This is a genomic window from Desulfosporosinus hippei DSM 8344 (assembly GCF_900100785.1).
Lineage (GTDB): Bacteria > Bacillota > Desulfitobacteriia > Desulfitobacteriales > Desulfitobacteriaceae > Desulfosporosinus > Desulfosporosinus hippei.
This window is the reverse complement of sequence record NZ_FNCP01000024.1, coordinates 1-57,671: the sequence shown is the minus strand read 5'-3', so window position 1 is coordinate 57,671 and position 57,671 is coordinate 1. Positions and strand designations below refer to the sequence as shown.

At 42.8% G+C, this 57,671-nt stretch carries 61 protein-coding genes and 1 pseudogene; 16 read left to right on the top strand and 46 right to left on the bottom strand.

The window, feature by feature from the left end:
* Positions 1-31: 31 nt before the first annotated feature.
* The 17 genes from BLS16_RS17715 to BLS16_RS17640 form a co-directional block, all read right to left on the bottom strand.
* On the bottom strand, positions 32-898 hold the full coding sequence (locus BLS16_RS17715) for a chemotaxis protein CheV (protein WP_092334991.1): 867 nt from the start codon (positions 896-898) through the stop codon (positions 32-34).
* A 162-nt stretch (positions 899-1,060) separates the two neighbouring features.
* Positions 1,061-1,468: a nucleotidyltransferase substrate binding protein gene (locus tag BLS16_RS17710; protein WP_092334990.1), complete on the bottom strand. Its 408-nt coding sequence runs from the start codon at positions 1,466-1,468 to the stop codon at positions 1,061-1,063.
* A complete protein-coding gene (locus BLS16_RS17705) occupies positions 1,440-1,754 on the bottom strand; it encodes a nucleotidyltransferase family protein (protein WP_092334989.1) in 315 nt (104 codons plus the stop codon). Before BLS16_RS17705 ends, BLS16_RS17710 begins: the two co-directional genes overlap by 29 nt.
* A 304-nt stretch (positions 1,755-2,058) precedes the next feature.
* Positions 2,059-2,754, bottom strand: coding sequence for a FadR/GntR family transcriptional regulator (locus BLS16_RS17700; RefSeq protein ID WP_092334988.1), 696 nt, complete (start codon positions 2,752-2,754; stop codon positions 2,059-2,061).
* 21 nt (positions 2,755-2,775) lie between these two features.
* Positions 2,776-3,843 carry an LUD domain-containing protein gene (locus BLS16_RS17695; RefSeq protein WP_092334987.1) on the bottom strand — a complete coding sequence of 356 codons (1,068 nt, stop codon included), beginning with the start codon at positions 3,841-3,843 and terminating at the stop codon, positions 2,776-2,778.
* Entirely contained in the window at positions 3,840-6,008 is a 2,169-nt protein-coding gene (locus tag BLS16_RS17690; protein ID WP_092334986.1) for an LUD domain-containing protein, read from the bottom strand. The genes BLS16_RS17695 and BLS16_RS17690 overlap by 4 nt, the downstream gene beginning before the upstream one ends.
* A 113-nt stretch (positions 6,009-6,121) precedes the next feature.
* On the bottom strand, positions 6,122-6,838 hold the full coding sequence (locus BLS16_RS17685) for an ABC transporter ATP-binding protein (RefSeq protein ID WP_092334985.1): 717 nt from the start codon (positions 6,836-6,838) through the stop codon (positions 6,122-6,124).
* Between the two features lie 3 nt (positions 6,839-6,841).
* Complete coding sequence (locus BLS16_RS17680; RefSeq protein WP_092334984.1) at positions 6,842-7,603, bottom strand: ABC transporter ATP-binding protein; 762 nt, start codon at positions 7,601-7,603, stop codon at positions 6,842-6,844.
* A complete protein-coding gene (locus BLS16_RS17675) occupies positions 7,600-8,541 on the bottom strand; it encodes a branched-chain amino acid ABC transporter permease (RefSeq protein WP_092334983.1) in 942 nt (313 codons plus the stop codon). The genes BLS16_RS17680 and BLS16_RS17675 overlap by 4 nt, the downstream gene beginning before the upstream one ends.
* Positions 8,542-9,420 carry a branched-chain amino acid ABC transporter permease gene (locus BLS16_RS17670; protein ID WP_092334982.1) on the bottom strand — a complete coding sequence of 293 codons (879 nt, stop codon included), beginning with the start codon at positions 9,418-9,420 and terminating at the stop codon, positions 8,542-8,544. It abuts the gene before it with no gap.
* A gap of 19 nt (positions 9,421-9,439) precedes the next feature.
* Positions 9,440-10,606, bottom strand: coding sequence for an ABC transporter substrate-binding protein (locus BLS16_RS17665; RefSeq protein ID WP_092334981.1), 1,167 nt, complete (start codon positions 10,604-10,606; stop codon positions 9,440-9,442).
* A 172-nt stretch (positions 10,607-10,778) separates the two neighbouring features.
* Positions 10,779-11,564, bottom strand: coding sequence for a Fic family protein (locus BLS16_RS17660; protein ID WP_092335020.1), 786 nt, complete (start codon positions 11,562-11,564; stop codon positions 10,779-10,781).
* Between the two features lie 342 nt (positions 11,565-11,906).
* Positions 11,907-12,011, bottom strand: a complete 105-nt coding sequence (locus tag BLS16_RS17655) for a methionine/alanine import family NSS transporter small subunit (RefSeq protein ID WP_092334980.1) — start codon at positions 12,009-12,011, stop codon at positions 11,907-11,909.
* 986 nt (positions 12,012-12,997) lie between these two features.
* Positions 12,998-14,515 (bottom strand): sodium-dependent transporter, encoded by a 1,518-nt coding sequence (locus tag BLS16_RS17650; protein ID WP_092334979.1) that lies wholly within the window; start codon positions 14,513-14,515, stop codon positions 12,998-13,000.
* A gap of 601 nt (positions 14,516-15,116) precedes the next feature.
* Complete coding sequence (locus tag BLS16_RS17645) at positions 15,117-17,114, bottom strand: methyl-accepting chemotaxis protein (protein ID WP_092334978.1); 1,998 nt, start codon at positions 17,112-17,114, stop codon at positions 15,117-15,119.
* Between the two features lie 66 nt (positions 17,115-17,180).
* Positions 17,181-17,318, bottom strand: coding sequence for a hypothetical protein (locus tag BLS16_RS23810; RefSeq protein WP_176786222.1), 138 nt, complete (start codon positions 17,316-17,318; stop codon positions 17,181-17,183).
* Between the two features lie 325 nt (positions 17,319-17,643).
* Complete coding sequence (locus BLS16_RS17640) at positions 17,644-18,582, bottom strand: DMT family transporter (protein WP_092334977.1); 939 nt, start codon at positions 18,580-18,582, stop codon at positions 17,644-17,646.
* Between the two features lie 321 nt (positions 18,583-18,903).
* On the opposite strand from BLS16_RS17640, the gene BLS16_RS17635 reads away from it, so the two are divergent.
* Complete coding sequence (locus BLS16_RS17635; protein ID WP_092334976.1) at positions 18,904-19,113, top strand: helix-turn-helix domain-containing protein; 210 nt, start codon at positions 18,904-18,906, stop codon at positions 19,111-19,113.
* A gap of 149 nt (positions 19,114-19,262) precedes the next feature.
* Positions 19,263-19,526 carry a hypothetical protein gene (locus BLS16_RS17630; protein ID WP_092334975.1) on the top strand — a complete coding sequence of 88 codons (264 nt, stop codon included), beginning with the start codon at positions 19,263-19,265 and terminating at the stop codon, positions 19,524-19,526.
* 64 nt (positions 19,527-19,590) lie between these two features.
* Here BLS16_RS17630 and BLS16_RS17625 read toward each other — a convergent pair whose 3' ends face one another.
* Positions 19,591-20,958 (bottom strand): hypothetical protein, encoded by a 1,368-nt coding sequence (locus tag BLS16_RS17625; RefSeq protein WP_092334974.1) that lies wholly within the window; start codon positions 20,956-20,958, stop codon positions 19,591-19,593.
* 278 nt (positions 20,959-21,236) lie between these two features.
* Between BLS16_RS17625 and BLS16_RS17620 the strand changes: the two genes are divergently transcribed.
* Positions 21,237-21,554: an AbrB family transcriptional regulator gene (locus tag BLS16_RS17620; RefSeq protein ID WP_092334973.1), complete on the top strand. Its 318-nt coding sequence runs from the start codon at positions 21,237-21,239 to the stop codon at positions 21,552-21,554.
* Positions 21,555-21,633: 79 nt separating this feature from the next.
* Here BLS16_RS17620 and BLS16_RS17615 read toward each other — a convergent pair whose 3' ends face one another.
* From BLS16_RS17615 to BLS16_RS17605, 3 genes are read right to left on the bottom strand one after another with little or no spacing between them, the layout of a single operon-like run.
* Positions 21,634-22,512 (bottom strand): dimethyl sulfoxide reductase anchor subunit family protein, encoded by an 879-nt coding sequence (locus BLS16_RS17615; protein ID WP_092334972.1) that lies wholly within the window; start codon positions 22,510-22,512, stop codon positions 21,634-21,636.
* A 43-nt stretch (positions 22,513-22,555) separates the two neighbouring features.
* A complete protein-coding gene (locus BLS16_RS17610; RefSeq protein ID WP_092334971.1) occupies positions 22,556-23,104 on the bottom strand; it encodes a DMSO/selenate family reductase complex B subunit in 549 nt (182 codons plus the stop codon).
* Complete coding sequence (locus BLS16_RS17605; RefSeq protein WP_092334970.1) at positions 23,104-25,722, bottom strand: molybdopterin-dependent oxidoreductase; 2,619 nt, start codon at positions 25,720-25,722, stop codon at positions 23,104-23,106. The genes BLS16_RS17610 and BLS16_RS17605 overlap by 1 nt, the downstream gene beginning before the upstream one ends.
* Positions 25,723-26,145: 423 nt before the next feature.
* Between BLS16_RS17605 and BLS16_RS17600 the strand changes: the two genes are divergently transcribed.
* On the top strand, positions 26,146-26,790 hold the full coding sequence (locus BLS16_RS17600) for a YczE/YyaS/YitT family protein (protein ID WP_092334969.1): 645 nt from the start codon (positions 26,146-26,148) through the stop codon (positions 26,788-26,790).
* A 72-nt stretch (positions 26,791-26,862) separates the two neighbouring features.
* On the opposite strand, the gene BLS16_RS17595 is transcribed toward BLS16_RS17600, so the two are convergent.
* On the bottom strand, positions 26,863-28,026 hold the full coding sequence (locus BLS16_RS17595; protein WP_092334968.1) for a Fic family protein: 1,164 nt from the start codon (positions 28,024-28,026) through the stop codon (positions 26,863-26,865).
* Positions 28,027-28,314: 288 nt separating this feature from the next.
* Between BLS16_RS17595 and BLS16_RS17590 the strand changes: the two genes are divergently transcribed.
* From BLS16_RS17590 to BLS16_RS17580, 3 genes are all read left to right on the top strand, one after another.
* Positions 28,315-28,539, top strand: coding sequence for a DUF1659 domain-containing protein (locus tag BLS16_RS17590; protein ID WP_092334967.1), 225 nt, complete (start codon positions 28,315-28,317; stop codon positions 28,537-28,539).
* 69 nt (positions 28,540-28,608) lie between these two features.
* A complete protein-coding gene (locus BLS16_RS17585; protein WP_092335019.1) occupies positions 28,609-28,845 on the top strand; it encodes a DUF2922 domain-containing protein in 237 nt (78 codons plus the stop codon).
* Between the two features lie 157 nt (positions 28,846-29,002).
* Positions 29,003-29,803 (top strand): DUF3102 domain-containing protein, encoded by an 801-nt coding sequence (locus BLS16_RS17580; RefSeq protein ID WP_092335018.1) that lies wholly within the window; start codon positions 29,003-29,005, stop codon positions 29,801-29,803.
* A 180-nt stretch (positions 29,804-29,983) separates the two neighbouring features.
* On the opposite strand, the gene BLS16_RS17575 is transcribed toward BLS16_RS17580, so the two are convergent.
* The 20 genes from BLS16_RS17575 to BLS16_RS17495 form a co-directional block, all read right to left on the bottom strand.
* Positions 29,984-30,202, bottom strand: a complete 219-nt coding sequence (locus tag BLS16_RS17575; RefSeq protein ID WP_092334966.1) for a type II toxin-antitoxin system HicB family antitoxin — start codon at positions 30,200-30,202, stop codon at positions 29,984-29,986.
* A gap of 244 nt (positions 30,203-30,446) precedes the next feature.
* The gene (locus tag BLS16_RS17570) at positions 30,447-32,180 is read right to left on the bottom strand and encodes an ABC transporter ATP-binding protein (protein ID WP_092334965.1); all 1,734 of its coding nucleotides are present in this window, start codon (positions 32,178-32,180) and stop codon (positions 30,447-30,449) included.
* A gap of 139 nt (positions 32,181-32,319) precedes the next feature.
* On the bottom strand, positions 32,320-32,772 hold the full coding sequence (locus BLS16_RS17565; protein WP_242876347.1) for a S24/S26 family peptidase: 453 nt from the start codon (positions 32,770-32,772) through the stop codon (positions 32,320-32,322).
* A complete protein-coding gene (locus BLS16_RS17560) occupies positions 32,769-33,659 on the bottom strand; it encodes a hypothetical protein (RefSeq protein WP_427846384.1) in 891 nt (296 codons plus the stop codon). Before BLS16_RS17560 ends, BLS16_RS17565 begins: the two co-directional genes overlap by 4 nt.
* 78 nt (positions 33,660-33,737) lie before the next feature.
* A complete protein-coding gene (locus BLS16_RS24700; RefSeq protein ID WP_282433769.1) occupies positions 33,738-33,860 on the bottom strand; it encodes a hypothetical protein in 123 nt (40 codons plus the stop codon).
* 37 nt (positions 33,861-33,897) lie between these two features.
* Positions 33,898-34,062, bottom strand: a complete 165-nt coding sequence (locus tag BLS16_RS23805) for a hypothetical protein (RefSeq protein ID WP_176786221.1) — start codon at positions 34,060-34,062, stop codon at positions 33,898-33,900.
* 77 nt (positions 34,063-34,139) lie between these two features.
* Entirely contained in the window at positions 34,140-35,258 is a 1,119-nt protein-coding gene (locus tag BLS16_RS17555) for a radical SAM protein (RefSeq protein ID WP_092334962.1), read from the bottom strand.
* A 24-nt stretch (positions 35,259-35,282) separates the two neighbouring features.
* Positions 35,283-35,549: a PqqD family protein gene (locus tag BLS16_RS17550; RefSeq protein WP_092334961.1), complete on the bottom strand. Its 267-nt coding sequence runs from the start codon at positions 35,547-35,549 to the stop codon at positions 35,283-35,285.
* 313 nt (positions 35,550-35,862) lie between these two features.
* Positions 35,863-36,030, bottom strand: a complete 168-nt coding sequence (locus tag BLS16_RS23800) for a hypothetical protein (RefSeq protein WP_176786220.1) — start codon at positions 36,028-36,030, stop codon at positions 35,863-35,865.
* 67 nt (positions 36,031-36,097) lie between these two features.
* A complete protein-coding gene (locus BLS16_RS17545; RefSeq protein WP_092334960.1) occupies positions 36,098-37,174 on the bottom strand; it encodes a nucleotidyltransferase domain-containing protein in 1,077 nt (358 codons plus the stop codon).
* 70 nt (positions 37,175-37,244) lie between these two features.
* Positions 37,245-38,693 (bottom strand): tyrosine-protein kinase domain-containing protein, encoded by a 1,449-nt coding sequence (locus tag BLS16_RS17540; protein WP_092334959.1) that lies wholly within the window; start codon positions 38,691-38,693, stop codon positions 37,245-37,247.
* A 221-nt stretch (positions 38,694-38,914) separates the two neighbouring features.
* Positions 38,915-40,075, bottom strand: a complete 1,161-nt coding sequence (locus BLS16_RS17535; RefSeq protein ID WP_092334958.1) for an O-antigen ligase family protein — start codon at positions 40,073-40,075, stop codon at positions 38,915-38,917.
* Positions 40,075-41,223: a glycosyltransferase gene (locus BLS16_RS17530; RefSeq protein WP_092334957.1), complete on the bottom strand. Its 1,149-nt coding sequence runs from the start codon at positions 41,221-41,223 to the stop codon at positions 40,075-40,077. Before BLS16_RS17530 ends, BLS16_RS17535 begins: the two co-directional genes overlap by 1 nt.
* Before the next feature lie 50 nt (positions 41,224-41,273).
* Positions 41,274-42,398, bottom strand: a complete 1,125-nt coding sequence (locus BLS16_RS17525; protein ID WP_176786219.1) for a glycosyltransferase — start codon at positions 42,396-42,398, stop codon at positions 41,274-41,276.
* Positions 42,385-43,824, bottom strand: coding sequence for a flippase (locus BLS16_RS17520; RefSeq protein WP_176786218.1), 1,440 nt, complete (start codon positions 43,822-43,824; stop codon positions 42,385-42,387). The genes BLS16_RS17525 and BLS16_RS17520 overlap by 14 nt, the downstream gene beginning before the upstream one ends.
* Positions 43,825-43,931: 107 nt before the next feature.
* A complete protein-coding gene (locus BLS16_RS17515; protein WP_092334954.1) occupies positions 43,932-45,002 on the bottom strand; it encodes a glycosyltransferase in 1,071 nt (356 codons plus the stop codon).
* Between the two features lie 31 nt (positions 45,003-45,033).
* Entirely contained in the window at positions 45,034-45,927 is an 894-nt protein-coding gene (locus BLS16_RS17510) for a glucosamine inositolphosphorylceramide transferase family protein (protein ID WP_092334953.1), read from the bottom strand.
* A gap of 63 nt (positions 45,928-45,990) precedes the next feature.
* Positions 45,991-47,130 (bottom strand): glycosyltransferase family 4 protein, encoded by a 1,140-nt coding sequence (locus BLS16_RS17505; RefSeq protein ID WP_092334952.1) that lies wholly within the window; start codon positions 47,128-47,130, stop codon positions 45,991-45,993.
* A 32-nt stretch (positions 47,131-47,162) separates the two neighbouring features.
* Positions 47,163-48,014, bottom strand: coding sequence for an exopolysaccharide biosynthesis polyprenyl glycosylphosphotransferase (locus BLS16_RS17500; protein ID WP_092334951.1), 852 nt, complete (start codon positions 48,012-48,014; stop codon positions 47,163-47,165).
* Between the two features lie 27 nt (positions 48,015-48,041).
* Positions 48,042-48,986, bottom strand: coding sequence for an NAD-dependent epimerase/dehydratase family protein (locus tag BLS16_RS17495; RefSeq protein ID WP_092334950.1), 945 nt, complete (start codon positions 48,984-48,986; stop codon positions 48,042-48,044).
* A gap of 645 nt (positions 48,987-49,631) precedes the next feature.
* On the opposite strand from BLS16_RS17495, the gene BLS16_RS17490 reads away from it, so the two are divergent.
* The 4 genes from BLS16_RS17490 to BLS16_RS17480 all read left to right on the top strand — a co-directional run bounded on the left by BLS16_RS17490 (position 49,632) and on the right by BLS16_RS17480 (position 51,195).
* Positions 49,632-49,943 carry an AbrB/MazE/SpoVT family DNA-binding domain-containing protein gene (locus tag BLS16_RS17490; protein ID WP_092334949.1) on the top strand — a complete coding sequence of 104 codons (312 nt, stop codon included), beginning with the start codon at positions 49,632-49,634 and terminating at the stop codon, positions 49,941-49,943.
* Entirely contained in the window at positions 49,930-50,211 is a 282-nt protein-coding gene (locus tag BLS16_RS17485; protein WP_242876346.1) for a type II toxin-antitoxin system RelE family toxin, read from the top strand. Before BLS16_RS17490 ends, BLS16_RS17485 begins: the two co-directional genes overlap by 14 nt.
* Before the next feature lie 267 nt (positions 50,212-50,478).
* A complete protein-coding gene (locus tag BLS16_RS23795; protein ID WP_176786217.1) occupies positions 50,479-50,631 on the top strand; it encodes a hypothetical protein in 153 nt (50 codons plus the stop codon).
* A gap of 57 nt (positions 50,632-50,688) precedes the next feature.
* Positions 50,689-51,195 carry a hypothetical protein gene (locus tag BLS16_RS17480; protein ID WP_092334947.1) on the top strand — a complete coding sequence of 169 codons (507 nt, stop codon included), beginning with the start codon at positions 50,689-50,691 and terminating at the stop codon, positions 51,193-51,195.
* Positions 51,196-51,276: 81 nt separating this feature from the next.
* On the opposite strand, the gene BLS16_RS24910 is transcribed toward BLS16_RS17480, so the two are convergent.
* A complete protein-coding gene (locus BLS16_RS24910; protein WP_427846385.1) occupies positions 51,277-51,414 on the bottom strand; it encodes a nucleotidyltransferase domain-containing protein in 138 nt (45 codons plus the stop codon).
* A gap of 131 nt (positions 51,415-51,545) precedes the next feature.
* Here BLS16_RS24910 and BLS16_RS17470 point away from each other — a divergent pair, with 131 nt between their 5' ends.
* The 4 genes from BLS16_RS17470 (at position 51,546) to BLS16_RS17455 (ending at position 55,561) form a co-directional block, all read left to right on the top strand.
* Positions 51,546-51,971, top strand: coding sequence for a helix-turn-helix domain-containing protein (locus BLS16_RS17470; RefSeq protein ID WP_092334946.1), 426 nt, complete (start codon positions 51,546-51,548; stop codon positions 51,969-51,971).
* A 1-nt stretch (position 51,972) separates the two neighbouring features.
* Positions 51,973-52,533 carry a PIN domain-containing protein gene (locus BLS16_RS17465; protein ID WP_092334945.1) on the top strand — a complete coding sequence of 187 codons (561 nt, stop codon included), beginning with the start codon at positions 51,973-51,975 and terminating at the stop codon, positions 52,531-52,533.
* 918 nt (positions 52,534-53,451) lie between these two features.
* Positions 53,452-54,723, top strand: a complete 1,272-nt coding sequence (locus BLS16_RS17460) for a multiheme c-type cytochrome (protein WP_092334944.1) — start codon at positions 53,452-53,454, stop codon at positions 54,721-54,723.
* A gap of 13 nt (positions 54,724-54,736) precedes the next feature.
* Entirely contained in the window at positions 54,737-55,561 is an 825-nt protein-coding gene (locus BLS16_RS17455; protein WP_092334943.1) for a hypothetical protein, read from the top strand.
* A 67-nt stretch (positions 55,562-55,628) separates the two neighbouring features.
* Here the strand turns inward: BLS16_RS17455 and BLS16_RS17450 are convergent, their stop codons facing one another.
* Both BLS16_RS17450 and BLS16_RS24695 read right to left on the bottom strand, forming a co-directional pair.
* On the bottom strand, positions 55,629-55,922 hold the full coding sequence (locus tag BLS16_RS17450) for a DUF6809 family protein (protein ID WP_092334942.1): 294 nt from the start codon (positions 55,920-55,922) through the stop codon (positions 55,629-55,631).
* Positions 55,923-56,221: 299 nt separating this feature from the next.
* Positions 56,222-56,353: a hypothetical protein gene (locus BLS16_RS24695; protein WP_282433770.1), complete on the bottom strand. Its 132-nt coding sequence runs from the start codon at positions 56,351-56,353 to the stop codon at positions 56,222-56,224.
* Positions 56,354-56,752: 399 nt separating this feature from the next.
* Here BLS16_RS24695 and BLS16_RS17440 point away from each other — a divergent pair, with 399 nt between their 5' ends.
* Positions 56,753-57,169: a helix-turn-helix domain-containing protein gene (locus tag BLS16_RS17440; protein WP_092334941.1), complete on the top strand. Its 417-nt coding sequence runs from the start codon at positions 56,753-56,755 to the stop codon at positions 57,167-57,169.
* Between the two features lie 278 nt (positions 57,170-57,447).
* Here the strand turns inward: BLS16_RS17440 and BLS16_RS17435 are convergent.
* Positions 57,448-57,671: pseudogene (locus tag BLS16_RS17435) on the bottom strand (hypothetical protein); the annotation flags it as partial.

The window sequence follows — 57,671 nt, the reverse complement described above, 5'->3', positions numbered from 1 at the left end:
GCATCGGGATACCCGATGCCTTTATTCATCCCTATCTTAAATTGATCACCAGCTCCACAAGCTTTTCAATTTCCGGCTTAGTAATTTGAGCATCTGCACCAACACTCAAACCCTTATGGGCTAACCCTTCACTGGCAATTGAGGAGAATAAAATAACAGGAATATTCTTCAATTTGGGATTAGTTTTTATCTGCTTGGTTAGAGTCAAACCATCCATCACAGGCATTTCAATATCCGTAATTACACAGTATATTTCATCGACAGAACTCTGTTCCAGAAAATCAAGGGCATCCTGCCCATTGCCGAATTTCTCCACGGTTGCCCCGGCTTTTACCAAGGATTCATTAACCACCTTCAACAAGAATGTGGAATCCTCAGCCACTACAAGTTTTTTCCCTTCTAAACCTTTTACTGCCCTTGATTCCTTTAGGGCTAGGGAAGGGTCGATATCTGAAAGAATCTTTTCAAAATCCAACATTAAAATAATATCATCATTTACTTTGACAATTCCGGTTATTGGAGTTTCGTTCTGACTGAGGAGAATTGAGGAAGGGGTCTCTATGTCCTTCCAGGAAAGTCGTTTGATTCCACTGACGGAACTTACTTCCACGGCAAAATCACTGTTATTAATATTTATCAGGATTAAGAGTCTCTCCTTCGGTTGCTTGGGACAGTCTTGCTTAAGAGTTTTAATTAAGTCCAAGACAGGGATGACTCGCCCCCTGTAGTTAATGACACCGCTAATATTTCCATTGGAATTTGGCACCTCAGTCACCGGTTGGTATGTAAGAATACATTCAACCTTAGCCACATTTACCCCTAACGTACTGCTTCCAACTTTAAAAATCACGATCTCTAACTCATTAATACCGCTTTCTAAAAGAATATCCTGCTTCAAATAAACTCCCCCTTAATATCCGCAACGTCCGACAATCTTCGATTTATTATGTAACTATTCTACCATATTCAGAGTGGAAAGAAAGATCTTTTTTTCTGAACATTAATCCTAAAAACTTAATCCAAAACTCAATAATCCTAAAGGGCATCTCTAGAATTATTGTTATCGTATATCATTGGCAAACCTTATTTTGATTCTCTCAAGCAAATTTTCAAGTTCGATAAGATATTTGTGCTGTATATTGTCGCATATCTCAATTGCTATCTGTTCATTGTAAATATGGGCCGTTGAATTCCTGTCATTTAGCATTGCCAGCCACAATTCATCGTCTTTAATCAGTTCTGCAGTAAAAGCTTCTCGTAATACGCTTTTCGGAGAATTCAAGCCCCTTAACCCTTCATCTTCAAATATTGCTTTTAGCGTCTTCCAGGCCAGCTCAAAGGTAAACTCAAAGCGTCTGATTACTCCATCTCTTAATAGATCGTTGGAATTATCGTATTTTCCTATTCCCTCTTTCAACCTATTAAGTGCATTAGTAAAGTTATGGAGTTTTGTCGCCGGCTCGCTCATATAGAGTTACACCTTCTTTCAAAATATTATCCATTATTTTAGGTTCAACGCCTTGATTAATAATTAGGGTATCTATTTTTAACAGCGTGTTAAGCTCCTCAAGGTCACTGATCATATGCCCTCTGCTATTAAGCCCCGGCAACGGAAAAATAGCCAAATCTATATCGCTTGTAGGCTTATGATCACCTCTGGCTCTCGAACCAAAAAGAACAATTCTTTCAATAGGATAAAGTTGTCCGATTTCCCTAATACTCTGAACTATCCTTTCATCTAAATTATTAACCACTTGTGGGCCTCCTCTTTAAGGTGTAATGTCCTTAACTCTTTGACCAGCAATTTTCGGTTACCTTGGATCAGCTAATTGTTAACCTATTTTAGCATGTACTATAAAGTCTATCCAGATGAAGCCTTTTAAGATAATTACAGAATATTATATACCCTTGGCAAGACGCATCTTAATATGAAATTCAGTAACTCCTGACTTGCGTCCTAAATGAATCAGTATGAAGCAGAATGATCAGTGATCAGGGGACGGTCCTATTGACACATAATGTGTCAATAGGACCGTCCCCCTAACACGCCCTAACACGCTAGCGCTCGCTTCTTGACTCTTCCAGGTGTTTTCTCATTAGACTCCTGGCTTGATCCTCGTCATGCCTGGCAATGGCTTCATAAATAGAGATATGCTCTTGAATCGTATAGAGTCCCCCAATATCGTGACTAAAACGCAGGGGGCCGGCCTTTTTAATAAGTTCTAAGATGTGAACGACAAAAGTCTGCAATAAACGATTCATCATGGAGTTCTGAGAAGCTTGGGCAACCAGATAGTGAAAGCGCATATCTGCTTTAACATAGGCATCCAGATCTCTCCAGGAAGACTGCATTTCACGCAGAATATTAGCGATCCGCCCTAGGTCTGCTTCAGAGGCTCGGGCAGCGGCTAAGCCCGCACATTCGACCTCCAGGGTAATTCGGGTTTCCCAAAGTTCATCAATTTGGGTCTGCTCAGCGGAGAGGGCTAACGCCAAAGGACTAATAACCTCACTTAACTGAGGATTACGGATGAAGGTGCCTTCCCCCGGCTTAATCTCAACCCAGCCTAAGAACTCCATGGTTCTCAAGGCTTCTCGCAAGGTCGTCCGGCTAACCCCCAGCTCAACAGCCATTTCTCTCTCACCCATCAGTCGATCCCCGGGCTGCAGCTTACCATCGATAATCATATTATTGATTTGCTTTAAAACCTCTTGATAGGTGCGCTGAGGTTTGATAATCTTCTCAAACTGCATTGTAACCTCCCCTAGAGCCCGTTAAACCTTAATACCCGCAGGACAATTATTATTGCACAACGAGCAATCTCCACAATCCTCAGTTTTAGTTTTAGTGTTAGCTTTAGTTTCAGTACTGCCGCTTAGGCTTGAACTAGGATCCAAGGGTTTGGCTCCCTTCATAAACGCCGCCAGGACTTTTGCCCTTTTCCCGGTATAATAATAACCCTTCTCTAATCCATCGACTAGATATTGGGGACAATCCACGAGACATCCTCCGCAGTGCAGGCATTTGAGGGCATCCAACTGCTTACTTTTAGAGGCTTCCAGCCGCCCATTATCCAGCAGAATTACATAGACTTCTTTAGGCCCGTGCATCCCCTGCACCATTCTAAACTCGATATCCGCCGTTCTGCTGGGACCGCTGATAAAGGATATATACTTCAGAATATCTTTTCCCATCCCATAGACACTAATCCCCCGACAAACTGCTAAAGCATCTTCCAGAGAAGGGACAATCTTATCCATTCCCGCTACCACAATATGATTATAGGGGAGATTCGAAGTGAAGCGCACATTTCCTTCACTTTCTAAGAGGGCTATGGTTCCATTTTGTTCAACAATCGCTTCGGCACCGGTAATTCCAAACTGGAGATGGGCTGCCTTCTGTTTAATCTCTTCTTTAGTCCGTGCTACCCATTCTTTATCCGTAATCGGCGTATTGATACTGGCAATCCAAGGGTGAAGGTCGGTCTGAGTCCCGGCAGCTCTCTCCCCCAGGTCAGTCTCCAAAACCTCAACACTCTTCGATTTTAAATAATCTCTTAAACGGATTTCACTGAAAACAGGGTTTTTACTCATAGCCACATTCTGATTACCCGCCAGGATTTTCAGAATCTGCTCCTGAGCTTCTGCCGCGTTCTTAGCAATCATCACATGGCAACCCTTACCTTTGAGTGAAGAGATTGCCAAATTCACATGTTCCTTAAGGTTATTCGCTACCCCACTTTTGATGTCCTGCACCTGGCCAGCCAATTTTGGATATTCCAGGAGCAGGGTGTCTCGACGGGAACGAATTTTCGTTAAGATTGTTTGGGCTTTAGTACTCATTTGCTCTTCCTCCCATAGGCTCGGCTTAGAATTTGAACCACATGAGAAACTTTTTGCTTCATGTCGTGCTGAGCCACCCCATCTCGGAAATGAACCATACAGCCCGGACAACTGGTCGCCAGGGTAGTGGCCTGAGTGTCTGTGACATTTTTCAGTTTCCCTTCATTAATCCGCTGGGAGAGTTCATAGAAGCTTAAGCTAAAGGAACCGCCAAACCCACAACAGGCATCCGCATCCTGCATTTCTACGTATTTCAGCCCGGGAATTTTCTGGAGAATTTCCCTGGGTTCTTTTTTCACACCCATACTACGGGCCAAATGACAAGGATCATGATAGGTCACAGTTTCCGTGACTTTTTGTTTTGGCAGCTTCAATTTAATATCCTTACTTAGGAATTCATTAATATCTTTAGCCTTCTCAGCAAGTTTTTTAATCTTTTCCTGCAGTTCAGGGGAAGCATCGGCAAACAACTTAGGATACTCTTCTTTGAAGGCTACAGCACAACTGGGACAGACAAAGACTAGGGCGTCCATCTCCAAGCCACTATAGTTTTCAATATTTTTCAAGGCCATGGATTTGGCATGTTCTAAATCCCCGCTGACAATACTGGGAATTCCACAACACACATCCTCTTTAGCCAGCTTCACCTCAACCCGGTTTTCTCCCAAAACGTGGAGCAGGGCTTCACCTAGGTCAGTCTCCGTGTAGTTTACAACACACCCGGGGTAGAAACCGACTTTCTTCACCGGCTTAGCCACTGATTTAGGCTGAGCAATCTCCGCAAAGGATTTACCGGAGAACTTGGGAATCACCCGCTCTTGGGGCAGCCCGAAGGAATTGAAGGTCAACCGGGAGGTGGTCCCCTTCTCCGAATCTTTCAAAGCCAATTTTCCAAAGGTTGTCGCCAATTTACTGACCATGGGCAAAGTCTTCGGTTTAGTTAACATGGAGAAGACCAAATCCTTCTTCCAGCCTACCCCTTTCTTAGCCACAGCATTTTGGCGAAGTTTCCAGAGCATTTCCGGGGTTGCCATCTGTACAGGGCAAGCCGTATGACACTTCTGACAGCCGATACAGAGGGATAGTCCATTTTCTTCGGATTTGCCTAGGTCACCGTGAAAAGCGGCAAAGACCAGGCCCCGTCCGCCCAGATACTTATACCCGTACTTGCCGCCCACTTCCTGATAGACAGGACAAAAGTTAAGGCAGCTGCCGCAATTAATGCAATAAAGGGATTCTTTAAAGCCTACCTTAATTGCGTCCTGACGGCCATTTTTCAATAAAACAATATGCACTTCCTGGGGGCCCTGCCCCTGAGAAAACTCCTCCAGATCAGGATCCAAGGATTCACTGACTCCCGAGATCACGGAAACATAGGTGCCAATGTCCTGACCCACGCCATAAACTGCTGCAGCCCGGACAACTTGCAGAGCATCTTCCAGGGTCGGGACGATTTTCTCCACCCCGGCGATGACAATATGCACTTTAGGCATCATGGAAACCGCCCGAATATTCCCCTCATTCTCAGTGACGAAGACACTCCCCGTGTCTGCTGAAATAGCATTGGCCCCGGAGATCCCCACATCCGCTTTGACCAGAAAATCCCGCAGACCCTTGCGGGCGGAAACCACCAGGGCCTCAGGAGTACATTCCAACTCTTTGCCCTCTTCTTCAGAAAAGAGCTTGGTGATTTTCTCGATGGGGATATGAATAGCCGGAGCCAGAGAGTGACTGGCTTCACTTTTGGCCAGTTGGTTAATTCTGTCTCCCAGATCCGTCTCCACGACAGTTACCCCCAGGTCCTCCAGGTAATGGGAAATATTGATTTCCTTCCCGGCATTAGACTTGGACTTAACCACCAAACCCTCGTTAGGAATAAGACCGGCAATATACCTCTGGGCATCCTCGGAAGTTTCCGCCAGATAGACCTTACACCCTTTAGCTTCTAAGGAATGTTTGGCTTTAGCGATGACTTCATCTAGGTGATCAATACTGTATTCCTTAATCCGGCGCAAACGATTGGAAAGCTCCGGATAATTAGGAACCATTTTTAACATAGCCGGGCGAATGGCATCAAAAGCCCGAAATCTCCCTTTGCGGGACTCCATGTCCCGGAGTCCTTCGGTAACCTTGGTTTTGACAATTTTATGGGTTTGATCTCCCACTGGTATACATCTCCCTCTACGGTTTACTGGTCGGACCGATAAGCTTAGTTAATAACCCTCCCAGAGAATAATCCCCTCTCCTCCCAATAAAAGAGGGGCTTTTTAGTCTAAGTTTAAACTCCTGCCTTGGCACCGCCCAAATAAGCTTCCATAACCCGTGGATTCTTGGCAACCTCATCTGCTTTGCCATGGAGCACAATTTTTCCCGTTTCCAAAACATAGGCATAGTTAGCAATCTTCAAGGCTTGACGAACGTTCTGCTCAACGAGAAGGATAGTGGTTCCTTCCTGATTAATTTCCCGAATGACATTAAAGATATCTGCCACAACCAGCGGAGCCAGGCCCATCGAAGGTTCATCCAGCAAGAGAAGCTTAGGTCTGGCCATGAGAGCCCGGCCGATAGCCAGCATTTGCTGTTGCCCTCCGGAAAGAGTTCCTCCCAACTGTTGTTTCCGTTCCTCCAGAATGGGAAAACGCTTAAAGACCTTCTCAAAATCCTTCTGAACCTCTTTATCTTTCCTCTGATAGGCTCCCATTTCTAAATTTTCAAGAACCGTCATTCCCGCTAAAATATTGCGCCCCTCGGGAACTAAGGACATTCCTAAATTAACAATTTTATGTGGAGCAAGACCTCGAATCTCCTGACCCAAAAACTTAATCTCACCGGCCTGAGGCTTGAGAAGCCCAACCAGAGATTTCATCGTAGTTGTCTTCCCAGCCCCATTGGCTCCGATCAAGGAAACAATCGAACCTTCGGGAACATCAATATCTATCCCTTTGATGGCTTGAATACTACCATAACTTGTGGACAAACCGCTAATATTCAGCATCTCTTAGTCCTCCTCCCGGCCCAAATAGGCTTCAATGACCAATGGGTTTTGCTGAATCTCTGCCGGAGTGCCTTCAGCAATCTTTTGTCCAAAATTGATCACCATCAGGCGATCACAAACGTTCATCACCAGGTTCATATCATGTTCAATCAGGATCACCGTCTTGCCCATGGTTTGGATTTTCTTAATTAGATGACGCAAGTCTTCAGTTTCACTCTCATTCATCCCCGCCGCCGGCTCATCAAGAAGAATTAGCTCCGGTTCAGTGGCCAGTGCCCTGGCAATCTCCAACCGACGCTGCTGTCCATAGGGCAAGGAGCTGGCAGGAGAATCAATGTCCTCCTCAATTCCCACTAACTTCAGGAGTTCTTGGGCCCGTTCCCTGGTCTTCTTCTCTTCTTTGCGTTGAGCAGGCGTGTGCCATAACCCTCTCCAGACCCCGGACTTGGTTCGGCAATGAGCCCCGACCATGACATTTTCCAAAGGACTCAAATGACCAAAAAGACGGATATTCTGAAAGGTTCGAGCTAAGCCCAGTTCAGTAACCTTATAGGGGCGCAAGCCCAAGATGTTTTTCTCTTTATAAGTGATACTTCCCTCAGTCGGAGGGAAAATCCCGGTGATCAGGTTAAAGAGGGTGGTCTTACCTGCTCCATTGGGGCCGATAATTCCCACGATTTCCCCCTCATTGACTTTAAAGCTGACATTGCTTAAGGCCGCCAAGCCGCCAAAGCTTTTACTCACTTGGTCAAGGACTAATTTCATTGCTTACTCCCCCTTCCAAGCTTACCCTTCCAATAACGAACCGTCTCCTCACTGATCAGACCCTGAGGCCGAAAGGCCATCATCGTTACTAAAAGAGCTCCATAAATCATCAGCCGATAATTAGAGGCGGAACGCAATACTTCAGGGAGCAAGGTCAGGATTAAGGCTCCAACGATAGGGCCAATAACCAGGTCACTCCCGCCCAAGACGGCGTAAAGCAGAATTTCAACTGTACGGTGGTAAGCAAAGTCTTTAGGCCCGATGAAAAAGGTCAAATGAGCAGATAATCCACCGGCAATCCCGGCAATCAGGGCTCCTAAGGCAAAGGCCAGCAGCTTGTAGTAGGTGGTATTAATCCCCATGGCTTCCGCCGCCGACTCATCGGCTTTAATAGCAGCAAAGGCCCGACCGACTCTGGAGCGATTAAGTCTGATACAGAAGAAAATCAGAAAGGCCAGAACCAGGAGTAAAATAACCAGCACCAGCAAGGTACTTACTTGCTGAGCGGAAAATCCTCCGAACTTGGACATACCGAAAGAAGACAAGATTTTACCGATCTTGGTCCCCAGAGTGGGGATTCCGGAGATCCCTAAGGCTCCATTGGTTATTTTTAAATTCAAGACAATAACCCGGACAACCTCGCCAAAACCCAAAGTGGCAATGGCCAGATAAATCCCCGTCAGCCGCAAAGCCGGAAAACCAATAATTATCGAAATGAAACTGGCGGCAACGCCACCGAGTGGAATAGCCAAATAAACGGGCAGACCGGCTTTAACGGTCAAAATAGCACATGTATAAGCTCCAATACTCATAAAACCGGCATTACCCAAAGACAATTGACCGGTGGATAAAGTCAAATAAATGCTTACGCCTAAAATTGCATTGACCATGACAAAAACAGCAATTTGCAAATAATATTGATTTAGTAAAATAGCCATCTAAAAACGTCCCCCTTGTCGTTTGCCAAAAAGTCCTTGAGGACGAATAAACAGAATGAGAATAATCATGCCGAAGGCCACTGCATCTCGATAGGAAGATGCTCCGTAAGCCACGGTGAAAACTTCCGCGATGCCTAAAATCAGACCGCCGAGCATGGCACCGGTGATATTCCCCATACCACCCAGGATCAGAACAGCCAGACCCTTCAGACCCATGGATAAGCCCATGGTGGGTTCCACCGCATTAAAGGATAGTCCTACCAATACCCCCGCAACCCCTCCTAAGCCTGAAGCCAAGGCAACGGTTAAAAAGATAATTCGGTTAGTGTTGATACCCAGCAGATTGGCTGTCTCAATATTCTCAGCCGTGGTTCGAATAGCTTTGCCTACCCGAGTTTTGGCCAGCCAGAAACGGAGAATAAACATCAAACCAAAGGATATGCCCAGAATAATAATTTGCACCAGGGTAATCCGGATGGGACCCAGCTCAAATTGAACTGTGGCTAATTCCGTAGGAAAGGCTTGGGATTGAGGCCCGAAGAGATTCAAGGCCAGACTTTCCAGAAAGATTGATACCCCAATGGTACTAATCAAAGGTGCCAGGTGGGAAACAGCCCTGCGTCTCAAAGGACGCAAGGCCAGCATTTCCATTAAACAACCCAGCAACGCACTGGCCAACATAGCTCCCGCCATGGCCACGAAAATATTAACTTTTAGATAAGTCACCAGGTACAACCCGACAAAAGCTCCGATCATAAATATTTCTCCATGAGCCATATTGATGATGTTCAGAACTCCCATAATCAGGGTGTATCCTAAAGCGACCAGTGAGTAGGTACTACCCAGAGTCAAGCCATTGACCAATTGTTGCCAGAACAAAAACCTTCACTCCCAATAATTATTTGAGTTCCGTAAACTGTCCATCCTTAATAATCAAAACAGTAGCACTCATAACCGGTTCACGTTTTTCATCAAAGGCGAACTTTCCGGTTACACCTTGGAAACCTTTAATGGCTGCAATACTATCCCGCAGCTTTTGACGATCTGTGGTGGAGCCGGCTTGCTCCAAAGCACTGGCATAGATATATAAGGCATCATAGGCTTGGGCCGCAAACTGATCAGGCACCTTGTTGTTGTACTTAGCTTTGTAGTCAGCAATAAACTTTTGTACCTTCTCATCTTGCTTACCGGGGAACCAAGGGCTGGCCACGATGGCACCATCAGCAGCAGCTCCGGCAATTTTGATCAGCTCAGGAGAGTTAAAGCCATTCGTTCCCACAAAAGGAACAGTGATCCCGATTTCTCTGGCTTTCTTCAAGACCAGGGAGGCTTCCTGATAGAGGCTGGATACCATAACGGCATCCGGCTTTAAGGAGGCAATCTTCGTCAACTGGGCGGAGTAATCTGTATCTTTATCCGCAAAGGTTTCGGTGGCAACGATTTCGACACCATTCTTCTTAAGCGTGCTCTCAATAGTCTTATATCCGGACACTGCCCAGTCATTATTGTTAGAGTACATGACAGCGACTTTTTTCAAGTTATAAGTAGAGATTGCTTTCTCCACTGCCTGGGGAACTGCTAAGAACTCCGGCAAAGCATTCCGGAAGACGAAATTACCCAGAGCCGGGATCCCTTCTGCCGTGGTTGAGGTTCCCATGATCGGAACTCCTGCTTGATCAGCAATCGGGCCGGCGGCAAACATCTCTCCGCTGAGGGTAGGTCCAATGATACCGACAACATTATCTTTATTGATTAATTTATTAATAGCATTAATGGCTTCCGTCTTGTCTCCCCGGGAATCTTCATAAATCAGATCAACTTTAACTTTGCCTTGAGCGTTAATCTCTTCCTTAGCCAGATCCAAACCCTCTTTAATGGCTTGGCCATAGGCAGCCCCGCCACCGGTCAGATAAGAGATAACCCCAATTTTAGCGGCCTCTCCGCTTTGTGAGCCAGAATTTGCAGCGGGAGCAGCTCCCCCTCCGCAGCCTGCTGTGGTTAACAGCAGTGCACCAATGGTCATACCACTAAACCATTTTATGAGTCCTTTTTTCATTGTAATCATAACACCTTCCTTAAATAATAATGTGTTTTATAATAGATTTAGGTATTCGGCATATTTTATGGAATACCTGCTTAAAAATAAAAAAAATCCGTAAAAATTGTATACTCTGTACAATTATCACGGATGTTGCTTCACTGCTTTACTATATAACCTGTCGGTTACTATATATTCCTTAGATATCGGACAAACCTTTGCGAGGCTGCTTCACACCATTTGCGAGATTCAATGCTTTTTCCCATGTTTTTTCCGTTTCATACTTGAAAAACTTATACAAAGAATCCAGTTCCTCTATTTCATCATACTTCTGAAGGCACTGGTAATACAGACGCTTATCTTCATCATACACGATGAGAGGCGGATGATTATGAATCATGAGATAGTAATTCATCAGTGTTCTGCCAACTCGTCCATTTCCATCGGCGAAAGGATGAATGTACTCAAACCTAGCATGAAGATAAGCCGCAGCTTTTAAAACATCCTTTCCCCTATACTCATTTACTTCTGCAATAAGCTCCAGTAGATCACTTTCCACATTTTCCACAGAAGATCCGACTTCATGAACGCCGGTTACATAATCATGTTTTTTAAATTCTCCCGGACGCTCCTCATTTGTAATATACCTACCCAGGTCATATGTCCCACTAGTAAGAACCTTATGAATCTCCTTAACCAGCTCTAGGCTAGGAGGTTCAAGTTTCGCAATTCTCTCTTTTAAAAATTCATAAGACAACTTTTGGTTTTGTTGTTCAAATAACCCTCGAGGACTCCCCGTAAAGTTTGTAACACTTCCATTTTCAAAGATTTCTCGAGTATCATGATAAGTAATTTCTTCATTCTCTATTTTACCCGAATGGAATGCAAACAGGATGCGGAAGCTGTCCAAGTATTTATCTAAATCAGCGGCAGATACAATTCTGTAAGACTGCCATAGTCCAACCACTCTGCTGTAATTGTCCAAGTTGATCCCCTCTTCATATAATATCTCGCCTTTATTATACCACATTTTGGTAGTAACCATATGATAATCACCTGGAAAATCAGTTCGACAAATTCGGGGAAGTACCAGTCCGAGGGCCGAAAACCTTGTCTAAAGTAAAATGCAATTTTACTTTAGACTAATTTACTTATTCTGTCGATTACACTTCACTTAACCGAAACATTATTAGAGACCCATTAAGAACGAACAAGAATAAAATTTCCCACAATCATAAAAGGTAAGCCTTGGAAATCCAGGCTTACCTTTTATGATTTTTTTATTAATTTAAAATCATTAAATATACTTCGATTTGTCTTGATTACCCTATCTTTGCTTTGAAGCTCTTACAGCATGCCAAATGCTGGCTGCAAGCCCGCCCCAAATTACGATAATTCCGACGCACATCATTACAATAGCACTAGTACTCATATTTATCAGCTCCTTAGTATGGGGGATGGGGTTGCTTGGGTCGCTCGGGTCAGGGCGGCTTCGTCCACATCCTGCAAGAACAGCTAATTCGTGCGACGAAGACACTGTCTTCGCACGGGTTAAACCTTCTTGCAGCAGTGTCTTCGTCACCTCAGCATTCCGAGGCTCGCCCACTCGCTTGGGCGGGAGCTATCTTCAGCGGATAAGTATTCTTTGGAGATAGCCGCTTCAGCGAAAATGTCCACCGGACACTTTCGTGCCAAACCTCAGGGTAATACCTGATGTGAACGCTGGCCATGGATGGCCGAGTGTCCCCGTAGCCCGAAGACATTGTCTTCGCACGAATTAGCCTACTTGCAGGACGGCGAGAGGGGACCCGTGGCTACGCTTCCCCAGGTCAGCTTTGTGGGCTTTACCGCCTCTCCATGCAATGGGTCCACTCCTGTGGATCGAAGCCGCCCTGTCTTACGGGTCTATTATTCTCAAGCGTGTTTCTGGGGCTTTTTTCGGGGTAGCCTGACATCCACTATGCGGCACCAGCAGATGTGAAAACTAAAGACTGTCTTCCTAGCACACTAAAGACTGTGAAGCCTTACGAAAGTCCCCCAAAGTTTGCTTCCACTCCCAACAAACTGGCTGGAGGAGCGCTTTTCTGCAGAGCGGATGCGTCAGTGGAGCCGCGCTAAGGCGAGGGCCGACGGTTCGCGTCCACGTAGCGCGCCGTAGGTTCACATGCGACGGAACACGATGTTCCTAGTGCCGCCATGCGCCACGGACGGCATAGCATGCGGCCAGGAATGCCCGGAGGTTCGGACGCGCTCGCGAACCGTCCAGCGAGCCAGCGACGGAACTCGCAGACGCGTGCAGACCGACGAAGACACTGTCTTCGCACGGATTAAACCTTCTTGCAGCACCGTCTTCGCACGGGTTACACAGCTGACAAGCGCTCCCTCCAGAGCACGACAGAAGAACCGTCCCAGTCAGGATTAGTTTTCAGAGTCCTCTGGCATTTCCAGACCATTTTTCCATTTCAGAGAGGCCAAGATAAAGCCGAAAATAATCGCTGCCACGGCCACTCCCCAACCGGAATAAATTAGAAATGCTGTGGGGTAATCCTCATAGTTGCTTTTTAAGTTATCGATAAGATTTAGGACAAACATGTAGCCTAATACTCCCGGAGTGACTACACCTAGGCAGACTTTCCACCATAAACCGGTGCGTAAGTCTGACGTAAGATTAGCGTGCTCTTGAAACGGCTTTAAGTTCCTTACAACCCAAGAGACAGTAATAACCGAGACAAGACCTGCTAAGGCAATTCCAAAGGTGTTAATAAAGTAGTCCACAGCATCAAGAAAGAACAATCCTCCTTGGGTTGCAAACAAAATTGAAAACAAGGCAGACAAGCCACCACCAACTGTAACCGCCTTTGTCCGTGAAACCTTAAATTTGTCTTGGATCGCAGCAACAAAGGTCTCTACAATAGAAATTAACGATGATAACCCAGCAGAAACTAACGATCCAAAGAATAACACACCAAACAAATCGTTAAAACCCGGGAAGGAGTTTAAGATCTCGGGAAATACCACAAAGGCTAAACCGATACCGGCTGTTGCTACATCTTCAATGGGGAGATTGGCTTGTTTAGCCAAAAATCCTAAGGTAGCAAAAACACCAAAGCCGGCTAAAAGCTCAACGCCGGAATTACTAAAAGCAGCGATAAAGGCATTGTTGTTAATGTCCGCATGCTTCGGCAAATAACTGGAATAAGTTATCATAATTGCAAAGGCAATTGATAAGCTGAAGAAAATTTGCCCATAGGCGGCAACCCAAACTCCCGGAGAAGCGATCTTACTCCAATCCGGTTTAAAGAAGGCTTCGAGGCCAATAGAAGCACCTTCTAAGGTGAGGGCGCGAATAACAATGATTAAAAACATAATAACCAGAGTGGGTATAAAGATGCGATTGGCCTTTTCAATTCCTTGTTTAACACCCTTAAACAAAATTGCTAAGGTAATTACCCATACCAATATTAGCGGAATAAATACTCCGGGAACAACCGATCCCACGGAACCGACTGAGGCGCCATTAACAAGATCCACTCGCCTTAAGTACTCGCCCATTAAGAAGCCACCAGGGTCGTTCCCCCATTGTAACCCTACAGCAAAATATGTATAAGCCATTGCCCAGGCAATAATAACTGCGTAATAGGTAGAAATTATGAAAGCTATGCTTACTTGCCACCAACCGATCCACTCAGTTTTCTTATTCATTCGCGCGAAGGATAAGGGTGCAGAGCCCCGATATTTGTGACCCATGGTAAATTCCATAATCAGCAGCGGGATACCCGCAGTTAACAGCGCAAATAAGTAGGGAATAAAAAATGCGCCTCCACCATTGTCATAAGCTACATAAGGAAAACGCCAAATATTTCCCAGTCCGACAGCGGACCCCACAGCAGCCAAAATAAAACCAGCCCTAGTCCCCCATTGTTCACGGTCTTCCACTATTTTATCACCTTTTCTTTTTATTAGTATTTGTCATACCATTGGATTTTAACCACAAAAAATAAGGCCCCTTCTCCTCGAAACAAGCCTTAAAAGTTGTTCCTACTTATGATCCACTCATCTTAAAATCTTTATCTCTCCTTCCGACAATTCCTTCAATTAGGAGATGTTTCTTTTATTCAGTTCAAGAGTCAACAAGGTAACATTATACCAGTTTTGAGGGATCGCGTCACCTCCATATTCTCCACTGTTGTTAGTTATTCTTAAAAAACTGTGCAGCATCATGCCGATTATGACGAGTGTTATTCCTATAAAAGACCCCGTGTTCGGAAATGCACCCTGCAAAAACACTATTTAGAGCAAAAAAATAGCACCGGGATTAACCAGTGCCTTTCAGAGTGGTATCTATAAAGTTTTTATGCCCTACACAGCGCGTTTAGTGAACTCGTTCAGCTAAAGCTGAACATCGGGACTTCGGTAGGGGATTCTAACCCCACCGAAGTGGAAATCGGAACACCCACTTATAGAAGTGGGACTCTCGGAATTAATCAAAGATAAGAACCGATCCTACTTCTGCGGATGTGTCTAATAGCATCTTTTCCTAGACAGTAAATTTTGCAGCCAATCTAACCAAATGATCCGAACTCTCCTTTGTTACATTAGCCTGCTTTAAGACTTCATCAGAGTTCTCTAAGACAGTAATACTTTTCTGCGCAATATTCGTCGTACCTTCAGCGCCTTGATTGGCAGCGATAGCAATTTCCTCGATGACTTTGGCCATCTCCTGAATTGAAGCGCTAAGCTCTTCTGAGGTGGCACTAAAGTCATTGACAAGCTCATCCACAAACTCAGCATCCTTATAATATTGCTCTCCCGTATCCACCATGATCTGGTAATCCTTCACAACCTGCTTATTAATGAACTCTAGGACATTAGCTGAGCTTGCCGATAAATTTTCTACAGAGGAAACCACTTGCTTCGTGACTACTTGAATCTCATTAACAGCTGTCTTCGAGTTCTCGGCTAATTTTCTTATTTCTTCCGCAACAACCGAAAAACCTCTGCCCGCTTCCCCTGCTCTAGCAGCCTCGATGGCAGCATTCAAAGCAAGCAAGTTGGTCTGGGATGTAATTTGCAAAATCGAATCGGATAGAACATTAATCTGCTCGACTGCTTTTGATTCCGCGATTGCTTTGATCAATTTCTCCTGAGACGATCGGTAGATAGTTTCTGCACTACTCCGGGATAAGATTGCGTTCTGCTTAAGCTCACTGGCTCTTCGGTTGATTTCTCCAGCTGATACTGCTCCCTGTTGTGCTTTTATGGCAATTGAGCTAACGGCATTCTCAATCTCAGCGGCGGTAGCACTCATTTCTTCACTTGAAGCAGCAGTCTCTTGCATGCCGGCGGACAGTTCCTGAGTGGTGGAAGACACTTCTTCAATCTGGCGGGTTAACTCAGTGATAGCTTGTCGAGATGTAATTACTGCGCTTTCAACATTACGGGATTCATTAATTACTTCTTTAACAACTGATCGAACAGACTCCTGCATTGTCTCAATCGCTTTGGCAAGTACCCCTAGCTCATCCTTCCTTGTTATGAGTTCTTTAGGAGACTCATGGGTGAAATCCCCGGCAGCAATCACTCCTAAGTGTTCCGCGGCAACCATGATTGGATTAGAAATAATCCTAGCTACAAAGTAACCCACTCCCAATCCTAGGACTAAAATCAAGACCGATAATATAAGAAGGGAATTACGCATAGTTAGTATTCCAGCCATGACTTCTTCCTTAGGAGCAGCCACCGCCAAGGACCAGCCTAACCCTTCTACCGGCGCAAAACCGAGATCTTTAATCTCCCCATTATATTCATATTCACCAACCCCGGTTTTTCCTTCAGTCATCTGTTGTTCCAGGAGGGCCAAAGCCTCTAGCTTTGGATTCTGCTTCACATTCTCCAGATCATTATCCATATTAATAACAAGTTCCTGGTTACTATGGGCAATCTTCGTCCCTTTCTCATTGATCATAAAAGCTTTGCCTGTCTTGCCAAAGGTAACATCATTAGAAAGTTTGCTTAAATCATTACCATCCTTTAAGGCAGCCAAAACCCCAACGATTGCACCGTCCTTTTTGATAGGAACTGCATAGACAATAATTAAAGATCCGTCATCTTTACTTATAATTGGTTCGGAAATCGCCTTATTTCCGGTTATTGCCCTTTGGAAATAGTCCCTGTCCTTAATACTAAGCTCCTTTCCAGTCGTCATATTTGCAGATCCATTAAGATCAGCAATTAACATGGAGATATAGCCATTTCTTTTTGTCTCTTCGAGAAGAGTTTTACTTTTATCCTCCCAAGGGTTACTGACATCCTTAATCCGATCTTGATTAGCGAGAACTTCTAGACTCCCCAGCAAAGCATTCATCCTTTCGGAAACAACCTTCGCTCCTTGACCCGCAACCTGGGGAAGAGTTTCATTGACTTGAGTTGTCAAAGCCTTAGCTGCAGTAATGTATGAAGCAAGTCCCAAAGTTATAGAAACCGCCAATAAAAGAACCCCTATATAAACCATCATTTTTATCTTTATACTTTTCATAACTAGATTAGCTCCCCTCACTATGTTCATGTTCAAGATGCTCTTTTGCGGATAACTCCATGATCGCTACAAAACGTCGACAAGTTGGGGGTCCTCGTCTTTTTTAAAATGCTCTACGATAAGGTCTCTGTTGTTGCCTCCTAAACTTTGGAGCGCAAATACTTTTTCAACTATCCCTCGGGCTGCTTCATCATCTCCTTCCATACCTCCTTATTTAAGTATAATTTTTTAGAAGATAAAATTTCAATTTGAAACACCCCTACTTCTTATTATAATTCATCTAAAATAGCATTTCTACTAAATTATATTAAGCTGTCGATTATAAATCTATATTATCTAGGTATATCTCATTTTTCACTGTACACAGGTATTTGAGCTTCTACGGAAAATAAAAATTGTTTGAATCACTATCTTTTTCATCAATCGTGAGACTCCCACTTCTACAAGTGGGAGTGGTACCCCCGGCTCTGCTTCGGTGGGGGTAGAGTCCTCCACCGAAGACTCGATGTTCAACTTTAGTTGAACGAGTTCACTGACGGTGACTTATAAAACTGTGCAGCATCATGCCGATTATAACAAGTGTTATGCCTATAAAAGATACCGTGTTCGGGAAGACCCCCTGCAAAAACACTAATTCTCCGATCAAGGCAAAGATAACCTCTCCGGACTGAGTCGCTTCTACAGCAGCCAGTTTATGGGGATCCCCCTTAGTCATATCTGTAGCGGAAAAAAAGAGCACCGTGGCAATTACACCCGAGGAAAGAGCTACGATGATCGTTTGATATAACTGACTGGTAGTGGGAAGTCCATCAATTTCAAGTCCTAGAACCGCTAAGATAAGCCAAAAGGGCATACTAGCCAGAGTCATTCCCAGGACTCTTTGGTAGGTATCGAAGTTCTGACCGCAGGCTGCCATCATTTTTCGATTACCTAAAGGGTAAGCAAAGGCGGCTAAAATAACCGGTAAAATTCCCAACATCATTTCCTTGGCCGTCAACTCACCGGCCTGTTGGATTTCAATTAATCCGATTCCGACTAAAATCAGCAGAGAGATGAGCATACCTCGAACAGGAATTTTTGAACGAACTCTTTGGGTACTGCTGCCCACTTTCAGATCTAAGTAAAACAGCGGAGCAAGTAAGGAACCGGCCACAATGGTAATCTGCCACATACTGGCCACAAGCCAGGCAGGCCCAAAGGCTGCAGCAAAGCACAAGGGGGCATAAAACAGACCGAAGCCAACAGTACTCCAGATCAGCCAGACCCCAGGCCTTTTGCCCAAATCCATTAACAAGGGTTTTAAATTCCCTCGGATAATCACGATCAGCAGCAGCGGGGGCACCATGAAGAGAAATCTTAAAACCGCACTCCACACCCAACTCCCGCCGGAAAGATCCATTGCCCGGTTTAAAACAAAGGTAACCGCAAAAAACAATGATGCTAAAATACCCAGCAGAACAGATTTCAAAACTCTTCCTCCCTAACCTAAGTACAGTTGATCTATTTACGCAACAACGCCTATTATTCTTTTCTTCAGATGATCTAAATCCTCGCCTGACTTGATCAGTAAATTCTCTATCCTAACTCTGTATATACATCTCCTCAGTCTGACGCTGAATATTTTGGATTTCTTCAATGATATCCGTCATCTTATTGAAGAGAATACTATACAGCTCTTTATAATCTACCACAGTTTATCACCTCAAAATAGTCGTTCTTATACGCTTTTTGCAATAAAATTCAATATGCAATTATCGCATAATATAGAATAGTTATTGAGGTGAATACTATGTACCAACGATTACGGGATTTACGGGAGGACAGCGATTTAACACAACAAGAGCTTGCCATCCTCCTTAAGGTAAGTCAAGCAACCTATTCAAGATACGAAAGCGGGGCCCTGAATATTCCCAGCACTTCCCTTATTCAGTTGGCCAAATTCTACAAAACCAGTATTGATTATCTATTGGGGCTTACTAATAATAAGAGGCCTTATTAGCTAAATAAATATCTAATTAGATAATCGCACAAATTATTTACATTTTTTTCCACAAAAGTATTTGCATCAGATCTTTGATAGGATATAATAATTACCAAACGAAGGACGGACAAGAATAGCCTTAAACCTTTAAAAAGGAGGGATTCTTGTTGGAAGCTACGCAACATTTCAAACATAGTTCGGTCAATGAGGACTATCGAGTAGTATTGATACCGAAAGATATGGTAGACTTTATAAAAGAAAAGCTGGGAAAAGATGTACTTTGGGTTTATGATGAGGAATCCAAGGAACTTACTCTCATTAAACGACCAGATTCCTATACTGAAGCTCTGTCTGGCTTAGGCGAGGAGATGTGGAAAGAGGTTGGAGGTACAGAGTACATTAGACGGGATAGAGAACAATGGGACGATTAGAAGAGGAAATGAGTAGCCAAGGGAAGATAACATCTTCCCTTTTATGATTTTATTAGAAATAATTCTAATTACCAAGACTAATTAGATAATCGCACAGACTAATAATACAATCCTTAATTTCAGGTATTGCCATTGCCGTGAAAAAGACACCGCTAACGGCAATTATTGCCGTAACAACACTAAGACGCCTCTGATATTTGATCTGAATAGCATCCTCGGCAAACTCTAGTTTCTCTCTTGCCTTCTTTACAAATCCATTTATGCCGAGTTTATCAAGAATGATATCCGTTAGTTCAGACATGGCATCTATATTAATATTAGTAGCCTTATTAATGATTTCGATTAAATTCTTGCGGTTCTCAATAATATCCTTCATGCTATTGTCCACACTATAAAAGTCTTTTTTCAGGTAGTCTTGGATAATCACCGAAAGTATGCTGGCTCGTTCCATGGCCAGTAAGGCACCATGCTCAAGTCCGGCTATATCCGGATGTGAGCCAAACCTGTCTTCAGCCTCATAGTCCTTGAAACAATCGGCAATTTGCAGCTGGTACTTTTCATAGTTTTTATAGAGTTCGGTATTAAGTAAATTCACCAAAAGAACCCCTGTATTGGAGACATAAATCCTGAAATGCTCTCGCGAACCAAAATTATCTTTTAAATGGTTTAAGGCAAATCTTTGAGGAATAAACGGATACCCTTCATCACATACCAACAGACCATAAAGTTCCCTGGCATACTTGCTTTCAATTTTCTCAAATAATCCTAAAGACTCCTCCACATTGTCTATGCCTTGAACCTCCAGCAGCATCAGTTTCTTCTTACATAAATTTTCACTTTCAGCCGGATTTTCTGAGTCTCCTGCATAATTTTCAGGAATTGTTTCACTTACGAAGGTTTGGTAGATTGCATTATTTAATTGACTAAACGTCTTATATTTAGGGTGATTAGAAGCCTTGAAAAATCCCTGAAGATTAAAATCAATCTTCTTTTTATCATACTGAATAATTTTCCGCAGAAAAATTAATTCATCAACAGCTAGATCTCCGATGATTATATTCGTAAAAATATTGACAATATCTATTCCGGGATAAACGAAGGCAAAAATTTCAGCTGCATATTCATTATGAAAATAGCTATCTTCTATGCGAAAGGCATAACTTCCTAAGCGAAACATGATAACATTTAGCTGCTTTGGTTTATGGCTATATTTTAGGTCATCTTTGAATAAAAAGTCTTGAAATACTTTAAAATTCTTGACCCATTTCTTTTCCGCTTCTTCTTTTTGTTTTTCAGCAACTTCAACCTCAATATATTGTTTGTTTAGTTGAGCAATAAGATTCTGAAGAGGAATATCCTGAAGTTTAAGGATAGCACTTTCCAATAATATAGCTCTGGCATCTCTTAATTTCACCCCGAACTCTGCTGACATTGAGGTACCCCCTGCCCTTTAATCCAAAATCACAAGTAATTACAATACAATTCGCTTCATTTAACCGTTTTCCTACTTCTTATCCATAATTTTCTTTTCATTCAATCGTGAGACTCGATGTTCAACTTTAGTTGAAAGAGTTCACTAATACACAAAAGTAATCTCGAATATTCTGTCGTCCCTGAAAGGTAAAGCAGTCGCCGAATTTGCAGTGTTTGAGCAATTAATGGTAAACTGAACTTACAGAATATTTACAATATCGAAAGGCAGGTTGTGACATGCAAGCACATGCTAACAAAAAATCCTTCAGCTTGGTTCGACAAGGAAAACGTTCTCAAGCCGAAGTCAAAAGGGAACTTCGATTAGTCGATGGAAAGGTTTTTAAGTTATGTGTTGAGGATGGCAGAATCATCCTGGCACCTAAAAAACTTATTCCAGCCGACCAGCAATACTTCTGGACTGAGGAATGGCAAGTGAGAGAACTGGAAGCTCAAGCGGACATGCAAACCGAATACGTTGACCATTTTGACTCAATGGAAGATTACCTGACAGATTTGGAAAAGAAAGACAAGGCTCCTGTCTCCAAGCCTCACTAAACTAGTCAAAAACAAGAATCCTCAAGACATTTGTCCTGAGGATTCTTGCTTTTACCTAGAGAGAATTAACCACTACACCTTAGCCAACCATGATGGATACTGCTGAGGCGTAGAAAATGTAACGTCCCAGGAATTCACCGACTAATACGAGGGCAAAGGCTATATAGACTGTGTTTGCCGGAAGTGGCAAGGAGGTATTCCCTTTTTTGAATAGAGTGTAGACTAAGAGCCCAGCCCCTATTCCGGAAAGGATCCATCTTATCACCAACATAGGCGCATAGGAGCCCGCTAGGGCTTGGGCAGAGGCCAAGGCAGCATCTCCCCCGCCAGAGAGAGCGGTGTAATAAACGGGCAGATAAACCAGTTGAATTAGCAAAGCAGCTATTCCGATCAGGCTGATTTTTTTCAGCAGGTTGATTAATTCAGGGGATAGTTTATCGCCCTTTGAACCTTGGACAATGAAAACTACCGAACCTAACACCCCAAAGAGGAAGGTGGTTCCTAAAAAGGCCAGGAAGGTATTCCCACTATTCCAGGCCGGTCGAATAGAAGAAGAATAAATACTTGCCATGCTGAAAATCACCATAAGTCCAGTCAGGGCAGTTATCCAGCTTAGAATCTTATTAAACTGTCCTTTTCCGGCAACAAAGTAATTTCCTAGGATTAAGACAAAGAAGATTCCCACAAAAAGTATCTCTCGGCTCAGCCAAGAACTGCCAAGATTTAAAAGAGCCCGGTAGGCTCCGCTTGGCGTACCCAGGTGGAAGAGTGATAAGACCAGAGCAAGGGCCATGATCACTCCAATGGCTGGAAACCCTGAGTTGGTTAATTGGGATGCGGCTTTATGGTTCTCCTTCGATTCTAAGACCGTTCCTACGATAGTCAGAAGGATAAAAGTGCCGACTCCCAGCTGAGTTAAAAGGGTAAACATCATTAACGGCCATTCTTCAGCAAACATTGCTTAACCTCCTTTAATTCATTTTATAAAGAACAAGAATGCTTTAGCGTTTAGCTTCTCTTTTAGGCTTGATGATAAAGGAGGGATGGGTAAGGGAGGAATCCGGCAGACCTTTGATGTCCGAAGTTCCGCCATACTCTTTTTTGAGCTCCTCAATATCCCCATATTTCAAAACCCTCATCAGGCAAGCATCCACACAGGCCGGATTTTGCCCCTTGTCGATTAAGTCAGCACACAGGTCGCACTTTCTCACTTTACCCAGTTCCTCGATATATTGGGGGGCCCCATAGGGGCAAGACCAAGTACACATGCGGCAACCAATGCACTTATCCAGATCATACACGACAATCCCATCGGCACGTTTATGGAGAGCACCCGATGGACAGTTCGCTACACATTTTGGTTTTTCACAGTGGTTACAGGCAATGGATAAATTATAAATCCAAGGGCTGGGGAATTTTCCCCCTTCAAAACTCGTGACTCGACGGAAAAGCGCTCCCAGTTTCAAATCATTTTTGTCCTTGCAAGCAATTTGACAGGTTTTACATTTACTGCAGGCAGTCATATCAAAGTAAAATCCCAGCTGCGCCATTACTTAGCCCCCCCTTGTGCACTAACAATCCTTTGTGGCCAGGTATGATCCGGCTTTAGCTTAATAGGACCATTATATTTTTCAACTTGAACATTGCAAGTATTGTACCCTTGTGTCCCTTGCCCTCCACAAAGCCCGCCATTTAACACATTCACGGCTCCGGCTTTACAGATACCACTCTCCTCATCGATTTCTGCCCAAGCCCCTTGACCCAGAGTCAGAGTTCCCGGCATCATGCGTTCAGTGAGATAAAGAGGTCTGAGCACGCTTCCGTGCCGGCTGGTGACCTTGACAATATCATCCTTATGGATTTCTCTGGCTTCTGCATCGGAAGGATTCATATATAATTCGTTGCCGAAAGCCTCTCGCAACCCGGGGATGTTATCCAAGGTGGAATGGCTGCGACGGGCGTAGTGGATCGTCGTGAGCTGCAAGGGGTAATCACTCTTAACTTGTTTTTCGTAGTCCGTAAAGGTTTCTTCGTAGCCCTCGGTAACATATTGATATTTAGGAATTGGGGCCAAGGTACTCCAGCCAAAGGCTTTAATATTATCTGCCAATGCTTGACTGTGAATTTGAAACTTACCACTCTCTGTTCCCAAGGGGTTCTTCTCCGGGTCATCGATAAACGTTTTGTAATCGATATACCCGTAATTATCCCCCGGAGCGCGGGGAACCTGATAAATCCCTCGTTCTTTAAATTCCTTATACCCAATCCGCCCCTGCTGGGGGGTTCCATCGACACCTAATTCTGCAATATCTTCTGCCGTAATGGTCACTAAGGGCTCATACCCTTTACCATCTTCCTTAATGACTGTGGAACCGGCTAGTTGGTTGAAGACCTTCTGTTTTTCTGACAAGGGATCAAGTTTCTTGGGATCAAAGCCCAGTCTTTTTCCGATCTCGAGATCCATCCAATTGTCATCTTTGGTCTCATAGAGGGGCTCGGTGACTTGGCTATAATAAATAAGCATTTCCGGGTTACCCGTCAGAAAACCTCCGAACTTCTCCCATTCCGTGGTGGCAGGCAGTACGATATCGGAATATTTGGCGGTTGTCGTTAAGAAGTGAGCCGAACTCACCACAAATTCAACCTTGCGAAAGGCTTCAATTCCGCGGATAAGATTCGTGGCTTGGTTCAGTGGATTACCAACACCGATATTCACCAGCGCCCTAATGTCACAGGGCTGCTTACCCCTTACACCCGCGGTATATTCACCCTTGACAACGGCATCCCAAGCCTCATCCCAAACAATACCATGCCAGTTTGTTTTAAAGGGATCCGGGCCCGGGAAAGTAGGTTCTTTATAAAGGGGATTGGCTACAGATGAGCCCCCGGCCTTTCCTGGGTTAACCAATGCCGGGCCTCCATAGCTTTGAGTATTGTGCCGATTATTGGAACTGATTGACGCTCCGGGTTTACCCACATTCCCGGTCATCCAGCCAACGGTCAGAAAGGCCTGGCAGAATTGTTCACCCAGCATGGTTCTGGCAGCAGCCGAAGAACTACTGAAGGTCATGGGTTTAGTGACAGCGATTTGATGGGCAAAGGTTCGAATAAGTTCCGGGTCGGTTCCACAGTGTTCAGACGCCCATTCCGGAGTTTTTGGCTGGCCATCATAGGTTCCCAGCACATAATCCTTAAAGTTTTCTTGGGGATCGGCACCTTCAGGCATATGGTCTTTATCAAAACCGACACAATATTTATCCAAAAAGGCCTGATCATGAAGGTTGTTTGTGATCATATAGTGAGCCATGCCTAATAAAAGAGCTGTATCCGTTCCGGGGCGTACCGGGATCCATTCATCCGCTAAAATCTGGGCCGAATCCGTATAAAAGGGGTCGACCATGATAATCTTAGCTCCGGCATCTTTGGCCTGTTTATAGTTATAGGCGGGATTACCGGCGCTGCTCCAAGCGGGATTTGAACCCCAGAGCACAATAAGTTTAGCATTCTTTAAATCAAGACGGTCATTAGAACCTCTTGACCTGCCGCCATTCATGAACTGCTGGGGCTTAGGCCATGCTCCGTCAGAGGTGGTGCCCCAGTAAGTCATAGAGCCACCAAAAGCGTTGATGGACGGGATTGGGCTTTTGGTCAAAATAGACTTATTGCCGTAAGCTTCCTTAACTCGTTTCAGCTCTGCAGCGATGGAATCCAAGGCTTCATCCCAAGATATTCTGACCCATTCATCCCTGCCTCTGAGTTCCCTTTTCCCACCGGTTCCTGGTTCCCAGTTCTTGCGCTTCATGGGGTACTTTAAGCGGTCAGCACCATAAACTTGCTGACGTTGTGACCGTCCTCTCGCACACCCTCTTTGCTGGGGATAATCCGGGCTATCCGGATGCGTATCATCCGTCTTTTGACGCAGAACAACCCCGTCTACAACATAGGCCTTATTAAGACATCGACCTCCACAGTTATGCCAACAGGCCGCCGTAATCCATTCCCCTTCTTTGCCGGCAATCGCTGCCGCTTTGTCTGCATCGACTTTGGCTAATCCACAACCTGGCAAGGTTAAGGCTGCCGCAGTCCCTGCAGTGAGAGTCGCTGTCCAGCCGAGAAAGGATCGTCTGTTAATGCTGTATTTCTTTGCATTCTCGATAAAATTTGCCATCCTTTAGTCACCTCCGTAAATTCTGACACCTTCTGGGCATTTGTGAATCTTATAACACTATTAACCTTTCGCTATGGATGATCAGATCTCCTTTGTACAAAGCTACAAGATTTGACGCTAAAATTTGTCTATTGTGACAATTGACTGCACCAAAATTACGAGATTCTTAAATATTTAAATCCATTTATTGCGGTAGACGAATAGAAAAAAAGTTCTCATGAGTTTCGATACTCTTGAGAACTTTCTAAAGGCAGTTGCTTTTCCATGCCGTCTGGGATCACCCAATTTAAGCTTACTTGGAGGATTGTCTTCTTTTATCTTAGGCCAAAAACCTTGAAATATTATTTTTCTCAACTATACTTAATAGTATTGTTCTTGGAGGAGGATTAAGACTTCCCCGGAGCAGAGTTAAGGAGGAAGCAGATGCATCAGTCACGTCAGCGTTTTATTTTCTACGTTTCAGGTATTATTATCATGACCTTTGGGATAGCGTTAACAATTCGTTCGTTAATGGGAACCTCCCCATTTGACGCACTCCTGGTAGGATTATTTCAGACCTTTGGCTTAACCATTGGCAGTTGGGAAATAGTTGTAGGTCTGGCTCTGGTGTTATTTAACGCCGCTGCTCAGCGCCGAAAGCTTGAATATTTTGCCTTACTTACCTCTTTAATTACCGGTATGGGAATTGACCTTTGGCTTTTTGTGCTAGGGGATTCAATCAGTCCTCTGACCCTATTCAGTCAAGCTGCTTGTTTAATACTCGGGGTAGGGATTGTGGGTTTAGGAGTTGCAGTAAATCTGCAAGCTGACTTTGCCCCCAATCCCATGGATCGCTCTATGCTGGTCATCAATCAATTAACGGGACTTAATGTGGCAATTTCCCGGGCAATAGTAAGCCTAGTCCTGGTAATACTTGCTTTCCTATTTAGCGGCCCTATCGGTATCGGCACCTTATTTTCTGCCCTTATCACCGGGGTGTTTATAAAATTTTTCATGCCCTACACGGCGCGGTTAAACAAGGGTAAGGGGACCGATCCTACCTCCGTGGAAGGGAAGAAACACGCATGATTCATTAGAAAGAGCAAGTAGCTCCCTAGGGTAAGGGATGGGCTACTTGCTCTTTTGCTTTCCGTCGATTATTCATTTCACTCGATAACGCACTCGATTACCATATTTCTGAGAAAAGAGAAGCCCTTTGCTTTCAAGTTTGAGGACAAAGTTTCTAATTGTCGCATAGGCGGCATTTTTATAGTCACCTTCCAATTGCTTGGTGGAAAATTCATTAGTTCCGTATGCAGAAAGAACATAATGAAATAAATCCTTTTCTTTAGCCGTTATCTCACCTGTTTGGAGCAAATTATTAAATACCTCGAGAGCATTTGTCGGTTCCACCCTTTTCTGAAGCTTAGTTAGGACATTATCTACGAAATAGCTTACAAAGGGAGTTACGTCTAAACCTTCTGACACCTTAGAATTATACGAGACTAAAGTAAAGGCCTTATAATACAAGCCCTTGGTTTCATTAATAAAGGCCGAGAAGGGGATGAACAAAGAAGAGGTATAACCGATTTGGACGAGATACCAAAGTTGGATTAACCGTGCCATTCTTCCGTTACCATCAAAATAGGGATGCAGGTACGCCAAATAGTAATGGATTATGATGGATTTAACAACTTGATCCAAGCCTTCGTCTCGCCGGATATACTCGATCAGGTTTACCATGTATTGTGAAAGCAATTGAGAGCTGAGCCCCTGATGCTCAATGTTTTGCCCCACCACATAAACCTCGTCGTGACGATATTTATGCTCAGGCATCAGTCTGTCCCTTTCGTCTAAAAAATCGCCTACCGCAAGCATATAGAGCTGATATAAATTTTGCTCTGTAATTTTGTTGGCAGGCTCCGCGATGAAGTCTAAGCCTCGCTTAATGCCATAAGCTTTGTTCTCATTACTTGTCTCAGGCGCTCCGCCATTTAAGATTCTCCTAACGCTCTCCCTTGACGAGTCAATCTGTTCAATAGACAGAGTTGAAATAATTTCATCTTCCATGGCCTGGATACCATACTTTTCATTTGAATAGGTGGCTGAGAGCCTTTTAACAAGCTGCACCGTCATGTTGACTTTAGAAGGAAGTAATACTGCAGGCTTGCCTTTAAAGTCAAGTAAAGGGAGTTTGTGATAAAAACTTTCATTAAGTGTATCCAAATACCCCTTTAGATTTTCCTCTCCGAATTTATACTTAAGTTTCTTAAAATCTAAGGCATTTTTATCACTGAACATCTCTGTAAAGGTTTTTAGTTCCATAACTTCGCCCTACTCCCGATACTAACTAGTATCATTTACTATCAGTATAAGTGTATCACAAAAAGCTAAGAGTTAAACCCATTACTTTACTTTCTTAAGCTACATCTCAATCAGAGAATATCGCCACTCTCAGTAATGACAGGGGGGCTCCCCCTGGAAATAATCCGAAAACCGAAACTTGGTAAATTATAGTAACAATTCCTGGCCGACGTTAATATTGTATAGAGTAGGGACAGACACACGGGACAAACATTCTGTCCTGACTATTTTAATAAAGGAGTGACTACAATGGCTGTTATAGCCAGTAACCGAGATAGTGTTATAGTTGTTACCGTTCAAACTGGGCAAACCCCGGAGGGAGCACCCATTTTAAGACAGCGCAGCTTCTCTAATGTGAGAGCATCTGCCACGGACCAAGACGTTTACGATATCGCTGTCGCCCTCTTTGAACTTCAGGATCTCTCCTTAATCGGAGTGCGTAGAGACAATCGCATCGACCTTATTGAAGGCTAGAGCCGATGGGAGGCATGTTCATGTCTAAGCATGACAGGAGACTATTTGAGAAAGAAAGGAGTGCCGAGAATGGCAATTACTACTAAAAAGGTCTTAAGAATGACCTTTAGTAACGCCGCAGGCAAAGCGGTGACTATGAGTCTAAACGAACCAAAAGAAGGTATAACAGTTGCAGAAATCGAAACCGTCATGGATCAAATTATCGCCAAGGATATTTTCTTCACTTCAGGTGGAGGACTGATGTCCAAAAAGGATATCAAAATTGTAGGGACTACCACAGAAGATATGTACGATCAACCTCGATGATAAAGGTAAGCTTCCCTTAACTAGATGTCCTTGTGTCAGACCTGTCCGAGAAACGAATGCGCATTCGTTTCTCGGACAAGTCTACACAGTTTAGCACACTCAGGGATTCGGCCACATATTCTGTGAATAAATGCAGAAAGGGCCGACAGGTACCAGTATGAATGATTTGATCTCAGCTCGCACCCCCCTGGTGATCGCGACTGAAATAAACACGATTAAATACCAGACCAGAAAAGTTCTCCTGGCCGGCGCCATAGAGATTGGCCGGCGCTTGAAGGAGGCCAAGGACCTGCTTCCCTATGGGGAATGGAACAAGTGGCTGGAGGAGTCCTGCAGCTATTCTAAGAAAACCGCCGAAAAGCTGATGCGCCTCTTCGATGTATACGGAACCCAAGAACTTCCGAATTTGAATTATACCCAGGCTTATATCCTCTTAGGACTCCCGGAGGAAGAACGAGGGCAGTTCATAGCGGAGATTGATGCGGAGGGCTTATCTACCCGGGAACTGCAAAAGGCAGTTAAAGAGCGGAGCCAGGCCCTGCAGGAGCGAGACCAGGCTCTGCAGGAAAAAGCGAAACTCCGGCAAGCCCTGAGCGAGCAAGAAAGCCAAATAACCCAACTGACCACTGAGCGCAACAACCTGAAAACTAAGGCAGCGCAATTAAGCAAGTCTCAAGGAGAGCAAGAGACCAAGGCTGTAAATTTGCAGAAAAAGTTGGAATCTCTTAAGAAAAGCACATCTTATGAAGGCCTCCAAAAGATAAACAAGAACCTCATTGCCGCGCAGCACAAGACCAACGCCAATCAAATTGCCTTTTTATACGAGAGTCTGGACAAAACCTTCAAGCAACTGGTCTGGGAATTGAGCAGCTTCGCTGATAAGGATAAGGATACCTATGAAGTGTATAAAAGCAAGGTGCTTGATTTTTTAACGAAAGCTTTGAAAGAGACAATCTGACAGGTCAGGATATGCGTATTCTGAGCATCTAAAGATTGCCTATGCTAAATTAATCGATAGACAAACAAATTGGCCCCCTCGGGCCAACTTTACATGCATTTTATTTAGGAAGCAGAACCCGGTCAAGGTTTGACCAACGGTAAACCCTTGACCGAACAGTCATCCCCATTGTGCGGATCATTAATTAACTTGATAAATAATTGGTCGATATCGCGGTTCTGGGATTGGGATTCCTTCGGACATAGCAGTTTCAAGCCAAGCTTTTTTTGCTGCCTGTAACTCTCGCAATGCTTCCTCCGGTGTTAGACCGAATGCCGAGCACCCTTTTAGATCCGGGATATCAGCAATATATCCACTGTCTTCTTCGCTGTAAAATATATTTACTTGATAGTCCGCCATTTTCATCATTCTCCTATCGGCTACCATTAGTTCTGTCTAGTCGGAAACCGTAAGCCTCAGCTAGTTTTATTATATCATCAAATCTAACATTTTTAGAACCGGAGAGTATTCTTTCTAATATTCGTCGGGCATTCAAAAATGCACCAGCGGGGAACTGACAACTGACCATGCTTCACTACCTTGTGGGGCAAGAGGCTGAGTATCTGGGTAATAGGTTACTCACATAAGTTACGAGCTTCAAATCTCAGTTTCCCCATTGGAGCAGCTTCGCTCCTCTCACTCCATCTTCAAAATCCGAATGCTTTAATTCCTCGATTAGTCTGCCCTCTTCAATTCTTAGCACCCGTGAACATATGCTTAAAGCTGACATTCTATGGGTAATAACCAAACAAGTACAACGATAACCCAGATCTTTTATGGAACTTAAGATATTCAGCTCTGTTTCCGTATCCAGGGCAGAAGTAGCTTCATCTAATATCATCACCGGAGCTCTTTTCAGGAGTGCCCGGGCAATGGCAATTCTTTGAGCCTGTCCCTCCGATAGTCCGTGACCCCGCTCCCCAATGACCGTATCCAGACCCTGAGGCAGCTCTTGGATAAAGCCCCAAGCACAGGCTCTACGAGTTGCCCTTTCCATTTCGGCCTGAGTAGCATCAGCCTTCCCGCTGCGCAAATTATCCGCTATAGTCCCACTAAAAAGAGTATTTCCCTGGGGTACATAGGTAACCCATTGTCGTGTAGCGGCAGAGGCTTCATAACACCCACCCTCAGGATCCGTAAAGCACACCTCGCCTTCGCAGGGGCGAAGCAAGGCCAAGAGAAGTCGGATCAGAGTTGTTTTACCCTCACCGGAAGAACCAACTAGGGCAATCAATTGACCGGGCAATATATCGGTTGATATCCTGTTTAATACAAGCTTTCCTTCATTATAAGAAAAGGTTACGTCACGAAAGCTGATACCCACACTATTAAGTCTGGTTAAGTATCCTACTGTTTTTTCTATTGGCATTTTCTCCAGTTCCATTAATCTCTCAGCGGAAGCAATCATAGCAATAATCTGGGGGAATGTTCTGGCCAAGCCAATAAAGGGGGTCTGAACCTGTTGTACCAATTGAAGAAAGGCCGTTAAAGTACCAAAGGTGATAGCTTTTTGAGAGAGCCTTACCGCACCCCAACCAAAGGCCAAAAAATACCCTGCCCAATACCCTAAAGCCATGACACTATTGGCGGCAAGGGTAATACGATTTCTTTGCAATATCCATTTCATGCGCTGATCATGCAGTCTTACTAAGCTTTCTTGATTATATTTTTCTAAGCAAAAACTTTTAATGATGATAAAATTTTGAAGCGCCTCTTGCAAATAAGACCGATAAGACCCTTCCGATTCCTGCACTTTAGTCTGTAGGTTTTTTAGTTTGCGTCCCCAAATTCTGCTGAAAAGAATCGTAAACGGACCTAAAATAAAGGCCAAGATTGCCAGCTTGCTGTCATAATGCTGCAAGGTAAGAAAAGAAGCTACTAATTGAACTCCCAAATAAAAAAAGCCCGGGACAACATTCACTAGGCAATTGGTTATATTGTTCACATCACTGGTCATTCGTGTTAACAGATCCCCGCTATGATATTTTGCAAGAGACTGCCATTCTGTATTCAACAAACCCTTAAAAACACGTTGACGCATCTCATTCGAAAACGACTCTAAAATGCGTACAGAAAGCAGGGATTCCCCTATTCTTAATAACAGACCAAAAATGATCAGCCCCGCAAAAATCCCAGCCGCCAGACCCGCCCTATCAAGTTGCCCTGCAATTGCATAATCTACCATATGCTTGGAGGCAATAGCAGTGGTTACACTCATAAGAGCCCCTAAAATATTTATCAAGAGAAGAACTGCCAGACCCCCTAAGAATGAGTGAATATAGGATTTGATCCAACCAATGAATTTCCGAACAGCCAACATCTCATTTTTTATATCCATATTCTTAGCTCCTAAATATCGTACGCCTGACATGACGCTACCGTAGCAACAACAGTGGATGAAAAGGTCTTTGGGGCAGGCGGCTTCGTCCACATCCTGCAAGAAAGTTAATTCGTGCGAGAGTGTTATGGGGGTTTTCTCAGAGTAGAGATTTTCGCATTATCTTATAATTCCGCAAAATAAAATACCTAAAGGGTCGCAGATAAAGCCACATTGCCGAGAGTAATCGCAGCCAACTGCTTGAGCAGGAAATACGCTTGTTTTTACGCCAAATTGCCGTTACCTTGGCAACTAACTGATGAGGGTATAACGGACCCTCAATCCATTGCTGAGCATCGCCGACTATAAAGAAACAATCTTTCTTTTTGGTTATAATCCTGTGCATAACATAGTTGCCCTCCGGCCTTTGGATCATAACAATATCCCCCTTGGCCAGCTCTGGAAAATCTCCTTTTGTTAATTCAACACTGTCAATACTATCGCGCAGAAATGGGTACATGCTATTGCCGGAAACAGCCAGTTTAGTACTCTGTCCATAATTAAGAATCTCGGATATTAAAGGAAATAAGCTCGATGATTTTACCTTTCTCATTTCAGGCATTGGTACACCATCTCCACAGCTTCTTTGTCCGGCCTGCATTGCAACAAATATACCGGTACCGTCGAGATTATCCTTTCGAAAATACCCATTGCTTTAATCATCATAGTCTGATCAAAATACGGAAGAAACACCCGAGGCATTACACCCAAAATGGCCTCCTGGCCGGTTATTTTGCGAATTCGATTCTCTTCAGCCTGCTCTAAGATTACAATAGCTTCTAAAGGAGCAGAATCATTACAATGAATTAAAGATGAACCGCTCCAAGGGGTCCCAAAAACAAACGGCTTTCCGCCGATAATCTGAACTGCAGGAGTATCATCATTAAGAATTTTCACATTATCAACATGCCTCTGCCAAAGCTGAGCATGGGTTGACTTGCCTGTTCCCGAGGGCGCAGAAAAAATAATTGCTCTATCCTTAAGTTTAAGAGCAGAAGAGTGAATAACTATTCCATTGCGATATAAGATATTATAGCGATAGATTACCCCCATCATTACGTGAGCAAAGACCCAAGTTTGTTGACTAAAGCTCTCATCAGGACTTTTATTGGTAAAATCCCGGCAGGTAATTATCACCTTGCGCCATTCAGGATCAATATCCGCTAAGACCAGAATGCTGCCCGAAGCAGCTTCCCTGGAATAAATATAATAACCCTTGTCTCCTGACGGTTTTCTCAGCCACTTAAAATATTGATTTTCCTCAGAAATAACATCACCATCAGGTACTGCAATGAATTCTTCATATCGAAACCGAATATCTAAATCCCCAGGACGGTGCTGTTCAATTCTAAATTCCATCATCCGTTCCATTGGCTCCCACTTGTCACTTTCCACATCGAGAACCAAGTCAGCAATCTCAAATTGAGGCAAAAAAAACACTCCTCTTTATGAAATCTCTTATTGCTTATGATTGCAACACTATGAACAGCGTCTGCAAACTGATAGTAACGAAGCCGCTTAATAGGCGTAACGAAATCCATTGGCACACTGGCCATAATCTACACAAGTGCTTGCATTAGCAAACTTCTCTTCAGCAGTCAGCTTGACATACTCAAGGGCCGGCTTCACATATATTTTCATATTGAAACACTTCCTCCATTTTTGAAGTAATTAAAATCTAAAATCCCGCGCTGTAATTAACTTTAATACCGGTCAATCTTTCATATTCCTCAATACCACTATCCGGGCAACACCCGGTTACAGTGCAGGTACTGCCTGCAGCAAACCTTTCCTCTATGGTTAATATATAGCTTTCTAACATTGGCTTAACGTATGTTTTCATAAAGTCCCCCCCTTAATTCTATTGTAATATACTCCGAACCAATATATTCCATTTTGACACAGATTTCCGCCCAAAAGTTAAATCACATCCCAATTAACGGCCTCTTTTCTCTTGCGAGCTAACTCACATAAGTAAGGTGCATTTTTAGTGTATTGCCCAGTTTCCTTTAACAATCGCGCCGGGCAGTGTTCACAGTAGGCTTGGAATAAGCATCCCTGACACTCTTTACAGGGGCTGATTCCATCACACTCCTGTTTAAGTTCCTCCCAGGCAGCAGCTAATCCCTTACTTAAGGGAAAGGCTTTAACCCCATCCAGCAGCCCACAGGGCAATAACCGTCCATCCGCAGTAATCCAGGCCGCAGTCTTTCCCGCCAGACAATGAAAGGCCTCAGAAGTCTCTCTACTTACCCGAGTACCGGCAAGGCCAGACTCGAAGAATCTGGGCGATTCTTTACTACTACTAAAATCTTTCCTCTTTAACAGCCCTAACTCCATATTACGTTCATTGATATGCACTTCGTAATCTAACAATTCCTGGGGTGTGAGCCTATTCCCGATTGGATCGGTATTAGTCCCTTCTCTGCGTGGAGATACATAATTAACTACGCCTAGATCAAGTTTTCTTTGCTGGGCAAAATCCAACAGCTTATCATAGTCATGTTTATTTCCTTGCACAACGGTAGTCTTAATATCCGTCGGAATCTTATTCTCAAGTAAGGAATCGATAGCCCTGACAGTCCTAGCGTAGCCATCTGCAAACCCGGTAACTTCCTTATAGGTTTCCCCGGATGCGCCATACAAGGTAATGCTTACTTTATACGGCGGCATTGCTGCCAGCCAATTGACAATCTCCGGTGTTATCAAGGTTCCATTCGTGTAAATAGTCAATATGAATCCCATCATCATGAGCCTTTGATAAATCTCCCGAAAATCTTTGCGCATAAAGACCTCTCCTCCGGTCAGTGTCAAGAACAAAAGACCCAAGTCTTGAGCTTCTTGCGCTAAGCTTATCCACTGCTCGGTTGTTAGTTCTTTAGCCATACCCTCACGATCATTTGCATTTTGGCACACATAGCACATCTTGCATTGCAGATTGCATCTCGAAGTTAACTCAAAGGAAGCCGACAGCAATTCTCGTTTCACTTTAGCCGCTGAAACCAATTGTGAATATAGCCGATCCAAGGTTTGTGCCATTTTTCATTATCTCCTAAAATCAATTTATTCAATTAACAAGCCGTTATCTTTTAAGGAAGTTACAAATTCACGGATATCCGAGCGAGCAGATTCTTCATCAACAATATACTCATTAAGCACAATTTGAACTAACTCTTCCTCCTGCACTTCATTTTCCATAGTTCTTAACAACAGAGCACCACTTTCACTAAGTGTCATAATTCCATTGAACTCTACTACTCTCTCCCCCAAAGGAACGACTACCCACTGCCCTGCGACCTCACGACATAAAAATCCACTTTTAAGTTTCAATATAACCCCAGCCTTTCTTTTACTTTAGCAAGCCAATATTAAACTAGGCAAAGAATTCGGAGATAAAAATGCTAAAAAAACCATTTTTTAGGAGGACGGGTTGGGTGAGGCGGATGGATCGGGTGGTGAGGGTGACCGACAATAGGCGTGGAACCTGAACAAGACAGACTTTCTTCTACCCTAAGTTCAATGTAGCGCAGACTGGGTTTATTGTAGATTTTGATTTTCCTAATAGTTTTAGTATCATTTTTCATTGTTCTTCCAACCTCTTTCTATTTTTATCTATTAATCTCTCTTTCTACCCGTTGTCCAATCATTTCCGAAGGATCTTCAACCAAAAATCAGCCCAACTTTCGTCAGATAACATCATCTCAATTATTCGATTATTCTCTGGGATATAGGGAATTGAGCCAACACCCGCTAAGCTTTCTTCTACTCTCAGTTCAAAATACTTAATACTGGGCTTATTATAAGTTTTCATTGCTTCATTCCTCTTTCTATCAACCAAAGAATCTTCAATGATGCTGTTATTCGAGCTAACAATAAACTTAGTACTTAATATAAAGCCCAATACTGCGCTGATAGTAAGCTTTAACTCTGCAAAACCTCACGGTTCTGGTAATCCAGGGAATTCTTTTTACAATTGCTAAAATTCCACTCAGGAAGGATAACCTGCTTTCAGAGGGGTTATTTGAGAGAGTATTTAATGAAGAAAAAATAAGCTTAAGCATAACTTCTGATTTATTTTCATTGACCTTTGGGCTGTCAGCAGGGAGTCTCAACCCTAAATAATCGTGACAAGTCAGCAGAAGATTTTGATAAAACGAGCTAAGCTCAAACAAATTAATGATTTGTTCAATGTAAGTAAAATCTAAAACCTTTTCATATCTATTCAAAAATAAAACAATATCCCCTAGCTGGCGAAGTTGAGCATCAGATTCCATAACATGTCTGGCCAGATGAACAATTAAATTGATCAGCTCATCTTCCGGAGCTAAGGCCGAAAATTGCCAGCCCTCCATGGTTGCTTGACGCTTATGCTGCCAGATGTGATCCAGCCATAGTTGATCATCTTTAGTTTTCATAATTGTCGGATGCCAGAGGGTTCTATGAAGCTCTACAGAAAATGAGCCCATCTTTTTCATCCCTATATGCATATATCTAGGGTTGTTCAAATCCTTAGGGTTGGGGTGATAATCCAGGGCCTTTAACATATCAATTGCTCTAGAAATATCCTTCTCCCGGATAAGAAGATCTATATCCCCCATATTCCTAAGCTCAGGCTGAGGATAAAGTTGTTTGAGAGCAAGCCCTTTCACAGAAATTACCGGTATTTCATTAGATTCAAAGAGAGCCAAGATGGTTTTTATTTCGCTAAGCATACCTAATTGACGAATAGCCATATGCAAAGTGTAGTCTTTCCAACGACTCATGATCGGTTCACTAAGGTTTAACTCTTTTCGATATTGATTAAGGGTAGAATATAAGAAGGCATAGACATTCTGTTGAAGGGCCAGCATTAACAATTCTTCACCATCTAGAGAGGAGAAGATCTCATTGTCGGGAGCATCTCCATTAATGGATAGCTTCAGTAAACTTAGCAGTTGTGCTTGAGTTTTTGTCATAGTGTACCTCCAAAACAGTAAGTCAAAGCCCCTATAACTCTAAACAGGTGATAGGAATCTACGCCGGGGTCTAGGCAGTAAATGATTTCGATGGATTCCGGAATTTACTTCTTTTAAGTATCTTTCTCTTACAGACACTAAAACCCGCTTTAGATCGGGAAGAATATTTATCATAGAGGCTTTTGAGGTTGACTTTATTAATCACGACCCCTAAAATCTTAGCCTCTACCTTCTCAAGCTGCCTTTTAGCTTCCAGAGCATATTCCCTGCTCACTGCCCCAGCCCCGACAACAAAGATGACCCCGTCGACTGCTTGAGCAAGAATCGAAGCATCGGCTCTGGCCAGAGTCGGTGGCGAATCAATAATCACCACATCATAGGCCGCCTTAGCCTCTTTTAAAACATTTTTCATAGTTAATGAATCCAACAGCTCCACGGGATTTGGCAGAATGGGACCGGAGGTTAAAACATCTAAGCCCAGTATTTGCGTCTGGACAACATACTCTAATCCAGGTAACCCGGAACTAAGGATACTAGTAAGACCTACATCATTACTCAGCTGGAAATATTGATGCTGAATGGGGTTTCGGAGATTGGCATCAATAATCAGCACAAGTTTCCCCCCTCGAACTAAAGAAATCGCCAGATTCACAGCCATCATCGATTTCCCCTCACCAGAACCAGTGCTGGTAATCAGGACTTGCTGATGAATACTGTCCGGTTTATTAAACTGCAGATTAGTTCGCAGGGTGCGGAAAGCTTCGGCAGCAGGAGATTGGGAGTTTGCCAATCTCCAAAAGCCCTCACTTTTCGACTCAATATCCTCCTTTATATACTCAGAGTCATAGGGAATTTGGCCAATGACCTGCAACTGCAGGATATCTTCTACGTCCTGGCGGTTTCTCAGGGAATCATCCAAATACTCCAGTAAAAAGGCTATCCCTAAGCCCAGCAAAAAAGCAATTAGGCCGATGCTTAAAACGATTTGCTTTTTATTCACAATCATCGGCGAGTCTGGAATTACCGCTCGATCAAGAACGCTTACTGTATCAACCTTTTTGATCTCAATTACCACCTCGGAGAATTGCTCAGCCATTGAGTTGGCTATGATCGCTGCCAGGATGGGGTCGGTATCTGTCACACTGATAGCAATAAGATCAGAATCCTGTACAGAGTTTACAGTCACTTTGCTGTCTAACTGTGCTATATTCAGAGAAAGATTTAGCTGATCGAGAACCTTTTGTTCAACAGCTCGACTTTTGACCACAGGTTCAAAAATCTTGGCCATTTGCGGACCGGCCAGGATTGCGTCTAAATTAAAGCCATTGTTTTGCTGAGAAACTTCAGTAGGTGGATTTCCTATCGCTAAGGTTGCCGTGGCCATATAAATAGGCTGAGCTGAAAATAAGAAAGATAGTGTCCCACAGATCAGCGCCACACCTAAGGGCAAAAACAGGACAATTGTCCAGCGCTTACGCAGGACTTCCCTAAAACGTCTTAAATCAATTTCTCTCTCCATTGTTACCTCCGTTCTTAGAATTTTTAGCTCTTAGTTTATTTGAAACTTTCTACCTTCCGTAGAAAACGTTAAAGTAACCCACAATATACTTACTATGTATGATGTTATTATAGCTTTTAAAGGGTCAGCTCTCGTCAGTCATTGGGAGTATTCAAATACTCAATTTTATGTATTAGGACTTATACTTTTTATTAATTATCCCGGTGTACTAAAGTGTCATATCACTTAGCTGAATCGGCCCTGCTTAAAGGTTCACCCCTGATGTGAAGAGTACTGAGCACAAGGGCCAAAATAAACCAAGTAGGTTTTCGATATTCCCAGCTAAGCATAAAGATCCCTAACAAAATCATGATCAACAGGAAAAATACCATTCTATGCTTATCTAAACCCCAGCAAATCCTATAGAAAAGGCTGCCAATAATAAAAGACATCAGTATAATTCCGACAATACCTGTTTCTACCAGGATTGATATGTATGAATTGTGGGCTACGGCAGAGTACCCCAGCCTCTCAAACATTGCCGTTCGAAATGCACCTGCCCCTACTCCCAGGAGCGGATGCTCTACAAAATAGCTTAAACCGCTCATCCACAAAATCGTCCGGTCATTTAAAGTCCCAGTAGTCATTTCAGAGGTTATAGTCGCTAGCCGGAAAAAGATATTTGAGGGAAGGAATCGAATGGCAAACAGCCCTCCAACCCCGAGCAAAGCTAACAAGACCATTCTGGTGGTTTTTTTCATTTTGATCCCCACCAGGACATAGATTAAAGCTACTGCCGCCACCACAGCCGCAGTTCTGGAGGCCGTCATCAAGATAGCAATGGATCCGATAGGAATGAATAAAACATTTAAGGCTTTGAAGATTTTAGGCCGGCCATGGGCTGTAAGATAAATTGCTAAGGGGATAGCTAAGGCGATCATCACCCCAAGATCATTGGGATCAAACCCTGAAGCAGCATACCTGTTGTAAACAACATTTTGACCCACAGCAAAATTTTTCAAAGTACTAATAACCGAAACATAAGCCCCTAAAACATAGGCCTGCATCAGGTTTTTTTGGAGCATATCACTATCAGCCAAGTCAAATATCATCCAAACCATACATAATAGCTGAATATCCGTTAGCAAACGATCGTAAGTGAGACCTATGTTAATACTCCAGAGAATGCTTAAACCGCTCCAAAAAACAAATAAGAACATCATGACAATCACCCCGTTGGGCCTGGTTAGGGTCTGACGTTTTTTCACCTCTACCAGGTATACCGCCATTAAAATAATACCTATTAACTTGCTGATCGTTCCGACTTTCGGGATGACACTTATGTTTTCCCAAGGGATTGTGAAAACGAAAAAGTTAAGTAAGGCATATAATAATCCTGACATCAAATTGATTCTCCTATCAACAATTTCAAATATTGATTGGCGGCGGTCTCATATTCATAAGTCATTAACGTCTCAGCAGGAATCTTCTCAATCCCAACCTTATTCGTTAGGATATCAGACAGTGCTTTCGTTAAGGATAGTTCATCCCCCACTCTAACTAATAAGCCGTATTTCCCATCTTCTAAAATTTCTCTCGGACCACTTGGACAATCCGTCGAAACAATGGGTAATCCACAGGCCAGAGCTTCAATCAAGACTGTCGGGAGTCCTTCCCATTGGGAAGATAAGACAAACACAGAGGAATGATCCATATATTCATAGGGATTTCTCACAAAACCCGGCAAGTCAATCTCATCCTGCAAGCCCAAGTCATTAATTAGCAGCTCTAACTTGGAACGTTCCTCTCCCTCCCCTAAGATGACTAATTTGACATCCAACTCCTCTCTAAGGGCTTTAAAGGCCTTAATCAAACAGCTGAAATCCTTGGCAGGATGTAACCTGCCGACACCTAAAATGACCGGCGGCGAGCCGGGCTTGAACCAGGGATGATCCGGAGTCTCCATCTTTTTAAAAATTACATTTTTGTTAAATACCGGATTGTAGATGACAAAAATTTTTGATGGTGGGATTCCTATGATTTTGGCAAGATCAGCAGCTACTCCCTTGGACACAGTAATAATCCCATCCGCCAACTTGTAAGTATGTTTCATTAACAAGGGCAGAAACTTAGTGCGGAAATTTGGGGGATGCAGCAAGGTCTGGCTTAAAGTACTATGCTCTGCCACATAAACCCTGGTTTTGGCCTTAGCCAGAAAATTAGCTAAAAGAGAGGAAATGATCACAATAACATTGGCATAATTCAGTGAGGATAAGATCGCCCTCGGCTTGTTTCTGGCTAAATAAATGACCAGGGGAATTAAACTGAAGATGACTCTGGATGACCTTAAATCAATAATCCTAATTTTATCGGAAATATCCTTTAACAGAGGACCCTTAAGATCACTTACTACTAAGTCTACTTTTAGCCCTTGAGCCGCAAAACAGTTGGCCAAGTTGACGGTTATTTTTTCTGCTCCGCCTCCTGCCAAGGAGGGAATATATAGACTCAAGGGAGTCTTCTTAAGGGAGTCCTGCGGATTCCTATTCACCTTTTTTCTCCTATCCTAATCAAGTAGCAATAGCTTGATTGCACGATCTCTTAGACAATCTCCTCAATAAGCTGGATATATTGGCCGGAGGCATGGTCTAAGGAGTGCTTTTCCAAGGTCAGGCAGGCGGCTCCGGATAGCTCTGATCTGAGACCTTCACTTTCCAAAAGGGAAATAAGACAATTTCCCAGGCTATTTGAGTCACCTACTGTGACAACTAATCCGGATACCTGATTGCTTATAACATCATTTACCCCCTCAAAGCCCGTTGTGACAATTGGTATATTGAGAGCCATGGCTTCCAGCAATACCATGCCTTGGCCTTCTGATGTGGACGAAAAAGCAAATACAGTAGAGCGAGACACATATTTATAAGGGTTGGGGGCATAACCTGCAAACCAAATTTTAGACTCCAGCTTAAGTTCTTTAGCTAATTGAACTAAGTGATTTCTTTCAGATCCATCGCCCAGAATGACTAATCGAGCGTTTAATGCTCCCAGCACAAGCTTAAAGGCTTTAATTAATGTCTCAAAGTCTTTAGACTTGGTTAATCTGCCCACTGAAATGATGATGGGGATGGATTCGCTAAACCAAGGATGGCTGACCGGTTCCTTAGCTAATACCGATATACCTTGTAAATCGAGGGGATTAGCCAGAACCTTCACCTGCCCGCATTGATAAACTTCTTCCATCTGAACCCTCACAGAGTTGGAAATTGCTACACAGGCTTGAGCCTCACCTGTCATTCTCCTAAGCAAAGACCTTTTCAGCCAACGCCGAATACCCTTTTCTCCCAGATACAGACTGGGATCACCATGATCCGAGAGGATCCATTTCGGTTTCGGCTGGGATAATTTGAGGGCCAGCCCAGCAATGGCGTTGACTCTCGGATAGGCAGATATGATAATATCCGGACGGTACTTGCGAATAATAGAGCGGAACTTAAGAGCTCTTTGCAAAAAATACTTATGCTTTAGAACCTTAGGATTACTGCCTGTAGGTATAATGGTTAAATTTTTTCTTGTACCCTTAAAGTTCGGATTAATCTGTACCTCAGCATAGATGTACACATCATAGATATCCTTCAGCCTTTGGCCTAAAGTAATGACAACCTTTTCAATCCCCCCATTGCCCAATTCAGGAATGAAAAAAAGCACTTTTTTATTTAGCTCCACTCTCAAACCCCATTTTCAATCGATTAGTAATCAAGGACTTTATGGTCAGCCTTATCTCCCTATCAAGTCCCAAGACTATGATTAGAAAAAGACCTTCTAATAATATTGATCCCAGCAAAGGATTACCGATCTGAATTAAAGTGCCTATAGCTAGTACGATGCTTAGAGCAATCAGGTTTTTCAAAATCCCTTTAACCAACAGAGCCGGGCCAACGGGATTAAAGGTGGTAAATAAAATCATCAGTAGGGTTTCCACCAATAGGGCTGCGTAAGCAGCTCCCAGCGCTCCATAGTTAGCTCCCAAAATCCAATAGCAGCTCATCCCCAATAAAAGGGCAATTCCATAGCCATAAGTTCTTCGGCTTTGCAGATTTCTGGTGGTCAGAGCATCTCCTAAGGAATAGTTAACAGACTGGAGGGCAACCAGCCAGGCTAAAACTCTTAAAATCGTTGCAGCCTCCTGAGCCCACTCCCGCCCAAACAAGACTTCCATGAGTTCACTTGGATAGAGGGCAAAAGGAAAGGCTAAGGCAAATCCCAAGCAACTCATAATCTTAAGTTCATTAACACAAAGCCCTTTGTGTTCCGCTAAATTGACAGCGGCTATAGAAAACAAGGCCGGGTAAAAGGCTACTGCTACTGTACCGGGCAGTTGATACAGCAAGGCCGGTATGCGATAGGCAGCGGAAAAGAACCCAACTTGGCTCAAATTCGTAACCTTCTCCAGAATGAGGGGCCCCAGCTGAGGCAGGGCTAAACCGAAGATGCCGCTAAAGGTAAAAGCACCCAGTCCACTTAACAAGCCTTTATGCCAGCCTTTAAGCTGAATACTGTAGGACTTTAAAAGCAGCATACTGGCCAGGGCACCTCCCGCCGACGATAAACCATAAACCAAGGCCAGAGAGTTTAACCCCCACTGCAGTTTAATACCCAGCAGTATTGTCACGGCGGTAACCAGCCCTGAAGCTATACTAATCAAAGCTGTAAATTTCATTTCCTGCAAGCCTTGGAAAAATGCCATCCCTACTCCTTGAATTGATGCTCCCAGGATTGTAGGTATGGTAACTAACAAAACAATTCTTCGGACATAAGCGTCAGGGTAAACAAAATAGACACTTGAAAAAACCAATACCCCTGTCAGAAGGGCAAAGCTAAGGCGCAATTTAATGGCCGTTCCCAGCAACAATGAAGTGTTGGCCTCCGGCTTGGCTGCCTCTCTGATAAATGTATGAGTCAGACCTAAATCAGCAAAAAATCCGGCGATTGAATAATAAGCAAGGGCTACACTTAATATTCCGTAGCCTCTGGCCCCTAAGTAGCGAGCTAACATAATGGTTGCTACAGCCGTTAACCCTCTGACCGCTACATTACTGATGAACATATAGAGGAGATTTTTAAAAATCTTGATCATTATGGTTTGAGCCACTGTCTAAAGGATCTTAGTCCTTCACTGCTGATCCTCGGCTTCATTCCTTTACTCCCTTCTGCTCCCTTCCGGTACTCGGTGACAGCTTATTAGGGTGGTATTATCAATTATTTTTCGATAATGCTCTCCCACTGTTTCAGAACACTACCGCTAGCAAAGGCAATCGAAGACTGCTTAGCGTTTTCTCCCAGGGATGCTGCTAGTTCCGGATTTTCAATGACTTTCTTAAGGGCCTCAATTAGTTCGTTAGTATCTCCTACGGTAACAATCAACCCATTGATCCCAGCATGGATTATCTCGTTAGAGCCTGCACAGTTAGTAGAAATACAAGGCAATCCCATCATCATGGCTTCTAACAAGGCATTAGAAAGGCCCTCGTAATTGGATGGCAGTACGAATAGTTCGGCATCAGCCATTCTGGCATGGATATTGTTTACGTTTCCCGGCAATTGAACAGAATCTTTTAAGCCCAAATCCCTAATTCTTTGCTTCATAGAGTGTTTCAAGCAGCCGTCACCGTAAATATGCAACTCATAGTCCGGATATTTTTTCTTTATTTCAGCAAATGCCTCCAGCAGCATGCTATGATTTTTTTGGGGCTCTAATCTGCCCACGGCCACTATTTTTTTCTTTTTTGCTTTCGCAGCAAGACAGGATACCTGCACAGGGTTCAGAATAACCGCACTTTTATTGACGATATTCTCAGGAAAACAAGACTGCGCCCACTTTGTCTGAAAAATAATGCAATCCGCTAATCTATATGAAAGAAATGTCGCCCAGCGAACAAACCTGCTTCTGCCATCTGCCGCAGGGTCATTGCGTTCCGAAACAATAATCCTTGTTTTAAGATGAAGGCTGGCTATTAAGGTTAAAATATTGATCCTGGCCACAAAGGACACCAGCTTGTCCGGATTATGAGCAAGGAGGTATTTGCGAATCCCTCTTATCCAAAAGACAATATTTCGATAATAGGAATGATTGACTCGACAGATGGGAATCAGCTTTATCTTTGGATGGATGCTATAGTCACATTGGTCATTTAATAAGGTTAAGATGTCTACAGCCCAGCCTTTTTGACAATAGTATTCGGCTAAGATAGAGATTACTCTTTCCGCACCATCCCTTTGCAGATTACCAATGACAAAAGCAATTCGTTTATTTTTAGCTTCACCTTCCATAAACCAATCTCCTAAACTTAGATTGACACATCTACCAGCATGCTTTTCCCGTCAGTCTGGACTTTATAAGCCTCACCGGTCTGATTAGATCAAAGGAATCCTTGGAATAGTCGATAATCTCGACTTGATTAATTCTATTAAAGGTATGTACCCTGTGAATTTTACTTTCTCCTTCAACCCTAATGTCCTGTCCCTGTACCCCTGAGAGCTTATGCTCCTGAAAATGTCCATTTTTTAAGGAGACAATTTCTTTGAATACAATCCCATCACCATATTTCCTCTTTGATACTTGGATCGGTCTGATTAATCTCCCCTGAAAATTAATGATATTCCCCGCCGGCCTATCTATGGCTGTGATCTCCTCTAGCTTGGTTAGGGTTAAATTTGACAGGTCTAAATTAAATAAACAGATTTTCTGACTGTTTAATAGATATCCCAGAGCATATAAGTTATTGTCATAACTGAAGACTGTTGTATCAACACAGCGAATATCTTCCTGCAGGACTTTAATGAGTTCCCAACCATCAGGGAAGTCATTGGACCGATATAATTCTATGGTCCTATTATCCGATGTCTCAGGTATCATATAAAAAGCCGTCTTATCTTTAAAGACACAAGGATAGGACATATGATAGTCTTGCTCGATTATGACTCTTATCCCGCTAATTGAGCCATCTGTATATTCCCCGACGGCTATTACCCCTTTTTGCTTGCCCTTCAAATAGCACTCAAAAAACACATATAAATGATTATGATCACTGCAGATAAAGGGATCCGCGCACCAATAATCCCCCTTCAGCTTAAGTGGTTTATACACTAGTTCTTCATAATCAATGATCCTTAAATCCTCATTGTTCTTAAATTCCCTAACTGCCAATTTCCAATTTGGCCTTGAGAACATTCTTACTATAGAATCAAAAATCACTTGAGAAATAACTCCTTATCCTCTAAATCATTCCCCTTCAGAGATTCAAGGCCCACTATTTCATCAGCCGGAAAGGGCTTTATCGTAAAGTAATTCAAGCCTGGCGCTTATTTGATCCAGTGAATATCGTTTTATAGTTTCCAGATTCTTAGAGCCCATTGTTTTCTGGTGATCAGCATCCCCGGCTAATTCCTGCAAGGCTGCCACCGTTGACTTTACATCTCCAATCGGGACTAAGATGCCGTTTTCCCCATGGACGATTAAATCCCGATTCCCTCTGATTTCTGTTGCTACAATCGGCTTCCCACTGGCCATCCCTTCCATTAAGGCTTTCGGTAAGCCTTCACGTTTTGAGAGAAGCACTAACACATCGGATGCGGCCAAGATCTCAGGAACATCCTGTCTGAACCCCAAGAATCTAATAGTACCTTTTAATCCTTTGCGACAGACTAATTCCTTCAGAAACTCTTCATTATCACCGGTGCCTACGAATAAACATTGGACTTGATTGCTTCTTTTCACCAATTTCCCTACGGCGTCAATTAATTGTCGGTGATTTTTATTGGACGTCAGCTCTGCCACACAGACAATCACAAAGTCTTTAGCACCTATACCTAAGGTTTCTCTAAAGCCAGTCCGATTTTCAAATCTCTTATAAGGATTGAGTTTCTCAACGTCTACACCTACTCCCGGAATATTAACAACCTCTTTTCTGACCGGAAACTGTCTAGCTCTGGCGAAGTCTTCTCTATTGATAGTGATCAGAAAATCCGTAAAGCGGGCCATTAATCGCTCGATGGGGTAATATATGACCCAATTGATTAAAGGTGCCCCGGAGTAAAAATGGAAACCATGGGCAGTATAGATCACTCGACGAACACGAGCTCTTTGGGCAGCAATCCTTCCTAAGACCCCTGCTACCGGAGTATTTACATGAACTAAACTAAAATCTTCTTGCTTGAAGCTTTTCACCAATTCTCTTAAAACACGAAGGTAGGATAACTTAAAGGGATTCCGGTGAAAGGGCGTATCATGACAAAGGAATCCTTCTGCCGCGATATTCGCCTTACTATCATCAGGAGCGGCATAGGCGTGAACTGCATATCCCTTAGTCTGCAGCAATTTCATGAAGGGAAGATGAAAAGCCTCTAAGTGACGGTATTCTTTTGCTAAAAAGGCAACCTTTTTATTATTCTTAGCCATAACCACCTCTATAGTCCTTCGATATAGTTGGGTTAGGAAACCAATTTCTTCAGCCTTGAATTTGTTTGAATGGTTAACCCGGCGGCCCTATCTCTTTGAAACACTACTCCTATGGTTTGAAGCAGAATAGATAGATCCAGCCAAAAGGAGTAGTTGGTTATATACATCAAATCGCACCTGAGTTTATCCTCAGGAGTCGTCCTATAGTTTCCCTTAACCTGGGCCAGTCCGGTAATACCGGGCTTTACAGACATTCTATAACCATAATACGGCACTGACTCCCGGTACTGATTGACAAAAAATTCCCGTTCAGGCCGGGGACCGACAATACTCATGTCCCCTTTTAAGACATTAATAAATTGTGGCAGCTCATCTAATCTGGCCCCCCGCAAAAAGCCTCCAAATCTAGTTATTCTGGGATCTTTCTCAGTGGCCAGTACCGGTCCCGTTGTTTCTTCAGCGTTATTAACCATTGACCGGAATTTGATCACTTTAAATATCAGACCATTTTTTCCTAATCGTTCTTGCTTAAAGATCGCCGGACCCGGCGACAAAATAGGTATCAGCAGCAGCAGCAAAATCATAATCGGACTTAAAACTAGTAGGATGATTAAGGCACCGATTATGTCAAAGACTCTTTTAACACACTGCTGCCCCACACCTAAACCCGGCGGCTTGATCCTTAGTAATAATCTGTCCTCAACATACTGGGGTATGGCACTGTATAAGAGGATGTCAACTATATCCGGAACAATAACAACTTCCTTTCCTTCTTCCAGACACTGACTTATAGCTTTCTTCTTGTCATCGAGCTTTGAGCTGATTACCGCAACCTCTGCCTCAGCAAATCCTTGCAGCTCCCGCTCTATTGTCCCCTCTGCCATTCTCCCTCCCCCTTAATCCTCTCTCCCTCACTTAGCCAGCTCGACGACCTCACTCCGATCCGCTTTATAGTAATCAAAGGTTCTGGCCAGTCCATCAAAAAGAGTGTATTTAGGCTGCCAGTTCAACTTGCTTTGAGCCTTCTTATTATCTAAATAACTATGCCTGATATCCCCTAACCGTTCCGGTTGATAATCAGGCTGCCTAAAGCTACTGCTTATAACACACAAAGCTCTGAATAAATCGTTGACCGAAGTCTCCAGATTTGTACTGATATTAATTATTTCACATGACCCTCTTGGTATTGCTGCCAGGTTCGCCTCGGCAATATCCTTGACGTAAATAAAATCTCTTGTTTGAGAGCCATTACCGAAGATAGCAATCCCTTGACCCCGTAATATTCTATCAATAAAGATAGCAACAACCCCACCCTCGCCCTCGGCATCCTGCCGCGGACCATAGACATTGGCATAGCGCAGGATAGTATAGTCAAGACCGTAGAGTTCATTAAACATCCCAATATAATGTTCAGGGGTATGTTTGGAGATTCCATAGGGTGAGAGAGGATTCAAGGGATGCTCTTCATCAATGGGTAAGTACCTTGGATCACCGTAGACCGCCGCCGACGAAGCATAAATCAGCTTATTGATACCATGCTTAATGCAGTTTTGCAAAACATTAAGGGTACCTATGACATTCACGTCAGCATCCCGATTCGGAGAATTAAAGGAGTCCTGTACACTAATCTGCGCTGCATGATGAATTACAATTTCCGGTTTTTCCGTCTCGAAAATGCTATATAACTTTATGGAATTCGTAATATCACAGGGATAGATTCTGGCCTTAGGATTTACATTCTCCTGTTTTCCTGTAGAAAAATCATCAACTACAATTACCTCGAACTTTTCCCAGATTAATTTATCGACAACATGGGAACCTATAAATCCCGCCCCGCCTGTCACCAGTATCTTCAATGTATTTTATCCCCTCCTTTTATTAAGGAATCCTAAAAGTACCTATACCCCCCTTATGCTTCAATTTCTACGGCACACCTTATCTAAAAGGGCACACTCTTATTAGAGTGTGCCGGGTTCACGCTTGACTCCTTGCAATTATACGTGACCACTTCAAACTGCAATTCATTGTCTCACACTGGCCATTACGATTTATCCTGATAAAGGATGACTTCATAATAGGACATTTCTTTTATAGGTAATTCTCAATCACTAATTCGTAATATTTAAGCTAATTATATAATAGTATAGAATTTAATCAACCAAATATTTCCAGCACACTCTGCCTACATTCGATCCCCTATAGACCTTGTTTTTCATAAATAGCTGAATCTCGATAAATTGCAATAATATCCTCAGGAGATTTAAGTTAGACAGCGCAAGAAATTCCCTAAAACTGAAGCACTTATCCATTGAAATACAGCAGATACCCCCTTAGGCCTTCATCACAAATGCCTAAGGGGGTATCTGCTTGGAATTCTTGTCCAGTCTGGGTAATCTGGATGGTCAAGGATAAATTTTACAGCAACTATACTAACTAAGTTTGAGCAATAAATGGTATACTATACTAACAGAATATCTGAAATACTGAAAGGCGGTAAAGATATGCAAGTACAAGCTAAAAAAAGATCATTTGGCTTTGTGCGACTAGGAAAACGTTCTGTTATCACACTTGGTGCTGAGGTCAAAAGGGAACTTCGATTGGCAGATGGTGACGTTTTCGAGTTGTGTGTCGAGGATGGCAGAATCATCCTAGAACCTAAAAAGTTAATTCCAGCCGATCAGCAGTGGTTCTGGACTGAAGAATGGCAAGCGGGTGAACGTGAGGCTCAAGCTGAAATAGAATCGGGTAAAGTTAAGCATTTTAACTCAATGAAAGATTTCCTTACAGATCTGGGGAAAGATGATGAAGATTGATAGTATCCCTCGTTTCAAGCGAGCTTTCAAAAAATTGCCTAAAGATATTCAAAATCTTTTTATGGATAAGATGTATCAGTTTCAGGACGATTGGCAGCATCCTTCTTTTCGGATTAAGCGGATTCAAGGAACCGCTAGCATTTGGGAGGGCAGTTTGAATATGTCCATACGCTTTACATTTGAATGGACTACTGACAACCAAGGTACCAATGTTTGCTTAATGCGAAATATTAGTGAACATGATCATTGTTTGCGTCCTCCATATTAAAAAGCCTCTTCGATTACGCTTCTATCTGTAGTAATTACTCAATTGATTTGCTTATTGAACAATATCTGTAAGTCCCAGAATTATTCAATAAGCAAATCTCGAACTTTTGAAGAAAAAAGAGGTTCCATAACCCAGTGCGTACGAATTATTATACCGTATTATCATGGTTATAATATGAGTATTGAATAATGCAAAAGTGGGTGGTACAATCTGGATAAAGATATAGAAGCAGCAGATCAAACCGACCATGAAGGGAAGCGACTGAAAATGAGTGCATTACAAGTTAATCCCACACCCGTAATCAAGGGAAAATATGCACAAGAGATCTTAACGGAAATCAAAAAGAAGCCTTCACAAAAAGCGATTGAGCGCAACGAACGGGCTTACGCTCTTCTTAATAAACTTAGGAAAGGAAATTAAGGAGATTGTTTTATGGAACGATAAAGTATTTATGATTATCTGAGCATCATTCAGTTAGTGGATCTCACCCCAGGATTCCGGCTGGATGATTTTTATTGTGTATTAGAACCCTATACAGATTTCATACATAAAGAAGCTCTCGAACTCCAAGGCTATGAAGTATCAAAGATTCACTTGTTAATAAACAAGACAAATGCAGATGTTGTAGCATACATGTCACTTTCGGCAGATTCAATTCGGCTATCGGATAGTGAGAAAGAACAATATAACATGGAGTCAGTAGGATTTAAGGCTATCCCAGCGATCAAAATCGGGCACTTGGCAGTTGCAAAGGTGTATAGTGAGAAATATAGAGGGATAGGGACATTGTTGATCGAACTTGTACGCGGTATTGCATTTAGTATGCGTAAAAGCGGAGTAGCTTGTCGTTTCATCACGGTTGACGCCGATATTCTCAATAATCCTTCCGTATTAGATTTTTATTTTAAATCAGGGTTTACTCTAAATGAAGAGTACCAACGCAGAAAAAATCCTAGCCTAAGGTTAGATATTGAAAGCGACTGAGCCAGATTAAATCTGGCTCTCTTTTTATATAGTTGCGTCTAACCCATAATCTGCTGCTTCTAAAAATAAGAACCTAAACCTTTAAATCGGCTCCATTCCTATAAAGTCGTCTGAAAATACCGCCAAATCAATATCACTATCGCTAGAAAATTGTCCTTTGGCATGCGAACCAAAAAGTATAGCCTTATCAATTTTTATTTGATCTCCAACCCTTTGCAGATAGTCAGAAATTATCTTTTGAATTGGCTGAGGGATTGAAACTATGAACGTCTCAATTATTTCTTGTCATTCTTGCTATTATTGCTATTTTTTAAAAAATTGGTTAGAATAGTAATAGGAGGTGTTTATTAATGGAAGTACGTGCAAAAGATAAATCTGATGCCCTTCACGCATTGGTCCAATCCGTCCAGAAGGGTCAGGTCAAGCGGATTAGACAATCTCTCGAATCCCTTCTTACTGTTACTGCTTTAGAATTTGATCCAGAGCAAGTTGAGATACTAAAAAACTTTGCAAATAGTATTAAAATTGATGGTGAAATGTTATCGACAGGACAGGTAGCCAAAAAGTTAGGTGTATCTACACAAGCGGTAATTAATTGGATTGAGGCAAAAAAACTAGAAGCTATTAAGCTTCCAGGGGGCCACTATCGGATTCCGGCAGACCAATTTAGAACTACCGTCGAACAGGATGTTAAAAGAGAAGCTATATTCGAACAATTATGGGCAAAACGAGAAGGTTTGCCTCCAATTGATGAGGACGATTTAGGGGACTTGTGATATGGATCGAGTACTATTTGATACCACCATCCTATGTGGTGCGCTCCTTACCCGTGGAATAAATTATAAACTCCTGGAACTCGCTCAAGTTCCCACATTATTTCAGCCAGTAATTACTGAAGTTGTAGTATGTGAATTCATAGCAAATTGCAGAAGAGGCATGAGAGGAACCATTTACTCAGAGAAAGAAATTGATCAATTCTTCGAGGGTTTTTCCCCTCTCTTAAACTTTGAGAACATCGAACGTATTCAGGTAGGCCGACAACTATGGGTTGACGTTACAAAATCAAACCAACCAATAGGTCATTTCCTTTATCACCTATTCCAGTTACGAACCGGCCAAAGAAAAGACGCACTGCTAACCACCCTTGACAACGAAGGCAAGCAGTTGAAGGATATCGACCCCTTTGACATCCATGTTATGTTTGGCGCACTTGAACACGATTGTAATATATTGTTGACCTCCAATGTTGATGACTTTCCAAAGGTGTTCGGCAACGTTGAAGTGGTACGCCCCAGGGCTTATTACGAATACCTTACTAACCAAATTAAAATCGATTAACCATATGCAAATTGCGAATACTTTGCCATCACTCACGCTGCATCCTATTTGTGTCCGATCTCCATGTTCTTAGCTGAAAAAAGCATTAGATTTAAAGGCATAGTAACCGCATACAGGTCTATGTCTTTTTTATATGCATTATTACAGAGACCAGACCTTCAACAGTGGTAAAATCAGGGTGTGTGAGGTAAGAGACTAATAAATCGAGAATTTAACATCAGACTCAAAGAGGCTCGAATTAGCTAGTTGAACACTTGCTACCTACCAGCATTCCTGTGCATATTAAGGTGCTTGTGTTGTCACATACAGCATGACATCGTGACTCTCAGGATGTAGAAAAGTAAACCTGGCCCAACCTGCAATGCCTTTTTTTGTTCTCACCTTAACCCAGAATTCAGCAGCACCATTATCACCAGCTCCAAAGGCAAGTGCGCCAAGCCAAATCACAGTATCGCCATTGCTAACGCTATCTAAAACATTACGGCAACAAGTGGTAAAATGTCCTTTAGCATATGACCCGAAAAGTATAACCTTATTAATTTTTATCTGCTCGCCGATCTTTTGCAGATAATCTCATATTACTTCTTGAACTGATTGAGGGACTGAAGCCATACAAACACCTCCTCAGTCTTACTTAGTACTTCTTTTGCCCTTGTTTCAGTAATATTCGAGAAGACACTGTCTTCGTGCGCTAGCCAGGTTTCCTAATACACTTTGGTAATCTTGCACTTCGAAAAATGTTAATATTTGTGATATTAATCACACAATTCATAGTCCCTTCTGATATTATGAAATTATGTAAATTAGCGAGAATCTCTTTTATTTTAACAAAGAAGAACAATGAGTTAATCAAATGAAAGGAGGAAGATGGTAGATTACTATTAAAGATACAACGATTCTTTGAAAGGGAAGTGACTAATGCATTCTAAATTTTACAAAATTTTGCTTTTGGTAGGGCTTGGTTCAGTTGTAGGAGTAATTTTGCTACTTCAAATGTATCGGTTTGCTGTCGGGCCACAAGGGGTTGAAATATCATTTCCAACATTAAGCCAAGTGAGTCTGACATCGAGTCCGGAGAATGCTCAATGTATAGAATGCCATCAGAATGAAAGTCCCGGAATTCTTGATCAGTACCATGATGGCAAGCATTCTCAGAGAGGGGTTCAATGTCTAGATTGTCATAAACCTTTAGAAGGCCAGGAAAAAATGACAACTGTACATTATGAAGTCCAAATGGTTGCGGCACCGACACCAAATAACTATGCTCAGTGTCATGACGAAGCAGTTCATGAGTTTTCTATCAGTGCTCATGCCGCGAAATCTTGGTATCCGGTTGTTGGAGCGGAGGACTTTACTAAAGAGGAACTCGCGAAGTACCACCTTTTGGGCGAAGATGGGAAGCCCCTTAATAATGGAAAGCCCAACGTTATTCGTGATGTAATTGGAAAAGATGCCTCGGCACTCTCATGTGAAGCCTGTCATGGAATCGGCAAGAAAAATGATGATGGAAGCTTTGGAGATTGCCGCGCGTGTCATCTTGGCCATGATTTTAGCATTGAGCAAGCTCGTCAACCGGAAACCTGTGGTCAATGTCACCTCGGGCCGGATCATCCACAAATGGAAATTTATAATGAATCAGCCCACGGTACTTACTATGCCGCGAACAAAGAGAAGTTCAATTTGGGAGCTCCAACGGGAACGTTAACTACGAAAGATTTCCCATCTCCCACATGTACAACTTGTCATATGTCTGGGATAGGAGATATTGAACCGACTCATAATGTGTCCGAACGTTTAAAATGGAATTTGGCTCCCCCGATTGCTACCATTCGCGCCGATGGGAGGCAGAACCGACAAACCATGGAATCCATTTGTCTTAATTGTCACGCTCAAGGCACCATTGATGAACATATGACCCAAGCTGAGAAAATTATTGACCTGACCAATGAGAATGTGAGAAAGGGTCAATCGATCGTGAATGAACTACGTACTATAGGGCTTTTACCAGGATCAACGATGAGCACACCCATAGAGTACTTAGAGTTTGAGCTTTGGCATCATGAGGGACGTCGAGCTCGATTTGGAGCAATCATGAGTGGAGCTGACTATGTCAACTGGCATGGGATCTACGAACAAGAAAAGGCTTTGGTAGAAATCAAGGCTGAGGCAGAAGAGATGAAGAAGGATTAGGGGGGATTTAATAATGCAATGGCTATTAAGAAAAAACCCCATTTTGCTCGGGTATATGGCCATCAACTTCACGTTGATTGGAGTCGATGTAACGCTTGCCCATTCGCAGAATAACTTCTTTCGATTCGAGATGATCCCGCTCATCTATACGCCTTTTGCCATTGTGGGGGTCCTGCTGAAATTGTTTTGGCCGGATAACCGCTGGGCTCATCGCTATTTTCTTATCAGCATGGGGTTGGGGGTAGCGATTGGCCTCATAGGTACCTTTTTTCATCTTGCGGGCAATGCAACGTCCGACTTTCAGCCAATCCATAGGTTAATCATTGAGGGTTCACCAGTTGCTGCACCTATAGCCTTTGCTGGGATAGCCTTATATACATTGGTCGTAGCCAAACCAGAGAGCGCACGCCGGAATAATCAGCTTTTAATTCTTGTTGGATTAGGTTTTCTAGCTTCTGTTCTCGCAGCATTTCTTGACCATGCGCGATTGTCGTTTAGCCCAATTTATACTCTTTTCCCTCTCCTATCGGGTTTGATGGCTACGATTGCTTGTTTTTGGCTTGCTTACTCGCAGAAAACGAAGTCAGAAGTTATTTTTTTCTTAAGTATCATGGTACTCAATCTTTTCATTGGTTTACTCGGCTTTGTCTTTCATGTTTTTGGCGATCTTGCAGGAACTCAAACCATTGTTTGGGCGAGATTCCTCTATAGGAATCCCCTTCTAGGACCGTTACTATTCTGCGACGTGGCTGTGTTGGGGGGACTTAGTCTTTTACCTGAACAGATCGGTCAGTCAAAAAATCAAGCTATTCAAAAAGATGTCACAGTTACGATATAGTCTTTTAAGTAAAGCTCTATCCTAACACAGGGGGTAAGGGACAAAATGGCCTCAATCCTTACAGGATTTATTCTTCCCCACGGAGGAATTCCTCTTTTCCACTCAATACTTCAATCATAATCAATGCTCCTAGTCTAAATCCGCAGACAAACGATTCAGTAGCTTCCATTGAACTTGATTGAGAACGTAAATCCAATAGGGTTTCCAGCTGATTATACTCATCTTCAGAAAGCTTCTTTTTCCAGATTGCACCAATTTCTGATATTCTTCTATTTAATGGACGGTATTTGGGGTCTTTTGAAACAATCAGTTCACTGGGATATAAGTTGCCGTTATACAATTCTTCCAGAATAGATTTCATATTCCGCCTTCCCTCTTTCTATAATACTTCTGCAGTCACCTCAAGACAATTATAGTTTAGTAAATTGTCCACTATTGATTTTTAGCGATAATATCGCTAAAGATTCTCTCGAGTGGCGAGGTGAGGTGGATGTACCCACCGGAATCTTAATCAAACTGGCCAAATTCCATAATACAAGTACAGATTATCTCTTGAACAGAACAAACAGAAAAAAGCCCTATCCGAAGGTTGATTCATCTAACTATTGACGCTATATGAGCGATATTGGGTTAGATCATAATTTGTTATCTGGCGAGTAGTTATTCTTTCTGACTTTGGTGATCTGAATCTTCCCCTGACTTCAGCAGAACAAATTTCCTATCCTTGCTATCTATGTACATTTCCTCCGTCTGACGCTGCACCAGCTGAATTTCCTCAATGATATCTGACATTTTGTTGAATAAAATACTATACATCTCTTTAAAATCTACCAATGCATCACCCCGATATTTTTCAATTCACCATTCAAGATAATTTCAGGATATTCTCATTAAATTCAATAGCAAATAGGAGGCAGAAACCCAATCGAAGAGTATTCCCCCGGAATATTTATTATTCGGAGGTAAAAGGAAAAAGGACACCTGCTTACAAGCTCCGTTACTTGGAGATAATATACTTAGAACTAGCGACGATCTTTGAATCACCATCTTTTTATTTGTTATTGTCAGGTTATTTTTACTAATTTTTTATCTTAGTATCTAAGATGTCAACGATTAACTCTAAGTTTCTAAGACTTTATTCTTACATTCTTTCAACAGTGGTAAAATCAGGGTGTGTGAGGTGAGAGGCTAATGAATCGAGAATTAAACATCAGACTCAAAGAGACTCGAATTAGTAAAGGTTTAACCCAGTTACAAGTCATGAAATTAACTAACGTTAATCATAAAACCCTTTCCGGTTACGAAAATGGCGTAAGTGAGCCAGATCTAGAAACATTAAAGATACTTGCTATTTTATATAATGTCTCCACCGACTACCTCCTTGGTCGTACTGATGATTCAAATTATCCTTCAATCGAAAACAATACGGACGACGAAGAACAACCAACGCCTTCTGAGCGTATCCGTACTTTTCAGAAAAAAATGAGTGAGCTAAGCGAGGAAAGCCTCACTTTCTTAGAATTTCAATTAGAACGATTACGCGAACTAGACCGGGAAGCTGTTAAACGCAGACGGCCTGAACGCGCCCCTAAACGCGATAAAAAATAACATTTTGTATTCTTGGAAATTACTTTAGGACAACAAGAAGCCGTTCTGCCTTGGGGTGAGAATTGGCTTCTTGCTATTTTTTTACTATCATCTTGGTTAAAGAGCCATACCCCTAGTTAACTAGTACTTTGACCTTAGTGACATGTGGCTTCGACTTCATTGATATGCGTAGTCCTTCGTTACATACAAAAATAGCCCGGATTTTATCATCGCTCAAATCCAGGCTATCTCTAAATCGAACTAGCCATCGCCACAGGCGGCAGCCCCTTTAATGAATCTTACATTTCTTTTTGATATTTAACCGCAAAGAAAATTGATATTAGGTAATATAAAAGGAAAATTCCAACGGTAATTCCAAATAGCCATAATGGATAATCAAATAAAATCATAACATATGCTAATCCTATGATAAACCACTGGGTAATATCAGCCGCACTTGCCTTTGCTCTGTTCTGAATTATTTTATTGCGTTCATCATTAAATTCAATTTCAAGCTGCTTCT

What these genes read in the sequence shown, in the direction of transcription:
- BLS16_RS17710 (WP_092334990.1), bottom strand. Translation starts at nt 1,468, where the DNA reads ATGAGCGAGCCGGCGACAAAACTCCATAACTTTACTAATGCACTTAAT.
- BLS16_RS17700 (WP_092334988.1), bottom strand. Translation starts at nt 2,754, where the DNA reads ATGCAGTTTGAGAAGATTATCAAACCTCAGCGCACCTATCAAGAGGTT.
- BLS16_RS17695 (WP_092334987.1), bottom strand. Translation starts at nt 3,843, where the DNA reads ATGAGTACTAAAGCCCAAACAATCTTAACGAAAATTCGTTCCCGTCGA.
- BLS16_RS17685 (WP_092334985.1), bottom strand. Translation starts at nt 6,838, where the DNA reads ATGCTGAATATTAGCGGTTTGTCCACAAGTTATGGTAGTATTCAAGCC.
- BLS16_RS17680 (WP_092334984.1), bottom strand. Translation starts at nt 7,603, where the DNA reads ATGAAATTAGTCCTTGACCAAGTGAGTAAAAGCTTTGGCGGCTTGGCG.
- BLS16_RS17675 (WP_092334983.1), bottom strand. Translation starts at nt 8,541, where the DNA reads ATGGCTATTTTACTAAATCAATATTATTTGCAAATTGCTGTTTTTGTC.
- BLS16_RS17665 (WP_092334981.1), bottom strand. Translation starts at nt 10,606, where the DNA reads ATGATTACAATGAAAAAAGGACTCATAAAATGGTTTAGTGGTATGACC.
- BLS16_RS17655 (WP_092334980.1), bottom strand. Translation starts at nt 12,011, where the DNA reads ATGAGTACTAGTGCTATTGTAATGATGTGCGTCGGAATTATCGTAATT.
- BLS16_RS17645 (WP_092334978.1), bottom strand. Translation starts at nt 17,114, where the DNA reads ATGAAAAGTATAAAGATAAAAATGATGGTTTATATAGGGGTTCTTTTA.
- BLS16_RS23810 (WP_176786222.1), bottom strand. Translation starts at nt 17,318, where the DNA reads ATGGAAGGAGATGATGAAGCAGCCCGAGGGATAGTTGAAAAAGTATTT.
- BLS16_RS17635 (WP_092334976.1), top strand. Translation starts at nt 18,904, where the DNA reads ATGTACCAACGATTACGGGATTTACGGGAGGACAGCGATTTAACACAA.
- BLS16_RS17625 (WP_092334974.1), bottom strand. Translation starts at nt 20,958, where the DNA reads ATGTCAGCAGAGTTCGGGGTGAAATTAAGAGATGCCAGAGCTATATTA.
- BLS16_RS17620 (WP_092334973.1), top strand. Translation starts at nt 21,237, where the DNA reads ATGCAAGCACATGCTAACAAAAAATCCTTCAGCTTGGTTCGACAAGGA.
- BLS16_RS17615 (WP_092334972.1), bottom strand. Translation starts at nt 22,512, where the DNA reads ATGTTTGCTGAAGAATGGCCGTTAATGATGTTTACCCTTTTAACTCAG.
- BLS16_RS17610 (WP_092334971.1), bottom strand. Translation starts at nt 23,104, where the DNA reads ATGGCGCAGCTGGGATTTTACTTTGATATGACTGCCTGCAGTAAATGT.
- BLS16_RS17605 (WP_092334970.1), bottom strand. Translation starts at nt 25,722, where the DNA reads ATGGCAAATTTTATCGAGAATGCAAAGAAATACAGCATTAACAGACGA.
- BLS16_RS17600 (WP_092334969.1), top strand. Translation starts at nt 26,146, where the DNA reads ATGCATCAGTCACGTCAGCGTTTTATTTTCTACGTTTCAGGTATTATT.
- BLS16_RS17595 (WP_092334968.1), bottom strand. Translation starts at nt 28,026, where the DNA reads ATGGAACTAAAAACCTTTACAGAGATGTTCAGTGATAAAAATGCCTTA.
- BLS16_RS17590 (WP_092334967.1), top strand. Translation starts at nt 28,315, where the DNA reads ATGGCTGTTATAGCCAGTAACCGAGATAGTGTTATAGTTGTTACCGTT.
- BLS16_RS17585 (WP_092335019.1), top strand. Translation starts at nt 28,609, where the DNA reads ATGGCAATTACTACTAAAAAGGTCTTAAGAATGACCTTTAGTAACGCC.
- BLS16_RS17580 (WP_092335018.1), top strand. Translation starts at nt 29,003, where the DNA reads ATGAATGATTTGATCTCAGCTCGCACCCCCCTGGTGATCGCGACTGAA.
- BLS16_RS17575 (WP_092334966.1), bottom strand. Translation starts at nt 30,202, where the DNA reads ATGGCGGACTATCAAGTAAATATATTTTACAGCGAAGAAGACAGTGGA.
- BLS16_RS17570 (WP_092334965.1), bottom strand. Translation starts at nt 32,180, where the DNA reads ATGGATATAAAAAATGAGATGTTGGCTGTTCGGAAATTCATTGGTTGG.
- BLS16_RS17565 (WP_242876347.1), bottom strand. Translation starts at nt 32,772, where the DNA reads ATGAGAAAGGTAAAATCATCGAGCTTATTTCCTTTAATATCCGAGATT.
- BLS16_RS24700 (WP_282433769.1), bottom strand. Translation starts at nt 33,860, where the DNA reads ATGAAAATATATGTGAAGCCGGCCCTTGAGTATGTCAAGCTGACTGCT.
- BLS16_RS23805 (WP_176786221.1), bottom strand. Translation starts at nt 34,062, where the DNA reads ATGAAAACATACGTTAAGCCAATGTTAGAAAGCTATATATTAACCATA.
- BLS16_RS17555 (WP_092334962.1), bottom strand. Translation starts at nt 35,258, where the DNA reads ATGGCACAAACCTTGGATCGGCTATATTCACAATTGGTTTCAGCGGCT.
- BLS16_RS23800 (WP_176786220.1), bottom strand. Translation starts at nt 36,030, where the DNA reads ATGAAAACTTATAATAAGCCCAGTATTAAGTATTTTGAACTGAGAGTA.
- BLS16_RS17545 (WP_092334960.1), bottom strand. Translation starts at nt 37,174, where the DNA reads ATGACAAAAACTCAAGCACAACTGCTAAGTTTACTGAAGCTATCCATT.
- BLS16_RS17540 (WP_092334959.1), bottom strand. Translation starts at nt 38,693, where the DNA reads ATGGAGAGAGAAATTGATTTAAGACGTTTTAGGGAAGTCCTGCGTAAG.
- BLS16_RS17535 (WP_092334958.1), bottom strand. Translation starts at nt 40,075, where the DNA reads ATGTCAGGATTATTATATGCCTTACTTAACTTTTTCGTTTTCACAATC.
- BLS16_RS17515 (WP_092334954.1), bottom strand. Translation starts at nt 45,002, where the DNA reads ATGGAAGGTGAAGCTAAAAATAAACGAATTGCTTTTGTCATTGGTAAT.
- BLS16_RS17505 (WP_092334952.1), bottom strand. Translation starts at nt 47,130, where the DNA reads ATGGCTAAGAATAATAAAAAGGTTGCCTTTTTAGCAAAAGAATACCGT.
- BLS16_RS17500 (WP_092334951.1), bottom strand. Translation starts at nt 48,014, where the DNA reads ATGGCAGAGGGGACAATAGAGCGGGAGCTGCAAGGATTTGCTGAGGCA.
- BLS16_RS17490 (WP_092334949.1), top strand. Translation starts at nt 49,632, where the DNA reads ATGCAAGTACAAGCTAAAAAAAGATCATTTGGCTTTGTGCGACTAGGA.
- BLS16_RS17485 (WP_242876346.1), top strand. Translation starts at nt 49,930, where the DNA reads ATGATGAAGATTGATAGTATCCCTCGTTTCAAGCGAGCTTTCAAAAAA.
- BLS16_RS23795 (WP_176786217.1), top strand. Translation starts at nt 50,479, where the DNA reads ATGAGTGCATTACAAGTTAATCCCACACCCGTAATCAAGGGAAAATAT.
- BLS16_RS17470 (WP_092334946.1), top strand. Translation starts at nt 51,546, where the DNA reads ATGGAAGTACGTGCAAAAGATAAATCTGATGCCCTTCACGCATTGGTC.
- BLS16_RS17465 (WP_092334945.1), top strand. Translation starts at nt 51,973, where the DNA reads ATGGATCGAGTACTATTTGATACCACCATCCTATGTGGTGCGCTCCTT.
- BLS16_RS17460 (WP_092334944.1), top strand. Translation starts at nt 53,452, where the DNA reads ATGCATTCTAAATTTTACAAAATTTTGCTTTTGGTAGGGCTTGGTTCA.
- BLS16_RS17455 (WP_092334943.1), top strand. Translation starts at nt 54,737, where the DNA reads ATGCAATGGCTATTAAGAAAAAACCCCATTTTGCTCGGGTATATGGCC.
- BLS16_RS17450 (WP_092334942.1), bottom strand. Translation starts at nt 55,922, where the DNA reads ATGAAATCTATTCTGGAAGAATTGTATAACGGCAACTTATATCCCAGT.
- BLS16_RS24695 (WP_282433770.1), bottom strand. Translation starts at nt 56,353, where the DNA reads ATGTCAGATATCATTGAGGAAATTCAGCTGGTGCAGCGTCAGACGGAG.
- BLS16_RS17440 (WP_092334941.1), top strand. Translation starts at nt 56,753, where the DNA reads ATGAATCGAGAATTAAACATCAGACTCAAAGAGACTCGAATTAGTAAA.